65 protein-coding genes, 5 tRNA genes, 1 other RNA gene, 1 riboswitch and 2 other annotated features are annotated in these 55868 nt (G+C 49.9%); of the genes, 67 read left to right on the top strand and 4 right to left on the bottom strand.

All coding sequences use genetic code 11. The features are described 5' to 3' along the window. Positions 1-327: 327 nt before the first annotated feature. The 58 genes from UCI88_RS06505 to speC all read left to right on the top strand — a co-directional run bounded on the left by UCI88_RS06505 (position 328) and on the right by speC (position 41372). A tRNA-Thr gene (locus UCI88_RS06505) sits at positions 328-403 on the top strand. Positions 404-409: 6 nt separating this feature from the next. After that, positions 410-495, top strand: a tRNA-Tyr gene (locus tag UCI88_RS06510). Positions 496-499: 4 nt separating this feature from the next. Then, positions 500-575, top strand: a tRNA-Met gene (locus UCI88_RS06515). Positions 576-635: 60 nt separating this feature from the next. Then, positions 636-711: transfer RNA gene (locus tag UCI88_RS06520), tRNA-Thr, on the top strand. A 5-nt stretch (positions 712-716) separates the two neighbouring features. Continuing rightward, positions 717-793, top strand: a tRNA-Met gene (locus UCI88_RS06525). Positions 794-929: 136 nt separating this feature from the next. Beyond that, positions 930-2123, top strand: coding sequence for an elongation factor Tu (gene tuf / locus UCI88_RS06530; RefSeq protein WP_065360380.1), 1194 nt, complete (start codon positions 930-932; stop codon positions 2121-2123). A 303-nt stretch (positions 2124-2426) separates the two neighbouring features. Continuing rightward, on the top strand, positions 2427-2738 hold the full coding sequence (rpsJ, locus tag UCI88_RS06535) for a 30S ribosomal protein S10 (protein ID WP_014015734.1): 312 nt from the start codon (positions 2427-2429) through the stop codon (positions 2736-2738). Between the two features lie 14 nt (positions 2739-2752). Further along, on the top strand, positions 2753-3391 hold the full coding sequence (rplC, locus tag UCI88_RS06540; RefSeq protein WP_044505175.1) for a 50S ribosomal protein L3: 639 nt from the start codon (positions 2753-2755) through the stop codon (positions 3389-3391). A 31-nt stretch (positions 3392-3422) separates the two neighbouring features. Continuing rightward, positions 3423-4046 (top strand): 50S ribosomal protein L4, encoded by a 624-nt coding sequence (gene rplD, locus UCI88_RS06545; protein ID WP_062411226.1) that lies wholly within the window; start codon positions 3423-3425, stop codon positions 4044-4046. After that, the gene (gene rplW, locus UCI88_RS06550; RefSeq protein ID WP_044505173.1) at positions 4046-4330 is read left to right on the top strand and encodes a 50S ribosomal protein L23; all 285 of its coding nucleotides are present in this window, start codon (positions 4046-4048) and stop codon (positions 4328-4330) included. The genes rplD and rplW overlap by 1 nt, the downstream gene beginning before the upstream one ends. Before the next feature lie 30 nt (positions 4331-4360). Next, a complete protein-coding gene (rplB, locus tag UCI88_RS06555) occupies positions 4361-5188 on the top strand; it encodes a 50S ribosomal protein L2 (RefSeq protein WP_044505172.1) in 828 nt (275 codons plus the stop codon). Between the two features lie 24 nt (positions 5189-5212). Next, positions 5213-5488, top strand: coding sequence for a 30S ribosomal protein S19 (gene rpsS, locus UCI88_RS06560; protein WP_044505171.1), 276 nt, complete (start codon positions 5213-5215; stop codon positions 5486-5488). 16 nt (positions 5489-5504) lie between these two features. Beyond that, entirely contained in the window at positions 5505-5840 is a 336-nt protein-coding gene (gene rplV, locus UCI88_RS06565; protein ID WP_044505170.1) for a 50S ribosomal protein L22, read from the top strand. A gap of 13 nt (positions 5841-5853) precedes the next feature. Continuing rightward, positions 5854-6522: a 30S ribosomal protein S3 gene (gene rpsC / locus UCI88_RS06570; protein WP_044505169.1), complete on the top strand. Its 669-nt coding sequence runs from the start codon at positions 5854-5856 to the stop codon at positions 6520-6522. Next, on the top strand, positions 6522-6947 hold the full coding sequence (gene rplP, locus UCI88_RS06575) for a 50S ribosomal protein L16 (protein WP_044505168.1): 426 nt from the start codon (positions 6522-6524) through the stop codon (positions 6945-6947). The genes rpsC and rplP overlap by 1 nt, the downstream gene beginning before the upstream one ends. Position 6948: 1 nt before the next feature. Then, a complete protein-coding gene (gene rpmC / locus UCI88_RS06580; protein WP_014015743.1) occupies positions 6949-7149 on the top strand; it encodes a 50S ribosomal protein L29 in 201 nt (66 codons plus the stop codon). Between the two features lie 42 nt (positions 7150-7191). Next, positions 7192-7446 carry a 30S ribosomal protein S17 gene (gene rpsQ / locus UCI88_RS06585; RefSeq protein WP_044505167.1) on the top strand — a complete coding sequence of 85 codons (255 nt, stop codon included), beginning with the start codon at positions 7192-7194 and terminating at the stop codon, positions 7444-7446. A gap of 25 nt (positions 7447-7471) precedes the next feature. After that, positions 7472-7843: a 50S ribosomal protein L14 gene (gene rplN, locus UCI88_RS06590; RefSeq protein WP_044505166.1), complete on the top strand. Its 372-nt coding sequence runs from the start codon at positions 7472-7474 to the stop codon at positions 7841-7843. A gap of 16 nt (positions 7844-7859) precedes the next feature. Then, on the top strand, positions 7860-8177 hold the full coding sequence (gene rplX / locus UCI88_RS06595) for a 50S ribosomal protein L24 (protein ID WP_044505165.1): 318 nt from the start codon (positions 7860-7862) through the stop codon (positions 8175-8177). A 21-nt stretch (positions 8178-8198) separates the two neighbouring features. Continuing rightward, complete coding sequence (gene rplE / locus UCI88_RS06600) at positions 8199-8738, top strand: 50S ribosomal protein L5 (protein ID WP_044505164.1); 540 nt, start codon at positions 8199-8201, stop codon at positions 8736-8738. Between the two features lie 18 nt (positions 8739-8756). Further along, positions 8757-9026 (top strand): 30S ribosomal protein S14, encoded by a 270-nt coding sequence (gene rpsN, locus UCI88_RS06605; RefSeq protein WP_044505163.1) that lies wholly within the window; start codon positions 8757-8759, stop codon positions 9024-9026. Positions 9027-9057: 31 nt separating this feature from the next. Further along, on the top strand, positions 9058-9450 hold the full coding sequence (gene rpsH, locus UCI88_RS06610) for a 30S ribosomal protein S8 (RefSeq protein ID WP_044505162.1): 393 nt from the start codon (positions 9058-9060) through the stop codon (positions 9448-9450). A 17-nt stretch (positions 9451-9467) separates the two neighbouring features. After that, positions 9468-10010, top strand: coding sequence for a 50S ribosomal protein L6 (gene rplF, locus UCI88_RS06615; protein ID WP_044505161.1), 543 nt, complete (start codon positions 9468-9470; stop codon positions 10008-10010). A 26-nt stretch (positions 10011-10036) separates the two neighbouring features. Further along, positions 10037-10399: a 50S ribosomal protein L18 gene (rplR, locus tag UCI88_RS06620; protein WP_081651747.1), complete on the top strand. Its 363-nt coding sequence runs from the start codon at positions 10037-10039 to the stop codon at positions 10397-10399. An 18-nt stretch (positions 10400-10417) separates the two neighbouring features. Further along, entirely contained in the window at positions 10418-10918 is a 501-nt protein-coding gene (gene rpsE / locus UCI88_RS06625; protein ID WP_044505159.1) for a 30S ribosomal protein S5, read from the top strand. Between the two features lie 18 nt (positions 10919-10936). After that, on the top strand, positions 10937-11116 hold the full coding sequence (gene rpmD / locus UCI88_RS06630; RefSeq protein ID WP_014015753.1) for a 50S ribosomal protein L30: 180 nt from the start codon (positions 10937-10939) through the stop codon (positions 11114-11116). Positions 11117-11137: 21 nt separating this feature from the next. Next, the gene (gene rplO, locus UCI88_RS06635; protein ID WP_044505158.1) at positions 11138-11602 is read left to right on the top strand and encodes a 50S ribosomal protein L15; all 465 of its coding nucleotides are present in this window, start codon (positions 11138-11140) and stop codon (positions 11600-11602) included. Positions 11603-11614: 12 nt separating this feature from the next. Further along, the gene (gene secY / locus UCI88_RS06640; protein ID WP_044505157.1) at positions 11615-12877 is read left to right on the top strand and encodes a preprotein translocase subunit SecY; all 1263 of its coding nucleotides are present in this window, start codon (positions 11615-11617) and stop codon (positions 12875-12877) included. A 16-nt stretch (positions 12878-12893) separates the two neighbouring features. Beyond that, on the top strand, positions 12894-13544 hold the full coding sequence (locus tag UCI88_RS06645) for an adenylate kinase (RefSeq protein ID WP_044505156.1): 651 nt from the start codon (positions 12894-12896) through the stop codon (positions 13542-13544). Between the two features lie 2 nt (positions 13545-13546). Next, positions 13547-14299 carry a type I methionyl aminopeptidase gene (map, locus tag UCI88_RS06650; RefSeq protein ID WP_044505155.1) on the top strand — a complete coding sequence of 251 codons (753 nt, stop codon included), beginning with the start codon at positions 13547-13549 and terminating at the stop codon, positions 14297-14299. After that, positions 14296-14568 carry a KOW domain-containing RNA-binding protein gene (locus UCI88_RS06655; RefSeq protein WP_225070094.1) on the top strand — a complete coding sequence of 91 codons (273 nt, stop codon included), beginning with the start codon at positions 14296-14298 and terminating at the stop codon, positions 14566-14568. The genes map and UCI88_RS06655 overlap by 4 nt, the downstream gene beginning before the upstream one ends. Positions 14569-14582: 14 nt before the next feature. Beyond that, entirely contained in the window at positions 14583-14801 is a 219-nt protein-coding gene (gene infA, locus UCI88_RS06660; protein WP_044505153.1) for a translation initiation factor IF-1, read from the top strand. Positions 14802-14824: 23 nt separating this feature from the next. Further along, entirely contained in the window at positions 14825-14938 is a 114-nt protein-coding gene (gene rpmJ / locus UCI88_RS06665) for a 50S ribosomal protein L36 (protein WP_007391661.1), read from the top strand. A 22-nt stretch (positions 14939-14960) separates the two neighbouring features. After that, positions 14961-15329, top strand: a complete 369-nt coding sequence (gene rpsM, locus UCI88_RS06670) for a 30S ribosomal protein S13 (protein WP_062411232.1) — start codon at positions 14961-14963, stop codon at positions 15327-15329. A 28-nt stretch (positions 15330-15357) separates the two neighbouring features. Further along, positions 15358-15747: a 30S ribosomal protein S11 gene (rpsK, locus tag UCI88_RS06675; RefSeq protein WP_044505151.1), complete on the top strand. Its 390-nt coding sequence runs from the start codon at positions 15358-15360 to the stop codon at positions 15745-15747. Positions 15748-15796: 49 nt separating this feature from the next. Beyond that, positions 15797-16777 carry a DNA-directed RNA polymerase subunit alpha gene (locus UCI88_RS06680; RefSeq protein WP_044505150.1) on the top strand — a complete coding sequence of 327 codons (981 nt, stop codon included), beginning with the start codon at positions 15797-15799 and terminating at the stop codon, positions 16775-16777. Positions 16778-16794: 17 nt separating this feature from the next. Further along, complete coding sequence (gene rplQ / locus UCI88_RS06685) at positions 16795-17133, top strand: 50S ribosomal protein L17 (RefSeq protein WP_065360574.1); 339 nt, start codon at positions 16795-16797, stop codon at positions 17131-17133. 113 nt (positions 17134-17246) lie between these two features. Next, positions 17247-17669 carry a DUF3783 domain-containing protein gene (locus tag UCI88_RS06690; protein WP_044505230.1) on the top strand — a complete coding sequence of 141 codons (423 nt, stop codon included), beginning with the start codon at positions 17247-17249 and terminating at the stop codon, positions 17667-17669. A gap of 5 nt (positions 17670-17674) precedes the next feature. Next, positions 17675-18163 (top strand): 8-oxo-dGTP diphosphatase, encoded by a 489-nt coding sequence (locus UCI88_RS06695; protein ID WP_044505148.1) that lies wholly within the window; start codon positions 17675-17677, stop codon positions 18161-18163. Positions 18164-18190: 27 nt separating this feature from the next. Beyond that, complete coding sequence (locus UCI88_RS06700; protein ID WP_044505147.1) at positions 18191-18946, top strand: HD domain-containing protein; 756 nt, start codon at positions 18191-18193, stop codon at positions 18944-18946. A gap of 57 nt (positions 18947-19003) precedes the next feature. After that, on the top strand, positions 19004-19933 hold the full coding sequence (locus UCI88_RS06705; protein WP_256179799.1) for an NAD-dependent epimerase/dehydratase family protein: 930 nt from the start codon (positions 19004-19006) through the stop codon (positions 19931-19933). A gap of 80 nt (positions 19934-20013) precedes the next feature. Beyond that, positions 20014-20727, top strand: a complete 714-nt coding sequence (gene pyrF / locus UCI88_RS06710) for an orotidine-5'-phosphate decarboxylase (RefSeq protein WP_256179798.1) — start codon at positions 20014-20016, stop codon at positions 20725-20727. A 6-nt stretch (positions 20728-20733) separates the two neighbouring features. Further along, the gene (gene pyrE / locus UCI88_RS06715) at positions 20734-21321 is read left to right on the top strand and encodes an orotate phosphoribosyltransferase (RefSeq protein ID WP_044505144.1); all 588 of its coding nucleotides are present in this window, start codon (positions 20734-20736) and stop codon (positions 21319-21321) included. 24 nt (positions 21322-21345) lie between these two features. Then, complete coding sequence (locus UCI88_RS06720; protein ID WP_256179797.1) at positions 21346-22281, top strand: type II secretion system F family protein; 936 nt, start codon at positions 21346-21348, stop codon at positions 22279-22281. 401 nt (positions 22282-22682) lie between these two features. Continuing rightward, positions 22683-25091, top strand: a complete 2409-nt coding sequence (locus tag UCI88_RS06725) for an AAA family ATPase (protein WP_302357184.1) — start codon at positions 22683-22685, stop codon at positions 25089-25091. Continuing rightward, the gene (mcrC, locus tag UCI88_RS06730) at positions 25088-26158 is read left to right on the top strand and encodes a 5-methylcytosine-specific restriction endonuclease system specificity protein McrC (RefSeq protein ID WP_044505142.1); all 1071 of its coding nucleotides are present in this window, start codon (positions 25088-25090) and stop codon (positions 26156-26158) included. Before UCI88_RS06725 ends, mcrC begins: the two co-directional genes overlap by 4 nt. Before the next feature lie 121 nt (positions 26159-26279). Next, on the top strand, positions 26280-26777 hold the full coding sequence (locus tag UCI88_RS06735) for a copper amine oxidase N-terminal domain-containing protein (RefSeq protein WP_044505141.1): 498 nt from the start codon (positions 26280-26282) through the stop codon (positions 26775-26777). A 227-nt stretch (positions 26778-27004) separates the two neighbouring features. Continuing rightward, entirely contained in the window at positions 27005-27949 is a 945-nt protein-coding gene (locus UCI88_RS06740; protein WP_044505140.1) for an aspartate carbamoyltransferase catalytic subunit, read from the top strand. Beyond that, complete coding sequence (locus UCI88_RS06745; RefSeq protein WP_044505139.1) at positions 27933-29222, top strand: dihydroorotase; 1290 nt, start codon at positions 27933-27935, stop codon at positions 29220-29222. Before UCI88_RS06740 ends, UCI88_RS06745 begins: the two co-directional genes overlap by 17 nt. Further along, positions 29222-30283 (top strand): carbamoyl phosphate synthase small subunit, encoded by a 1062-nt coding sequence (locus tag UCI88_RS06750; protein WP_256179795.1) that lies wholly within the window; start codon positions 29222-29224, stop codon positions 30281-30283. The genes UCI88_RS06745 and UCI88_RS06750 overlap by 1 nt, the downstream gene beginning before the upstream one ends. 1 nt (position 30284) lies before the next feature. Next, positions 30285-33488, top strand: coding sequence for a carbamoyl-phosphate synthase large subunit (gene carB / locus UCI88_RS06755; RefSeq protein ID WP_044505137.1), 3204 nt, complete (start codon positions 30285-30287; stop codon positions 33486-33488). Positions 33489-33647: 159 nt separating this feature from the next. Continuing rightward, positions 33648-34121: a hypothetical protein gene (locus tag UCI88_RS06760; protein ID WP_225070081.1), complete on the top strand. Its 474-nt coding sequence runs from the start codon at positions 33648-33650 to the stop codon at positions 34119-34121. A 56-nt stretch (positions 34122-34177) separates the two neighbouring features. Continuing rightward, positions 34178-35047, top strand: coding sequence for a S66 peptidase family protein (locus UCI88_RS06765; protein ID WP_081651746.1), 870 nt, complete (start codon positions 34178-34180; stop codon positions 35045-35047). A 158-nt stretch (positions 35048-35205) separates the two neighbouring features. Further along, the gene (gene argC / locus UCI88_RS06770) at positions 35206-36150 is read left to right on the top strand and encodes an N-acetyl-gamma-glutamyl-phosphate reductase (RefSeq protein ID WP_044505136.1); all 945 of its coding nucleotides are present in this window, start codon (positions 35206-35208) and stop codon (positions 36148-36150) included. A gap of 15 nt (positions 36151-36165) precedes the next feature. Beyond that, positions 36166-36885, top strand: a complete 720-nt coding sequence (locus tag UCI88_RS06775) for an arginine biosynthesis protein ArgJ (RefSeq protein WP_256179794.1) — start codon at positions 36166-36168, stop codon at positions 36883-36885. A gap of 18 nt (positions 36886-36903) precedes the next feature. Further along, positions 36904-37812 (top strand): acetylglutamate kinase, encoded by a 909-nt coding sequence (argB, locus tag UCI88_RS06780; protein WP_256179792.1) that lies wholly within the window; start codon positions 36904-36906, stop codon positions 37810-37812. Positions 37813-37868: 56 nt separating this feature from the next. After that, positions 37869-39041 carry an acetylornithine/succinylornithine family transaminase gene (locus UCI88_RS06785; protein WP_256179791.1) on the top strand — a complete coding sequence of 391 codons (1173 nt, stop codon included), beginning with the start codon at positions 37869-37871 and terminating at the stop codon, positions 39039-39041. Positions 39042-39212: 171 nt separating this feature from the next. Continuing rightward, entirely contained in the window at positions 39213-41372 is a 2160-nt protein-coding gene (speC, locus tag UCI88_RS06790; RefSeq protein ID WP_256179790.1) for an ornithine decarboxylase, read from the top strand. 66 nt (positions 41373-41438) lie between these two features. Here speC and metF read toward each other — a convergent pair whose 3' ends face one another. Further along, positions 41439-42293 carry a methylenetetrahydrofolate reductase [NAD(P)H] gene (metF, locus tag UCI88_RS06795; RefSeq protein WP_044505131.1) on the bottom strand — a complete coding sequence of 285 codons (855 nt, stop codon included), beginning with the start codon at positions 42291-42293 and terminating at the stop codon, positions 41439-41441. Positions 42294-42395: 102 nt separating this feature from the next. Further along, positions 42396-43226, bottom strand: a complete 831-nt coding sequence (locus UCI88_RS06800; protein WP_330024146.1) for a MetQ/NlpA family ABC transporter substrate-binding protein — start codon at positions 43224-43226, stop codon at positions 42396-42398. A gap of 99 nt (positions 43227-43325) precedes the next feature. Beyond that, a riboswitch (SAM riboswitch) is annotated at positions 43326-43420 on the bottom strand. Between the two features lie 190 nt (positions 43421-43610). Further along, positions 43611-43865, top strand: a binding site (T-box leader). A 50-nt stretch (positions 43866-43915) separates the two neighbouring features. On the opposite strand from UCI88_RS06800, the gene UCI88_RS06805 reads away from it, so the two are divergent. The 4 genes from UCI88_RS06805 to UCI88_RS06820 are packed head-to-tail and all read left to right on the top strand — an operon-like array spanning position 43916 to position 47474. Next, the gene (locus UCI88_RS06805; protein WP_225070074.1) at positions 43916-44728 is read left to right on the top strand and encodes an energy-coupling factor ABC transporter ATP-binding protein; all 813 of its coding nucleotides are present in this window, start codon (positions 43916-43918) and stop codon (positions 44726-44728) included. 2 nt (positions 44729-44730) lie between these two features. Further along, positions 44731-45414 carry an energy-coupling factor transporter transmembrane component T family protein gene (locus tag UCI88_RS06810; protein WP_044505227.1) on the top strand — a complete coding sequence of 228 codons (684 nt, stop codon included), beginning with the start codon at positions 44731-44733 and terminating at the stop codon, positions 45412-45414. Between the two features lie 12 nt (positions 45415-45426). Continuing rightward, positions 45427-46902 carry a tryptophan transporter gene (locus UCI88_RS06815; protein WP_044505128.1) on the top strand — a complete coding sequence of 492 codons (1476 nt, stop codon included), beginning with the start codon at positions 45427-45429 and terminating at the stop codon, positions 46900-46902. Further along, a complete protein-coding gene (locus tag UCI88_RS06820) occupies positions 46899-47474 on the top strand; it encodes a GDSL-type esterase/lipase family protein (protein WP_256179789.1) in 576 nt (191 codons plus the stop codon). The genes UCI88_RS06815 and UCI88_RS06820 overlap by 4 nt, the downstream gene beginning before the upstream one ends. Positions 47475-47566: 92 nt before the next feature. Here UCI88_RS06820 and UCI88_RS06825 read toward each other — a convergent pair whose 3' ends face one another. Both UCI88_RS06825 and ssrA read right to left on the bottom strand, forming a co-directional pair. Further along, positions 47567-48922 (bottom strand): MFS transporter, encoded by a 1356-nt coding sequence (locus UCI88_RS06825; protein WP_044505126.1) that lies wholly within the window; start codon positions 48920-48922, stop codon positions 47567-47569. Between the two features lie 70 nt (positions 48923-48992). Then, positions 48993-49232, bottom strand: a binding site (T-box leader). A 136-nt stretch (positions 49233-49368) separates the two neighbouring features. After that, positions 49369-49719: a transfer-messenger RNA gene (gene ssrA / locus UCI88_RS06830) on the bottom strand. Positions 49720-49897: 178 nt separating this feature from the next. Here ssrA and UCI88_RS06835 point away from each other — a divergent pair. The 5 genes from UCI88_RS06835 (at position 49898) to UCI88_RS06855 (ending at position 55755) form a co-directional block, all read left to right on the top strand. Beyond that, complete coding sequence (locus UCI88_RS06835) at positions 49898-50659, top strand: YdcF family protein (protein ID WP_256179788.1); 762 nt, start codon at positions 49898-49900, stop codon at positions 50657-50659. Between the two features lie 135 nt (positions 50660-50794). Continuing rightward, positions 50795-51823 carry a type I glyceraldehyde-3-phosphate dehydrogenase gene (gene gap / locus UCI88_RS06840; protein ID WP_044505124.1) on the top strand — a complete coding sequence of 343 codons (1029 nt, stop codon included), beginning with the start codon at positions 50795-50797 and terminating at the stop codon, positions 51821-51823. A 142-nt stretch (positions 51824-51965) separates the two neighbouring features. Next, positions 51966-53489 carry a 2,3-bisphosphoglycerate-independent phosphoglycerate mutase gene (gene gpmI, locus UCI88_RS06845; RefSeq protein WP_256179787.1) on the top strand — a complete coding sequence of 508 codons (1524 nt, stop codon included), beginning with the start codon at positions 51966-51968 and terminating at the stop codon, positions 53487-53489. Between the two features lie 42 nt (positions 53490-53531). Continuing rightward, complete coding sequence (locus tag UCI88_RS06850) at positions 53532-54554, top strand: sugar-binding transcriptional regulator (protein WP_044505122.1); 1023 nt, start codon at positions 53532-53534, stop codon at positions 54552-54554. Positions 54555-54573: 19 nt separating this feature from the next. Then, positions 54574-55755 (top strand): phosphoglycerate kinase, encoded by a 1182-nt coding sequence (locus UCI88_RS06855; protein ID WP_044505121.1) that lies wholly within the window; start codon positions 54574-54576, stop codon positions 55753-55755. The last annotated feature ends 113 nt before the right edge of the window (positions 55756-55868 follow it).

The following is a 55868-nucleotide window of genomic DNA, read 5'->3' on the forward strand; positions in this document are numbered from 1 at the left end:
TTTAAAAGAGCGTTTAGATATGGTAGAATGGACATGAGACATGGCGGAGACCTCCTAATGGTGTTTTGTGGTGAATCTATCATAACAGAGATCTCCGTTTATGTCTTTTTTTATATGTCCGAATTCATTATACAATCAACCGGGAAAGAAAAAGATAAAAAAATACTTGCATTATTCCAGACGGTGTAGTATACTAATTAAGTCAGCGGTTCTTCCGAGAAGTCGGAAACACTTTTGATTTCGAAGAAAAAGGACAAGAAACTGATGAAAGTTCTTGACAGAACATCAAGTCTTAGTTATAATAGACTATGTTCTATGGAACGATAAGCCAACGTAGCTCAATTGGTAGAGCAACTGACTTGTAATCAGTAGGTTGTAGGTTCAAGTCCTATCGTTGGCTCCAAAAAATGGTGGGGTTCCCGAGTGGCTAAAGGGAGCAGACTGTAAATCTGCCGGCGTTCGCCTTCGAAGGTTCGAATCCTTCCCCCACCACCAATGTCGCGGGGTGGAGCAGTTGGTAGCTCGTCGGGCTCATAACCCGAAGGTCGTAGGTTCAAGTCCTGCCCCCGCTACCAAATTTTTTTTACTAGTCTTAGTAAGAAACAACTTCATACAAGGCTTTGACCTGTATACAAGCTGTTGTAGCTCAGTCGGTAGAGCGTATCCTTGGTAAGGATAAGGTCACCGGTTCAATCCCGGTCAATAGCTCCACACATGGCGGCTTAGCTCAGTTGGCTAGAGCATGCGGTTCATACCCGCAGTGTCCAGAGTTCGAATCTCCGAGCCGCCACCACACTGATAACCTCGTATATACGGGGTTATTTCTATATGCAGACATATTTTTTGCTTAATTTATTGTTTTTTTTAGCAAAGAATATGGATATGTGATAAAATGCAAGTGATAGATGTTTTTTAAAGGAGGAATTATCATGGCAAAAGAACATTTTGAAAGAACGAAACCGCATGTCAACATCGGCACGATTGGTCACGTCGACCACGGCAAAACGACATTAACGGCAGCTATCACCAAAGTTTTGGCTGAAAAAGGCTACGCTAAATTCGAAGACTATGCCGACATCGACAAAGCTCCGGAAGAACGTGAACGCGGTATTACCATCAACACTGCACACGTTGAATATGAAACGGACAAACGTCACTATGCACACGTTGACTGCCCGGGCCATGCCGACTATGTTAAAAACATGATCACCGGTGCTGCTCAGATGGACGGTGCTATCCTCGTCGTATCCGCTGCTGACGGCCCGATGCCTCAGACTCGTGAACACATCCTCTTGGCTCGCCAGGTCGGTGTACCGGCTATCGTTGTATACCTCAACAAAGCTGACCAGGTTGATGATCCGGAACTGTTGGAACTCGTTGAAATGGAAGTCCGCGATCTCCTCAGCTCCTATGATTTCCCCGGCGACGATGTACCTATCATCGTTGGCTCTGCTCTTAAAGCCCTCGAAGGCGACGAAAGTGAAATCGGCAAACCGTCTATCCTCAAATTGATGGATGCCGTTGACGAATATATCCCGACCCCGCAGCGTCCGACGGACCAGCCGTTCTTGATGCCGGTCGAAGACGTCTTCACCATCACCGGCCGCGGCACTGTTGCTACGGGCCGTGTTGAACGTGGCGAATTGAAAGTCGGCGATAACGTTGAAATCGTAGGCCTTGCTGATAAACCGAAAGATACGGTTGTTACGGGCGTTGAAATGTTCCGTAAGATCCTCGACAGCGCAGAAGCCGGCGACAACATCGGTGCTCTGCTCCGTGGCGTTGACCGTAAAGAAATCGAACGCGGTCAGGTTCTCGCAAAACCGGGCACGATTCATCCGCATACGAAATTCAAAGCACAGGTCTATGTCTTGACGAAAGACGAAGGCGGCCGTCATACGCCGTTCTTCAATGGCTATCGTCCGCAGTTCTACTTCCGTACAACGGACGTAACGGGCGTCATCCAGCTTCCGGAAGGCACTGAAATGTGCATGCCTGGCGATAACGTCAAAATGGACGTCGAATTGATCACTCCGATTGCTATCGAAGCTGGTCTCCGCTTCGCTATTCGTGAAGGCGGCCGTACCGTTGGTGCCGGCGTTGTTTCCGAAATCGAAGGCTAAAATACACCTGCAGCAGATTGCTTCTGCTGTTATAAGGACGAACTGTTACTATGTAGCAGTTCGTCTTTTTCTTTAGCATGATAGAGAGACATGTAATGTATGTTAAATCGGTCAGAAAAAATTTGAAATGACTTGAAAAATCCTTGCGTCATGCCGCTTTTTGTAGTAAACTAGGTAGGTACGCGACAACAGGGAAATACTCTCTAAACGCGCTAAACTATGATATAAGATGTTGCCCGCACCGCGGGGAAACTCTTATGGAGCAGTCTATTCAACGAAATAGACGTTAGGAGGAATTAAGTAATGGCAAAACAGGAAAGAATTCGTATTCGCCTTAAAGCTTACGATCACAAAACGCTTGATCAGAGCGCGGCGAAAATCGTCGACACGGCGAAACGTACCGGTGCAATGGTATCCGGACCGATTCCGCTTCCGACAGAAAAGAACATCTTCACGATTCTTCGTTCTCCCCATGTTAACAAAGACTCTCGTGAACAGTTCGAACTCCGTACGCACAAACGCTTGATCGATATCCTCGAAGCATCGAACAAAACCGTTGATGCCTTGACCCGTCTCGATCTGCCGGCTGGCGTAGATATCGAAATCAAATTATAGGAGGAGGTGCGATTATGTCTAAAGCTATTTTGGGTAAAAAATTAGGTATGACTCAGGTCTTCACCGAAGAAGGCGCAGTCGTCCCTGTAACCGTCGTCGAAGCTTCCCCGAACGTAGTTGTACGCGTCAAGACCGTTGATACGGACGGATACAACTCCATTCAGCTCGGCTATGGTGAAATCAAAGAAAAACATCTGACGAAACCCGTTAAGGGTCAATTCGACAAAGCAGGCGTTGCTCCTGTTAAGTATCTTCGCGAATTCCGTTTGACAGATACGCCGGAATATACGGCAGGCCAAACTCTGGCAGCTGATATTTTCGCAAGCGGCGATCTCGTCGACGTAATTGGCACCAGCAAAGGTAAAGGGTTTGCAGGTACTATCAAACGTCACGGTTTCCACCGCGGACCGATGGGTCACGGCTCTAAATCTCATCGTGAACCCGGTTCTCTCGGACCTATGACCAGTGGTGGCGGCGGTAAAGTCGTCAAGGGTAAAAAACTTCCTGGACAAATGGGTGGCAACCAGGCAACCGTTCTTCATCTTTCGATCGTTAAAGTCGATATGGATAAGAACCTCATCTTGGTTAAAGGCGGCATCCCGGGCGCTAAAGGCAGCTTGGTTATGATTCGCGATACCGTAAAACCCCGCTAATAGTTGTCTACAGGAAGGAGGATAAAATATAATGCCAAAAGTAAGCACGTATAATATTGCCGGTGCACAGACCGGTGAAATCGAATTGAACGATAGCGTATTTGGCGTTGAAGTGAACGAAGCCGTTATGCGTCAGGCCGTTCTCCGTCAGCTCGCCAACCAGCGCTTAGGCACACATTCCACTAAAACTCGCGGCCTCGTTCGCGGCGGTGGCAGAAAGCCTTGGAAACAGAAAGGAACCGGCCGGGCCCGTGTAGGTAGTAACCGCAGCCCGTTGTGGGTTGGTGGCGGCACCATTTGGGGTCCCCATCCGCGCTCTTACGAACAGAAAATGCCTCGTAAAGCTCGCCGTCTGGCTGTTAAATCCGCTTTGAGCGATAAAGTCAATACTAATGAATTGTTCGTCCTCGACGAAATCAATCTCGCAGCTCCGAAAACGAAAGAAGTTGTTACGCTCATCAATAACTTCAAATTCGCCGGTGAAAAAGTTCTTTTCATCACCGACAACGATGAAGTTGTAGAACGCTGCGCACGCAACATCAAAGGCGTTAAAGCCATTTCTACGACTGGCGTAAACATCTTTGATCTGCTCCACTACACGAAATTGTTCGTTACGAAGAGCGCTGTCGCTAAGATTGAGGAGGTGCTCGCATAATGAACATGCATGATCTCTTGTTAAAACCGGTCATCACCGAAAAAACGACGATGATGATGTCTGATGGCAAATATACATTTAAAGTACCGCTCCATGCTAACAAAGTTGAAATTCGTAAAGCTGTTGAAGCCATTTTCGGCGTCAAAGTTAAAAGCGTAGCAACACTTCGCACGATGGGTAAATTCAAGCGCATGGGCAAATACATCGGCAAGCGCCCGGATTACAAAAAAGCCATCGTAACCCTTCAGGAAGGCGAAACCATCGAATTCTTCGAAGGAGCTTAAGCATTTAACGAATAAGGAGGAGGCACTACAATGGCCATTAAATCATTTAAACCGTACTCCGCTAGCCGCCGTTTCATGACTGTTTCGACATTCGAAGACATTACGGCGTCTAAACCGGAAAAATCCTTATTGGTCAAAGTAACCAATAAGGGCGGTCGTAATAACAGCGGCCGTATGACTGTCCGTCATCAGGGCGGCGGTCACAAACGCCGTTACCGTTTGATCGACTTCAAACGTATTAAAGACAACATCCCGGCAAAAGTTGCGACGATCGAATACGATCCGAACCGCTCTGCCAATATCGCCCTTCTGTTCTATGCAGATGGCGAAAAGAAATACATCATCGCTCCGAACGGCCTTAAAGTTGGCGACGTCGTTTACAGCGGTCCCGAATCGGATATCAAGGTTGGCAATGCTTTGCCGCTCCAGAACATCCCCCTCGGTACCCTCGTACACAACGTTGAAATGAAAATCGGCAAGGGCGGCCAGATGGTTCGTTCCGCCGGTGAATCGGCACAGCTCATGGCTAAAGAAGGCAACTATGCACTTCTTCGTCTGCCGTCGGGCGAACTTCGTCAGGTACACATCCGCTGCCGCGCTACCATCGGTGTCGTAAGCAATACGGATTATGAAAACATCACGATCGGTAAAGCCGGCCGTTCCCGCTGGTTGGGCGTTCGCCCGGGCAACCGTGGTGTCGTCATGAACCCGTGCGATCATCCTCATGGCGGTGGTGAAGGTAAGGCTCCTGTTGGTCGTAAACGCCCGGTTACTCCTTGGGGTAAACCTGCTTATGGCGTCAAGACTCGCGACTCTAAAAAAGCTTCCAATAAGTTTATTGTGAAGAGACGTAAATAAGTGTTGAGGAAAGGAGATAACTAAGTGTCCAGATCCATTAAAAAGGGCCCATTCGTAGCACATCATCTCTTGAAGAAAATCGACGCTATGAACGAAGCCAACGAAAAGAAAGTCATCAAAACCTGGTCCCGTGCATCGATGATCCTGCCGAACTTCGTCGGCCACACGATTGCTGTTCACGACGGCCGGAAACATGTACCTGTCTATATCACGGAAGATATGGTAGGTCATAAATTGGGCGAATTTGCACCGACTCGTACATTCAAGGGTCATGCTAAAGCCGAAAAAGTAACCAGATAAGAAGGGGGTAACATAAATGGCAGTAAAAGCTGTTACGAAACACATTCGCATTGCTCCCCGTAAAATTCGGATTGTTGCTGACTTGGTTCGGGGTAAAAACGTCGGCGAAGCTATCTCTATCTTGAAATTCACTCCGAAAGTGGGTTCTCGTGTAGTTGAAAAGACTTTGCGCAGTGCCGTTGCTAATGCGGAACACAATAACGATATGGACGTTGCAAAATTGTTCATTTCTGAAATTTTTGTTGACCAGGATTCCACGATGAAACGTATTCATCCGCGCAGCCGTGGACAGGCTTTCAAAATTCTCAAGCATTCCAGTCATTTGACGGTTGTTGTTGACGAAAAAGCATAAGGAGGGAAATGTAGTGGGTCAGAAAGTTAATGCCCATGGATTCCGCGTCGGCGTTTCCAAACCATGGGACGCAAAATGGTATGCAGAAAAAGATTACGCTGCACTCTTAAATGAAGACGTTAAGATCCGTGAATTCTTAAAGAAACAGTTATACATTGCAGGTGTTTCCCGCATTGAAATCGAACGCTCTGCAAAACGTATCAAATTGGTTATCCATACTGCTAAACCGGGCATGGTCATCGGCCGTGGCGGCGCAGGTATTGAAGATATTAAAAAAGCGTTGAAAGCCTTCACGACGAAGACTGTCGACGTAAACATTGCTGAAATCAAACAGGCCGAAATGGATGCAACCTTGGTTGCTGAAAACGTTGCCAGCCAGCTCGAACGCCGTATCGGCTTCCGCCGCGCTATGAAACAGTGCGTTGGCCGCACGATGCGTATGGGCGCTAAGGGTATCAAAATCATGTGCTCCGGCCGTCTTGGCGGTGCTGAAATCGCTCGCAGCGAAAGCCTCCGCGATGGTTCTATTCCCTTGCACACGCTCCGCGCTGACATCGACTATGGCTTTGCTGAAGCTCATACGACGTATGGCTGCATCGGCATTAAATGCTGGATTTACAAAGGTGAAATCCTCCCGGAAGCTAAAAAAGCTCCGAAAAAGCACGAAGGGAGTGAAGCGTAATGTTAATTCCAAAACGTGTCAAATATCGTAAACAGTTCCGTGGCCGTATGAAAGGCCAGGCACATCGTGGTAATAAAGTCGCTCATGGTGAATATGGTCTCGTCGCTCTCGAACCGTCGTGGATTACGAACCGTCAGATCGAAGCTGCCCGTATCGCTATGACACGTTACATCAAACGTGGCGGTAAAGTTTGGATCAAGATTTTCCCGGACAAACCGGTTACGGCAAAACCGGCTGGTACTCGTATGGGTTCCGGTAAAGGTGCTCCGGAATACTGGGTTGCTGTTGCAAAACCGGGCCGCGTACTCTTTGAAATGGGTGGCGTAAGCGCAGAAGTTGCTCGTGAAGCAATGCGTCTCGCTGGCCATAAGCTGCCGATTAAAACGAAGTTTGTTGTTAAAGGTCAGGAATTAGGTGGTGAATAAAATGAAGGTTAAAGAAATCCGTGCGCTGAGCGCTGCCGAAATGGATGAAAAAGTGGTTAGCCTGAAAGAAGAATTGTTTAACCTCCGTTTTCAACATGCGACCGGCCAATTAGAAAATCCAATGCGTATCCGCGAAGTTAAGAAGACAATCGCTCGCATCAAAACGGTACAGCGTGAAGCAGAACTGAAAGCGCAGGCGTAAGAACGTCCATAATTGGAATCTAAAAGGAGGTCACAAGCACAGATGGAAAGAAATGAACGTAAAATTCGCGTAGGTAAAGTAGTCAGCGATAAAATGGACAAAACAATTGTCGTTGCTGTAGAATATAAGACACAGCATAAGCTGTATAAAAAGCCGATCATCTCGACGGTTAAATTTAAAGCCCACGATGAAAACAACGAATGCCACATTGGCGACGTCGTTCGTATTGAAGAAACCCGTCCGCTGTCCAAACAGAAACACTGGAGAGTCGTGACGATCGTAGAAAAAGCTAAATAAGCTTCATTAATTAGGAGGTTAAGCCATGATTCAGCAAGAAACTATGTTGAATGTTGCCGACAATACTGGTGCCAAGAAAATTTTGTGCATCCAGGTCATGGGTGGCTCGTATCGTAAATATGGCAACATTGGTGATATCATTACAGCATCTGTTAAAGATGCATCACCCGGTGGCGTTGTCAAGAAGGGCGATGTAGTCAAAGCTGTTATCGTCCGTTCTAAAAAGGGTTTGCGCCGTGCTGACGGTTCCTATATCCGTTTCGACGAAAACGCCGCTGTCGTAATCAACAACAATGATAAAAGTCCGAAAGGTACTCGTATTTTTGGGCCCGTTGCCAGAGAACTGCGTGAAAAAGATTTCATGAAGATTATCTCCTTGGCTCCGGAAGTATTATAAGGAGGGGGTGTTCTCAATGGGTAAAATGCACGTTAAAACAGGCGATACGGTCATTGTCATTGCCGGTAAAGAAAAAGGCAAAAAAGGCAAGGTCATCGCAACGTATCCGAAAAAAGACCGCGTCGTAGTTGAAGGCCTTAACCAGGTTAAGCGCCACACGAAACCGAGTCAGAACAATCCTCAAGGCGGCATTATCACCAAGGAAGCTGCTATCCATGTTTCCAACGTAATGCTCGTAGATCCTGAAAGCGGCAAACCGACTCGTGTCAAAATGGTCCAGCAGGCCGACGGCACTAAAGTTCGTACAGCCGTAAAGAGCGGTAAAGCTATCTAATAAGAAGGGAGGCCCTTGAGAGTGTCCAGATTAAAAGACAAATACCTTTCCGAAGTTGTGAAAGGTTTACAGGAAAAATACAGTTATAAAAATGTAATGCAGATTCCGAAGGTTACCAAAGTTGTTATCAACATGGCCGTTGGCGAAGCTGTTACCAACTCCAAAGCCTTGGATGCTGCTGTTAGCGATATGACCATCATTTCCGGTCAGAAACCGATCATCACGAAAGCTAAGAAATCTATCGCAGCTTTCAAAATCCGTGAAGGCATGAACCTCGGCTGCAAAGTTACGCTTCGCGGCGAACGCATGTATGAGTTCCTCGATAAATTGATGAACTTGACGCTTCCCCGTGTCCGTGACTTCCATGGTGTCAGTGCAACCGGCTTCGACGGCCGCGGCAACTACACCCTCGGCCTGAAGGAACAGCTTATCTTCCCGGAAATCGAATATGATAAGGTTGATAAAGCTCGCGGCATGGATATCACCATCGTTACGACGGCTGCGACCGACGAAGAAGGTCGCGACATGTTGAAACTGATGGGCATGCCTTTTGAAAAGTAATAGAGGAGGATAACATACATGGCAAAGAAATCGATGCTTGAACGTGAAAAGAAACGTGAAAAAATGGTTGCCAAATACGCTAAGCTTCGTGCTGAACTCAAAGCAAAAGGCGACTATGAAGCACTTTCTCAGCTGCCGGCTAACGCATCTCCGGTTCGTCTGCACAACCGCTGCAAAATAACCGGCCGTCCTCACGGTTATATGCGTAAATTTGGCATCTGCCGCATCACATTCCGTGAACTGGCTTATAAAGGTCAGATCCCTGGCGTTAAAAAAGCCAGCTGGTAACACGTATTCCATGGAGGGAGGTTTTTAGATTATGGCAATGACCGATCCGATTGCGGATATGCTCACAAGAATCCGTAATGCTAACTCGGCATATCACGAAAAAGTAGAAATCCCTGCTTCGAAGATTAAAGCAGCAATGCTCGACATCCTCAAAGAAGAAGGTTTCGTCAAAAACTACGAATCCGTAAACGAAGGCAAAACGCTGAAAGTTACGTTGAAATATGGTTCTAATAAAGAAAAAGTAATTACCGGCATCAAGAGAATTTCCAAACCGGGCCTGCGCGTATACGCTGGCAAAGAAGAACTCCCGCGCGTTCTCGGTGGTTTGGGGATCGCTGTAATTTCTACGTCTCAAGGTGTTATGAGCGACAAACAGGCTCGTAAACTCGGCTTGGGCGGCGAAGTTCTCGCTTACGTCTGGTAAATTTTGGAGGTGTCAATATGTCCCGAGTAGGTAGAATGCCTATTGATATTCCGGCAGGCGTAAATGTAAACCTCGATGGCCACGTAATTACCGTAAAAGGCCCGAAAGGCGAACTCACACGTACGCTTCACCAGGATATGAAAGTCACAATTAATGACAACGTTATCACTGTAGAACGTCCGTCTGACGATAAAAATCACCGTGCACTGCACGGCCTCACCCGCGCACTCGTAGCCAACATGGTTAAAGGTGTTTCGGAAGGCTTCAAAAAGGAATTGGAAATCGTCGGTGTTGGTTACAGAGCACAGATGAAAGGTAAGAAACTTGCCTTGACTCTTGGTTTCTCCCATCCCCTCGAACTCGACGCCCCGGCCGGTGTTACCATCGAATGCCCGAGTGCTACGCAGATCCACATTTCCGGTGCAGACAACGAAGTTGTCGGTGAATTCGCTGCTAAAGTTCGCGGCTACCGTCTCCCTGAACCGTATAAGGGCAAAGGTATCCGTTATGTTGGCGAACATGTCCGTCGTAAAGCCGGTAAAGCTGGTACTAAGAAATAAGATTTAATTAGAAAGGAGTGAATTCCTTGAATAAGAGTAAAAACACAATCCGTTTGAAACGGCATTGGCGTTTACGCAAGAACATCAACGGCACGGCAGAACGTCCGCGTCTCAACGTTTTCCGCAGCCTTAACAATATTTATGCCCAGGTCATCGACGACGTAAACGGCGTAACCTTGGTTGCAGCAAGCTCTTTGGACAAAGAACTGAAAGATCAGAACGTCACCGGCGGCAACGCTGAAGGCGCAAAATTGGTAGGTGCTTTGGTTGCTAAACGAGCTGTTGAAAAAGGTATTACGACTGTCGTTTTCGACCGTGGCGGTTACATCTATCACGGCCGTGTTGCAGCTCTCGCTGAAGCAGCTCGTGAAGCTGGCTTGAAATTCTAATCAAGGAGGAAATAACACATGGCAAAAGTTGACCATGCAGGTCTCGAATTACAGGAAAATGTAGTATTCATCAACCGTGTTGCTAAGGTAGTTAAAGGCGGCCGTCGTTTTTCCTTCAGTGCCCTCGTTGTTGTCGGTGACGGCAATGGCCGTGTTGGCGCAGGTTTAGGTAAAGCCGGTGAAGTTCCTGAAGCAATCCGTAAAGGCGTCGAAGACGCTAAGAAACATATGATTTCCGTTCCGTTGAAAAACGGTTCCATTCCCCATAAAGTTACGGGTATTTTCGGCGCAGGCCAGGTATTCCTGAAACCGGCTGCTGAAGGTACTGGCGTCATTGCCGGCGGCCCGGTTCGTGCCGTATTGGAACTGGCTGGCGTCCGCAACATCCTCACCAAATCGATCGGTTCTTCCAACCCGAACAACATGGTTCAGGCTACGCTCGAAGGTTTGAGCAGCTTGAAGGATGTCAATAAAGTTGCTGAACTCCGTGGCAAAACTGTAGAAGAAATTTACGGTTAATAAGGAGGATATAACAAGATGGCTCAGGTTAAAGTTACACTCGTAAAGAGTTTGGCTGGCCGTCCTGGCGATCAGCGCGCAACCATCGTTGCCCTCGGTCTCCACAAGACGAACTCCAGCGTAGTAAAAGAAGTAACCCCCCAGATCAAAGGGATGCTTCATAAAGTAGAACACTTGGTAAAAGTAGAAGAAATTTAATATAGAAGGAGGTGCGCTGAATTGAAACTTCATGAAATGAGTATTGTTCCTGGTTCCAAGAAAAAACGTAACCGCGTCGGCCGTGGTATCGGTTCCGGTAACGGCAAAACGGCCGGTAAAGGTATGAAAGGTCAGCTTTCTCGTAGCGGTGGCGGTAAGCGCCCGGGCTTCGAAGGTGGCCAGATGCCGCTGTATCGTTTGCTCCCGAAACGTGGTTTCACCAACATTTGGGGTAAAGAATATGCAGAAGTTAATGTTTCTGTACTCAACCGCTTTGAAGACGGCACGACTGTCGATCCCGTTGCTTTAGTCGAAGCTGGCATCGTTAAGAATGTCCGCGACGGCATCCGCATCCTCGGCAATGGCGAACTCGAAAAGAAACTGACCGTCGTAGCCAATGGTTTCACGAAATCTGCTAAAGAAAAGATTGAAGCTGCAGGTGGTAAGGTTGTAGTACCGGGAGAAGAACCGGTAGCAGAACAGTAGGGGTGATTTGCGATGTTAGAGAACATCCAAAACGTACTTAACGTTCCGGAATTCCGGAAACGGGCGGTCTTCACTCTTATTATGTTCGTCGTTTTCAGACTGGGTGTACACATCCCCGTACCGGGTGTCGACTCGTCGGTCATTGAAAACCTCTTCAGCAGCGGCAACTTGTTCGGATTACTCGACTTGTTTGCCGGTGGGGCACTGAGTAAGTTCTCCATCCTGGCCATGAGCATCACGCCGTACATCAACGCGTCGATTATCATGCAGCTGCTGACCGCCGTCGTTCCAACGTTTGAACAATGGGCCAAGGATAATCAAGAAGGCCGCGATAAGATCCAAAAGGTCACGCGGTACGGTACGGTTGTCCTGGCATTGATTCAGGCCTTTGCCATGAGCTATGCACTGAAAGTCAACGGTGCGCTCATCGTCGACAGCTGGGCTATGGTCGTCATGGTATCACTGATTCTTACGGCAGGGACTTGTTTCCTCATGTGGCTCGGTGACCAGATCACAGCCGGCGGCATCGGCAACGGCATTTCGCTGATCATCTTCGCCGGTATCGTAGCGCGTTTCCCCCAAGGCGTCATGACGATTTATCAGTATATTCAGGCCGGTTCGATTAATATCTTCCAGGCCTTACTTTTTGTCGTTATCGCTTTGTTCATGATCATTGTGGTCATCGAAGTTACGCAGGGACAGCGGCGCGTTGCGGTACAATATGCAAAACGCATTGTCGGTCGTAAGATGTATGGCGGCCACTCGACACACATTCCGCTGAAAGTCAACCAGGCCGGCGTTATCCCCATCATCTTTGCATCGTCTGTACTGATGTTCCCGATTACGATCGCACAGTTCGTACAGAATGACACAGTCCAATGGATTGCCAGCTACTTTGCATGGGGCACCGTTACCAATACGGTCATGTACGCCGTTCTGATTATGTTCTTCACATATTTCTACACGGCTATTTCGCTGAACATCCCTCAGCTTACGGAAAATATGCAGAAGTATGGCGGCTTCATTCCGGGCATCCGTCCGGGTCAGCCGACTGCCCTGTATATCGATCGCATCATGACGAGAATTACCCTCGCCGGTGCCTTCTTCTTAGCATTCATCGCCATCCTGCCGAACTTTATCGGTTGGATTACTGGCATTGAAGGGGTTTACTTCGGCGGTACAGCCATCCTCATCGTCGTCGGTGTTGCCATCGATACGATGAAGCAGGCAGAATCCTTAGTTTTGAATAGACAATATCAAGGATTTATGAAATAATAAGGGGGTAGTTTGAGTGTATATTCTTTTAATGGGCCCTCCGGGCGCCGGTAAAGGTACCCAGGCTGAACGATTGATTGATAAATATGGTATTCCCCAGATTTCGACAGGCGATATGTTCCGGGCAGCTGTAAAAGAACAGACTCCGCTCGGTCTTGAAGCCAAAAAGTATATGGACAACGGCCAGCTCGTACCCGATGCTGTTACCGTAGGAATTGTCAAGGAACGTCTTTCTAAAGACGACTGCAAAAAAGGCTTTATCCTCGACGGCTTCCCGCGTACGACCAGCCAGGCTGTATCCCTCGATGCCATCCTTCGGGATCTCGGCATCAAACTCGATGGCGTCATCAACATCGCCGTTCCCGATGAAGAACTCATCAAGCGGACGACGGGCCGTCAGATCTGCCGCTCTTGCGGTACGACATACCATGTCACATTCAAACCGTCCAAGGTAAAGAACGTTTGCGATAAATGCGGCGGTGAATTATACCAGCGCGACGACGATAAAGTTGAAACCGTCAAAAAGCGTCTGAGTGTATACGCTGCACAGACGAAACCGCTCATTGACTACTATAAAAATTCCAATCTCTATATTGAAATTGATGGAGAACAGAATATGGATGATGTATACAAAGACATCATCGCTAGTCTTGAAAAGAGTAAATAAGCATGATCATCTTAAAATCAAAACGGGAAATTGAATATATTCGCGACGCTGGCCGTATTACGGCCAATGCCTTAGCTCTCATGAAGAAGCTGGCAAAGCCCGGCATTACGACGGGTGAGCTCGACCAGCGCTGTGAAGACTATATCCGCAGTTGCGGCGCTTTTCCGAGCTGTAAAGGCTATTATGGATTCCCGGCAACTATTTGCGCCAGCGTAAATGAAGAAGTCGTCCATGGGATTCCTGGCCATCGCAAGCTTAAAGATGGCGATATAATCAGCGTTGATTTAGTTGTAAATAAAAATGGCTACCATGGCGATTCGACGGTAACGATTCCTGTCGGCCACGTGAACCCGGCAACCCTCAAATTACTGAAGGTTACTGAAGAATGCCTTTATAAGGGCATTGAACAGGCTGTAGCCGGCAATCACCTTGGCGATATCGGTCATGCCGTCCAAGCCTACGCTGAATCCTTTGGGTACAGCGTCGTCCGAGATTACGTCGGACACGGCATTGGCACGGATATGCACGAAGATCCGGAAGTACCGAATTACGGTATGCCCGGTCACGGCGAATTGTTGGAACCGGGCATGGTCCTGGCTCTGGAACCGATGATCAATATGGGTACGGAAAAGGTCCGCCAGTTGAAAAACGGCTGGACCGTCGTCACACAAGACGGCAAACCGGCAGCCCACTTCGAACATACAGTAGCGATTACGGAAAACGGCCCTGAAATTCTGACCTTACCGGATGAATGATGGAACGAACTCCGATGATACCTGTCTGCACGGTCGTAGAATGCCTGGCAGGCAAGGATAAAGGCTGCTTGTATGTTGTTGTCGGCAGTTTGGCTTATCCCTACGTATGGATTGCTGACGGTAGAAAGTACAACCTGGATAAGCCGAAGAAAAAGAACTGCCGGCATCTCCGGATATTGGGAACGAGCGTATCTGAAGGAAGCGCTGGTCCCGTGAGAATCAGCAATGAATGGATACGGTCCGTCTTAAACCGGGCTATGAAGAATTGACCAGGGAGGTTACTATGTCGAAGGTAGATGTCATTGAAGTAGAAGGCGTCGTCGTTGAAGCCTTACCAAACGCCATGTTCAAAGTCAAACTTGAAAATGAACACATCGTGTTGGCTCATGTCTCCGGTAAAATGCGTATGAATTTCATTCGTATCCTTCCGGGCGACCGGGTCACACTTGAATTGACACCGTATGATCTGAATCGCGGTCGCATTACATACCGCTTTAAGTAAGAGTATTACGCAGGAGGTTAATAATGAAGGTAAAACCGTCAGTAAAGAAGATTTGCGAAAAATGCAAAATCATTAAACGTAAAGGCCGTGTCATGGTCATTTGCGAAAATCCGAAACATAAACAGAAACAGGGTTAATAAGCAGGAGGTGAATGAATAGATGGCACGTATAGCCGGTGTGGATTTACCACGTGATAAACGAGTTGAAATTGGTTTGACTTACATTTTAGGTATTGGTCTTTCTTCTTCCCAGCAGATTCTGGCGAAGACTGGCGTAAACCCGGATACCCGCGTTCGCGATTTGACGGAAGACGAAGTACAGAAAATTCGTGAAGTCATCGGTTCTGATTATAAAGTTGAAGGCGATCTTCGCCGCGACACAGCACTCAACATCAAACGCCTGATCGAAGTTAATTCGTATCGCGGCAAACGTCATCGCGCAGGTCTTCCCGTTCGCGGTCAGCGCACCAAGACCAATGCACGTACGCGTAAAGGTCCGAGAAAAGCTGTAGCAGGTAAGAAGAAATAAGATTCTTTAAGTAAGGAGGGAAACGATTTTGGCTAAGAATGTCAGAAGCAATAAAAGAAAAGAAAAGAAACATGTAGAATCGGGTGCAGCTCATATTCGTTCTACATTCAACAATACAATCGTTACGATTAGTGATACAAAAGGCAATGCACTGTCTTGGGCAAGTGCCGGCGGCCTCGGTTTCCGCGGTTCCCGTAAGAGCACTCCGTTTGCTGCACAGATGGCTGCTGAACAGGCTGCAAAAGCAGCTATGGAACATGGCCTTCGTCAGGTAGAAGTCTTCGTAAAAGGTCCGGGCTCGGGTCGTGAAGCTGCTATCCGCGCATTGCAGGCAGCTGGTCTCGAAGTAAACTCCATCAAAGACGTAACGCCTATTCCGCATAACGGTTGCCGTCCGCCTAAACGGAGACGCGTATAATCGATGATTAACCAAGGTGTTTTGATTCTGAAATAGGAGGATTTTCCTGATGAGCGAAGATAACAAATTTAAAGTTAAAACCGTCGAAGTCAACGACGGCGGTACCTATGGAAAATTCGTATGCGAACCTCTGGATCGGGGTTACGGAATCACATTGGGTAATAGTTTGCGGCGTGTCCTCCTGGCATCACTGGATGGCGTAGCAATCACTTCGATTAAAATCGATGGTGTTCTTCATGAATTTTCGACTATTCCCGGTGTTCGGGAAGACGTTTCGGAAATCATCCTTAACCTCAAGCAGGTTCGGATTAAATTCCTGGATGATGATGTAGATGAAGTTGACATCACTATCGATATCTCTGGTGAATGTGAATTCACTGCAAACGATCTTAACGTAAACTCAGACATTGAAATTTTAAACCCGGATCTCCATATCGCAACCCTCGATACGGAAGCTGACATCCACATGCAGTGCCATATCGAACGCGGTAAGGGCTATGTTCCGTCCACGCAGAACAAGAAAGAAACGGATATGATCGGCGTTATTCCCATCGATTCCATCTTCTCTCCCATTGTGCGCACGAACTACAGCGTTGGCAATATCCGGGTAGGCAACGAAATGGACTATGATTCGTTGACCCTTGAAGTAACGACAGATGGCAGCATCACGACTGAAAATGCCGTTGCTAAGGCTGCATCGATTATGATCAGCTACTTAAACTACTTCCAGAACATCGCTACCGATGCAAAGGTAAACGATGAAAAAGCTATCTTCACTGACGACGATGGCGAACCCGTGGAAGAATCGACCGAACCCGATAAGGGCAAAATCAAGATTGAAATTCTTGACCTGTCTGTCCGCGCTTCGAATTGCCTGAAACGTGCAAATATTTACACCATTGGCGATCTCACCGAACGGACGGAAGATGACTTGTCGAAGATTCGCAATCTCGGCAAGAAATCTGTCGATGAAATTATTGAAAAGTTAGAAATGCACAACTACTACTTAAAATCGAGTAATGAAGAATAGTTCGAGGAGGATGAACAATGGCTTATAGAAAGTTGGGACGAGACAGCTCCGCACGTAAAGCATTGCTGCGCAGCATTGTCACCTCTTTATTCCAGCATGAACGCATTGAAACGACGGAAGCAAAGGCAAAAGAACTTCGCAAAGTCGCTGATAAGATGCTTACCCTCGCAAAACGCGGTGATCTCCACGCTCGCCGTCAGGTTTTGGCATACATGATGGATGAAGATGTTGTCAAAAAACTGTTTGACGAAATTGCACCGAAATACACCGACCGTCAGGGCGGTTATACTCGCATCATTAAGACTGGCGTTCGTCAGGGCGATGCTGCTCCGATGGTAATCATCGAGTTAGTATAAACGTATGAATGAGAAGGAGCTGTCCTGAGACAGCTCCTTTTTGTATATGCTCATCCGGAGGTTCCGGAAAGGGCGCCATTTTCTGGAAAAGGAGTGATACTATGCCGTATCGTATGATGTTAGCCGTAAATTTCACCCCGGAAAGACTGGAACAAGTTAAACTGTTGGCCTTGCTTACGAAATCGAAAATCAAGGCCGTAACGGATGAAGAAAAGGGAGAAACCGTCGGCAAAGTGCTGGGGCTGACCGATGAAGAAATCGCCGAAATCTCTGCGATGAGACAGGACACGGAAGAAGCGAGAGTTCATGAAAAGATGAATGAAGATGAAAACCTGCCGCCGGTTACGAAAGAAGCCCTCATTCTCTGTGGTTTCGACAATAAAGTCGTCAATCTCCTCTTGGACAGCATTCGCCGAGGCCGTTTGAAAAACGTACCTTTAAAAGCCATGCTGACACCCAATAACATTTCTTGGACCATTGAAACGATTTTGCAGGAGCTTTCGAAAGAGCACGAATATTTCCATAAAAAGAGGTAAGGACTATGCGTCCAACGACACTTTGCTTTCCCGTTCGATCGGACGGGAAAGTTTTGTTAGGCCGAAAGAAACGCGGCTTTGGCGTCCGTAAGTGGAACGGTTTCGGCGGTAAAATAGAAGGCGGAGAAACTTTTTTGCAGTGCGCTGTAAGAGAACTTCGGGAAGAAACGGGTTTAATGGCCGATGAAGGAGATTTTGAATTGGTCGGCTTCCTGGACTTCCATTTTAGTGCTGCACCTGAACTGGATCATATCGGCTACGTCTACATCCTGCGCCACTGGCAGGGGGCAGTCTGTGAAAGCGAAGAAATGGAGCCCCGCTGGTTTGCACCTCATGACTTTCCGTACGACGAGATGTGGAAGGGCGACCGGACCTGGGTTCCCATGGTACTAAAAGAAGACTGTGTGAAGGGCATCATTACCTTTGCTCCCGATGGAGAAACCGTTCAGGATATGGAACTTCAGCCCTTTTATCCGCAGCGGCTCGAAGATTAGTTTTTGGCTGAAAGGCGGCAGACCGGAATGAATCGTGATTTCGTGATTTCACAATTTAAAAGCTATGTGGCAAATTTTGACGCTGTCGATGAGGGAATTTCGCTGAAATTCGCCCATTCTTTGCGGGTCAGCGCTTGGTGTGAAAGACTGGCAAGGGCCTTACACCTTTCGCAGGATGACGTGGATTTAGCTTGGATTATCGGTGTCCTTCATGATATCGGGCGGTTTGAACAACTGCGGGAGTACCATACGTTCATCGATTATCAGTCTATGGATCATGCGAAATATGGGGCACGGTATCTATTTCAGGATGGTCATATCCGTGATTTTTGGCAGGATGACAGTCAAGATGCTGTCATGGAAGCCGCTATTTCTCAGCATAATGTGTATCGACTGGCCGATGACTTATCTCCGCGGCAGCGACTGTTTTGTCAGCTCATCCGCGATGCCGACAAGCTTGATATCTTTAAAGTCTGTGCCGATGGCCTGCGTAAAGGTCAGAATGTGTGGCGTGTCGATGACAGCGACGTTGAAAACCAGCCTATTTCAGAGGCAGTCATGAAAGAAGCCCGGCAGAAAAAACTCGTTCCGACCCAGGTGAAAAAGACTTTTATGGATTTTTATGTCGGTACCCTTTGTTTTTATTTTGACCTCGTCTATGATGAGAGCCGGAAACTGGCCAGGGAGCAGGGGTATTTCGCAGAGCTTCTCCGTTTTCATTCACAAAATCCGGACAGTGAGGCGAAATTGAATGAAATACGCTTCCTCATCCAAGGCGACTGAATTTTTCCGGCATCTCGATGTCGGATCCTATCAATACGTAATGGAGGGCCTATCAACGTGGAAATTTTGATTACTGGCGGTGCCGGGTTTATTGGATCGCATATCTTGGAAGCTTTACAGGGGCGGCCGGATATAAAAGTCGTCGTTTTCGACAATTTATCCGGCGGGTCCCGCGAACATGTACCGGCCGGGATGGAGCTGATTGAAGGGGATGTCTGCGATCAGGAAGGGCTGGATACCGTATTCAGAAATCATTCCTTTGCGGCTGTCATCCATTTGGCGGCCCAGACGATGGTTCCGTTCTCTGTATCGCAGCCGATTGTCGATTGCCGGATTAATTTAGAAGGCGTCCTTCAGGTCTTGGAAGGATGCCGAAAATACAAGGTCCCACACATTCTTTTTTCATCGAGTGCTGCCGTTTATGGGGATAATTTAAATATTCCTCTGGATGAAGGAGAGCGCTTGGTGCCGACGTCGCCTTACGGTGTTACCAAGATGACGACGGAACACTACTTGAGAGTATATCATGAGCTGTATGGGTTGGACGCTACGGTGTTTCGCTTTGCCAATGTCTATGGTGAACGGCAGGGGGAAAAAGGCGAAGGCGGTGTCGTCAGCATTTTCTGTAAACTCTTGTCGGAAAATCAAGGGATTACCGTCTATGGTGACGGCAATCAGACGCGGGATTTTGTCTATGCCGGTGATATTGCCCAAGCTATTATCCGGTCCCTGCCTCTTACGGGCTATCATACGATAAACGTCTCGACCGGAACTGAAACCAGCATCAACGAACTGATCGAAAGCTTTGAAAAAGCCGTGGGTCATGCCGTTCCTGTTGACTATAAGGAAGCCCGTACCGGCGATATCCTGCGGTCGGTCTTAAGTAATAAGGCTTTGGAATCGCTCCTTTCCTTTGTGCCTCCGACGGATCTTGCCGAAGGGATTCGCCGCACCTACGAGTGGTACTGCCGTGCCGCTGCTAAGTGAGGGGCATCGCCTTGACAGGTATGGTAAAACATGACACAATTAATTAGATATGCCTATATAAGTGTACAGGAGGAGAGCTCATGGCAGATGATAGAATCATTGTGGCTTTGGATGTCCATTCACTGGAAGACCTGAAGAAGCTCGTAGAAACACTGGGCGACCGTGTTTCTTTTTATAAAGTCGGCATGGAACTGTTTTACAGTGCCGGACCCGATGCGGTGCGGTACTTAAAGGATCAGGGAAAACACGTTTTCCTCGATTTGAAAGTACACGACATTCCCAATACTGTCGGTCAGAGTATTCGTGCCTTGACCCGCCTTGGCGCAGATTTCATGACCCTTCACGGGACCGGCGGCCGGGCTATGATGGAAGCGGCAGCCGAAGCCGTCCATGATGAAGCGGAAAAATTAGGCATCGAACGGCCGCGTTTGCTGGCCGTTACGGTATTGACCAGCATCGATGAAGACGCTTGGAAAGAGATCGGCGGTCGAGACTGCATTGCTGATTCGGTAAAGAATTTAGCGAAAATTGCCAAAGAAGCCGGTATCGATGGTACCGTATCGTCGCCGTATGAAGCCAAGGAAATCCGTTCGATGAACGGGCTGGACTTCCTCATCGTCACGCCGGGCATTCGGCCGACTTTTGCCGTTGCCAATGACCAAAAGCGCTTCACGACGCCGTCTCAGGCACTGCGCGACGGAGCTTCCCATTTAGTTATCGGCAGGCCGATTACCAAAGCGGACGATCCGAAAGAGGCAGCCGCAAAGATTTTAGCAGAAATTCAGGGGGTATAACTTATTATGTTGACAGAAGAAGAAGTAAGACAGTTATTAGTCGAAACCAAGGCCGTATTGGAAGGTCATTTTCTCTTGACATCGGGACTGCACAGCCCGCTCTATGTCGAAAAATTCAATGTCCTTCAGCATCCGGAATATACGGAAAAGCTTTGCAAGGAACTGGCTGAACGCTTTAAGGATCAGAATGTACAGACCGTTATGGGACCCATGACCGGCGGTATCCTCTTGGCGCATGAAGTCGGCAAAGCCCTGGGTACGCGGGCTATCTTTACGGAACGTGAAAAAGGCGTCATGACTTTGCGCCGCGGGTTCCATATCGAACCGGGTGAACGGGTCCTTATCGTCGAAGATATCGTAACCACCGGCGGATCGGTCCAAGAAGTCGTCGATGTCGTTAAAAAAGCCGGCGGCGTCATCGTCGGTGTCGGCCTCCTCGTCGACCGCAGCGGCGGCAAGGCTGAATTCGGCGTGCCGAAAGACAAGGTACAGGCCCTGCTGCACTTGACGGTTCCGACGTACAAGCCGGAAGAATGCCCTCTGTGCAAACAGAGTATCCCCATGACAGAACGGGGAAGCCATCATTTAAAATAATCTGGGTCAGGAGTTGTTTTATCCATGGAAATGTTATCGGCCATCGCCCCGTTTTTTGTGGCCGGTTTGATGGGGACCATATTTGCCCGGTTTACGGGAATGAATATGAGCATGTGTGTCCTCCTCCTGTTTTTGTATATGGGAGCCAAACCGGTCGAAGCTATCTCGGCTATGTTGATGTTTAATGTCTTTACGTATTTTACCGTCTATTCGCAGCTTCACGTCATGCGGATCAAAAGCTTTGCCTTTTTCCCCGGCGTGCGGCTGGCCATTCCGATCTTAATTACCGTCGGCGTGGCAGCACTGAATCCCTTTGTCGGTATCGCTTTCTTTATCCTCGTGTTCCTGCTGGAAATCTTTGCCAAGATTTACCGGGAAATGAATCCCAAGTCACGGCCTTCGAAGTGGCAGATCGTCCAGATGGTCATTCCTGCCGGTATCTTAGTGACGATAGGCGCGGCTGCAGTTCAGTTCATTCCGGAAAATTATTACTATATCGTCGGCGGCGTTGCCATTTTGCTGTATGCTGCCATCATGTGGCGCATGGGCGATCGGCGTAAGGGTACGGCTTGGTGGGACAAATGGCTCTACCTGTCGGCTTTGCTTACCGGCCTCAGCGGCATCGATGGGACGGATTGGATTACGGCTATGCGCCGCAATCCTGAATCGGTCCTGTCTAAATGCTTCCCCATCGTCATCAATGGGGCCATGTTGATTGCCCTGGTGGCCTCTTACGCCATGTACCGTTATTTTTCAATCGGTGCCTTATTTGCCACCATCGGTACGGCTGTCGGTATTCGCTTGTTCGGTCTATATGAACATTCCGGTAAGGGCAGTTTCTCGTACCTCACCTTGGGAGTCGCCGTCTTGACAGCCTTAGTGTTCATGATCGTCCAGCCTGTTCCTACGGGGTTCCCCCTCGTGCCTATGGCTGATGAAACAGGTTTCTTTAGCTTTTAAATGAGTGAGGATGCATCGTCTTGATGGGTTCTCCTTGCATTAGGTATGAGCCATCCGGAAATATCATAATAATGTGCCATCCCCTTACGTTAGATTTAAAGATATAACGTAAGGGGATATTTTTTAGAAAAGTGTAGTTAGAAGCTAGAGAGCTGTTGTCATAAATATTTACAAGGGAGACAGGATATGGGACCTTAGCGAACGAATATAATAAAGATAGAGAGCATAAGGCGATTTTATGAATCCGGCAGCAATCGTGGCGGCCAAGGAGGCGTTCGGTTCTGTCGAATCGAAACCGGGGAAGATCATCTTTTACAAGTGAGTGTGGAGATGAACTTTTGATTACCGTATGTTACTTGGAAAATATATAATACTTTGCAAGGTCTGAGGAGGTACGCTTGATGTTCGATAAATCTAAGTTAGCGGACGTTCTGGTTCGATACAAGAAAGATTTCTTGCCTAAGCGCTGGGAAAGGGAAAAATACAAATGGGAAGCAGTTAAATGTTTTCAAGACAACTGGGATGCAGCGGCGGTTGATTTTGCCGCCATGCTGGAAAAATCCCTGGCCAAGACCGATAATCTGCTTACTTCTAGGAATAACTTTCCCAAAGGTATGATTACCGGATTTGCCAAGAATGCTCCCGAGGAAGTCCGCGCCATGTATAGGGACCTCTTTGATGAGCGTAAGGACGTCTATGATCGCATTGCTGCCTTTAAGAAGCAGTCTTCTGTTCTTCTCGATACATACGGCAACGGAGCTAAACAGCACTATCAAAATGAAAACGCCATAACAACCTATCTTTGGCTGCGGTATCCGGATACATACTATATTTATAAGCTCAGCGAGGTAAAAAAAGTAGCTGATGTCTTAAACGGTGATTATCGGTTTAAGAAGGGAGCCTATAGGGATAACCTTCAACATTTTTACAAACTCTATGATGAAATCTGTGCGGAACTGAAGCAAGATACGGAGCTGGTGGAGCTCTTTCGAAATCATCTTACCGATGACTGCTATCCGGATCCGGAGTTGAAAACACTGACCTTCGATGTCGGCTTCTATATCAGTCGGGACTATTCCAAAGACGATAGGAATGAACCTGATGGATGGTGGCCTAAAGCCTCGGAGTATGATCCGGGATTGACGGAAGAGGAATGGGTGATGCTCTTGCAGGATAAGGAGGTCTTTAACGAAAGTTGCCTCCAAATTATGAAACGGCTCAAAGATTCTGGCGGAGAAGCTACATGCACCGAGCTTTCTAGTAAATATGGAGAATCAAAGAATTTCTATAATACGAATTCATCTGCCTTGGCAAGGCGAGTTGCGGAAAAGACCGGTTGTCCCCTGCCGCCGGATCGCAATTCCAGAGACTCCAAATGGTGGCCTGTTCTGTATGTCGGAAAATACGCATCCAAGAAGGATGGAGGCGGTTTTATATGGAAACTTCGGGAACCCCTTTCTAAGGCACTTGATCACATTGATTTGAGCGGCGTCGATCTCTTCGCAGCGTCTGATGATGAAATGGCTGAACCTTCCTACTGGTGGATGAAGGCCAATCCAAAAATCTGGAGTTTTTCTGACCTCTCAGTCGGCGAAGTGGAGGCCTATACACTATATAACGAAAACGGCCATAAGCGAAGAATATTCCAGAATTTTATCGATGCCAAGGCCGGTGATCTCGTCATCGGATACGAAGCGAATCCGGTAAAGCAGATTGTTGCCCTTGTCCGGGTTAAAGCAGAAAATGATGGAAAGAAGATATTTTTTGAAAAGACCGAAGGCTTGTCATCTCCTATCGACTACCAGATACTCAAGGCCAGTCCGGAATTAAAGGAGATGGAATTTTTCCGGAATCCGAATGGCAGCTTTTTTAGGTTAACCAAGGATGAGTATGAATTCATCATGGATATGATTCGCGATGAGAACCCGCTGCATCCGGACGTGGCACCGACTCGGTATACAAAGGATGATTTTCTGTCGGAAGTCTATTTGACCGAGGAGGACTATGATCGTCTGACAGAAGTGCTGCTTAATAAGAAAAATGTCATCCTGCAGGGGGCGCCCGGCGTCGGAAAGACATTCTGTGCCAAGAGGTTGGCGTATTCTCTGATGGGGGAAAAGAACGAAAGTCAAATTGAATTCATTCAGTTCCATCAGAGTTATTCCTATGAAGATTTCATGATGGGGTACAAGCCGAATGAATCGGGCGGTTTTACGTTGAAAACCGGTGTATTTTACCGGTTCTGTCAGAAGGCTGCCAATCAACGGGATAAAAAATTCTTCTTTATCATTGATGAGATCAACCGCGGCAATCTGAGTCAAATTTTTGGGGAGCTGTTGATGCTGATTGAAAAAGACTACCGTGGTAAGACGGCGACCTTGGCCTACAATGGCATGCCTTTTTCCGTTCCGGAGAACCTTTATATCATCGGCATGATGAATACGGCTGACCGAAGCCTAGCCATGATTGATTATGCCTTGCGGCGGCGGTTCAGCTTCTTTGAACTCGAACCGGGTTTTGAGTCCAAGGGGTTCAGCGACTATAAAGCTGCGATGGATAACGAAACCTTTGATGAACTCATTTCCAAGGTCATCGAACTCAATGAATCGATCCGGCGAGATAAATCCCTCGGAAAAGGATTCTGTATCGGACACAGCTATTTTTGCGGCAAGACGAAAGATACTTGTACCGATAACTGGATGCAGGCTGTTGTAGATTATGACATTCTGCCTATGATTTCGGAATACTGGTTTGACGAGGACAGCAAGATACAGCACTGGGATAATATCCTCCATGGAGTGTTTCAATGACAAAGGATAGAAGCATATTCATAAAAAACATCTATTATATGTTGTCCTACGCCTTCACCATACTAAAACAATCTACCTACGAGACTATCGAGAAAGAGCCTTTTGATAATATCCATAACCTCTTTGCGGCGATTCTGGCTAAAGGAATCGGACGGCAGCTCAAGCAAGGCCTTTATCGAGAGTATACCCATCGCGTGGAAAATCGGCACGTCGTTCGTGGGAAAATTAATATGCCCGGGACGATGAGAAACCGCTTGCAGCACCGCCTGGTTGTTACCTGTGACTATGGAGAACTTTCCGAGGACAATCGGCTCAATCAGATTCTAAAATCGACGGTCATCCTGCTGTTGAAACAGAAGGATGTACAGGACAAGTACAAGGCAGAACTCAAGAAGGAAATGCTGTTTTTTTCGAATGTAGCCGAGATTGATCTAAAACAGGTCCGCTTTTCGGATATTCGCTTTCAGCGCAACAACCGCACATATCAGATGCTGCTTGCCATTTCCCAACTTCTGACAGAAGGTTCACTTCTGACAACAGAACCGGGCGAGTACCGTCTGATGGGATTTTTGGATGGGCAGCGGATGAGCCGGTTGTATGAAAAATTCATTCTCGAATATTATGCACAGGAATTTGGACAGCGGATAAAAGGGTTCTCGGCCCGGGCGTCGCAGATACCTTGGCAGCTCGACGACGGCTTTGATGCCCGGCTTCCGATCATGCAGACAGATATTACGTTGACGTACGGAGGTCAGACCCTCATTATCGATGCCAAATATTACGAGCGGATATGGCAGTCACGTTTTGATGTAGAGACCCTTCATTCTGGGAATCTGTACCAGATTTTTACGTATGTGAAGAACAAAGACGCAGCAGTTGCCGGAACGGGACATCAAGTTTCCGGAATGCTGCTTTATGCAAAGACCGAGGAAGATATTGTGCCGGACAATGTCTATCATATGAGTGGGAATCAGATTTCTGTAAAAACACTGGACTTGAATCAGGAATTTCCGAAGATTGCAGAACAGCTGGACCGTATTGTAAGCGACCATTTCGGGATATGGTAAATTCCTTTGCAATTTATGGGACTGGATCAGTCCGAAAGCAGGAAAATATATTTCTTTGTCGAAATATATAAGCATATGTCATTATCTATCGCTTATTTTTAGATGGGAGGGGGAATCCCTTATGAAAAAGTGTATGATGGCGGCCCTGTTTATGGCGGCCTTGGCAGTGAGTCCGGCTTTTGCTTTTAATGAAGGTCCGGTCATGGGCCCTTATGTATCGGCACCGGGATTGACGGCAATCCAACAGTGTAAGCTTACCGTTGCCGGAAAGGTCATGGATCCCGCCGACGGAGCCGTCCTGCAAAAAGGCGATGTGGTCATGATTCCGCTGCGTAAGGTTGCCGAACAGTTAGGTTATACGGTAAATTGGGATCCGACTGACCAGAGTGTCCGCGTCGAAATGAACATTGCCTATATCATCATCAAGCCCGGAGAAGACTGGTACGAACGCATCGGGACGATTAAGAAGATTAATTTGAACCGCATCTTCCAGTATGGCACGGGACCGGTCAATGTCAACGGCACGATGTACGTACCGGCACAGCTTTTTGAAGCCCTTTATAATAATGTGTCTATTTCTCCGCAGGACGTAACGATTACGCCGGCCGACCAGGTTTAAAAAACATTCGGTTCCACGGAAGACCCTGAAAAAATTCTTGACTTTATAGGCCATGGCCGATAAAATAGATAGAGAATATACGACAGTCCTGTGAGGCTGTGTGATTCTTATACTTCTAGCTTGTACCTTTAATATAGTCCGGAGAGGCTACAAAGGGACATATTTTGCCATGCTTAGAATATGACCTTTGCCTTGCGGCAGAGGTCTTTTTTTTCAAGGAGGATTCGATGGTTAATATACAGGGCAAGAGCCTGTTGGGACTCCAGGGAGTGCCGAGGGAAGAAATTGAATTGATCTTGCGGGTTGCAAAGAAAATGAAGGCCGTCGTCAAGAGTGACAATAAGAAATTGTCCTTGCTCAAAGGCAAGTCGGTGGTCAACATGTTTTGGGAACCGAGTACCCGTACCCGCGGTTCTTTTGAAATGGCTGCCAAGTATCTCGGAGCCGACGTCATCAATTTTACGCCCCGGGGAAGTTCCATTCAAAAAGGGGAAAGCTTCCGCGACACCCTCTTAACGGTGACAGCCATGGGGGTCGATGCCATCGTCATGCGTCAGAAGCAGGAAGGCTCGCCGAGCTTTGCTCAGCGCTGCGTCGATCCGATCATCATCAACGCCGGTGACGGTGCTCACGAACATCCGACGCAGGGACTCCTCGACATGTTCACCATTCAGGAAGTAAAAGGCCGCATCGAAGGGTTGAAGGTCGTCATCGTCGGCGACATCGACCACGGCCGTGTAGCACGGTCCAACATTTACGGCCTCAAGACGATGGGGGCAGACGTACACCTCGTCGGTCCGCGGACGCTGCTCCAGCCGGAATTGGAAGCCATGGGCGTCACCGTTCATTACGACTTGAAGGAAGCCCTCAAGGATGCGGACGTCATCAACGTCCTGCGTATCCAGAAGGAACGCCAGGGTATCGGATTCTTCCCCAGCGCCGGTGAATATAACTCGCTGTTTGGTATCAAGAAAGACCGCCTCAAATGGGCGAAAGACGACGTTCTCGTCCTTCATCCGGGCCCGATGAACCGGGGCATCGAAATTGATTCCGACGTTTGCTACAGCGAACATTCTTCGATTCAGGAACAGGTCATGAACGGCGTATCCGTCCGTATGGCCGTATTATATCTGACAATTATGGGAGGCGATGACGTTGACATTACTCGTTAAAGGCGGCAGAGTGATCAATCCGGCCATGCAGCAGGACGAAATTTGTGATATCCTCATTGAAAATGGAAAAATTAAAGAAGTTGGAGCTAATTTAGCCGCGGACAGCGCTGAAGAAGTTTTCGATGCTTCGGGCCTCGTCGTAGCACCGGGCTTCATCGATATGCACGTCCATCTCCGTCAACCGGGCCAGTCGGGCAAGGAAACGATCGAAACAGGGACTAAGGCAGCGGCTGCCGGCGGCATTACCCGCGTTGCCACTATGCCTAACACGAAACCTGTCATCGACTCGGCTATTGTCGTCGACGGCTTGAAGTATAAGATTGAACATGAAGCTAAGGTTAAGGTAGAAATCATCGGCGCTATTTCCAAAGGCCAACAGGGCCAGGAACTCTCAGCTATGGGCTCTATGGCCAAAGAAGGAGTCGTCGCCTTTTCCGATGACGGTCATTACGTAGAAAATTCCGACTTCATGCGTAAAGCCATGGAATATGCCAGCATGTTCCATAAGATCATCATCGACCACTGCGAAGATGACAACCTCATCGAAGGCGGCAATATGCACGAAGGCGTCGTATCGAACGAACTGGGCATGAAGGGCCGTCCGGCCGTTGCCGAAGACATCGCCGTTGCCCGCGATATCTTCCTGGCTGAAGCGACGGGGACGCCGGTCCACATCGCCCACATCAGTACCAAGAACGCCGTCGACCTCGTTCGCCAGGCTAAAAAGCGGGGCGTTAAGGTCACGGCTGAAGTCACGCCGCAGCACCTCATCTTTACCGATGAAGCCCTGCGGACCTTTGAAACGCGCTACAAAATGAATCCTCCCATTCGCTCGGACATCCACCGCGATGCCTGCGTCGAAGGATTGGTAGACGGCACTATCGATGCTGTCGTTACCGACCATGCGCCTCATGAATGGGAAGAAAAGGACCAGGAATTCAATTTGGCGCCCAGCGGCTTTGTCGGCCTTGAAACGAGTGTCGGCGCCATGCTGACGCATTTGTATCATACGGGGATCATCGATCTCATGAGTCTGGTCAATGTCATGTCGACGGCCCAGGCCAAAATACTCGGCCTCGATGCCGGCGTCATTGCACCGGGTAAAGATGCCGATTTAACGATCCTTGATCTCGATAAAGAATGGACAGTCGATTCCTCGAAATTCTATTCCAAGGGAAAGTCGACTCCTTTTGATGAAATGATTTTCAAAGGGAAGGCGGCAGCTGCCATCGTCAATGGTAAATTTGTGATGAAAAACGGGGAGGTTTTATAATGAAAGGTGTCCTCATATTAGAGAACGGACAGAAATTTTACGGCAATATGCTGATGGATGAACCGGCTGTCGGCGAAGTCGTCTTCAATACCGGCATGACAGGGTATCAGGAAACCTTTACGGACCCGTCCTATGCCGGTCAGATCATTACGCTGACCTATCCGATTATCGGCAATTACGGCTTGTTCCACGAAATCGAACAGGCCGATCGTCCTTATGCTGCCGGCTTCATCGTCAGTGAACTTTGTGAAGAACCGAGCAACTGGCAGAATGAAGGCCAGCTGTCTACCTTTATTATGACACACCACATCCCCTGCCTCTACGGCGTTGATACGCGTGCCATTACCCGGGCTATCCGCAGCCAGGGGGTCATGAAGGGCGTCATCGTACCGGAAACGATGGAAGAAAGCGCCATTAAAGAACTCTTTGATACGCCCCTTGAAACGCAGTTCGTAAAAAAAGTTTCAACGCGGGACATCAAGCATATGGGCGACGGCCGCTATCACGTAGCCGTTATGGATTACGGCGCCAAGGGCAATATCCTGCGCGAACTGGTCAACAACGACTGCCGCCTGACTATCTTCCCGGCCACGACCAAGGCCGAAGACGTATTGGCCATCAATCCCGACGGCATCTTCCTCAGCAACGGCCCCGGCGACCCGAAGGATATTCCCGATATCATCGATACGGTTAAACAGCTCATGGGCAAGAAACCGATTTTCGGTATCTGCCTGGGTCTGCAGCTCATCGGTTTGGCCCTCGGCGGCAAGAGCCGCAAATTGACTTTCGGTCATCGCGGTTCCAACCATCCGGTCAAGGATATCCGCACGGGCCGGGTCTATATCACGTCTCAGAACCACGGCTATATTATCGACGAAGAATCTCTTCCGAAAGATAAGGTCGTCATTACTCACCGCAACCTCCATGACAACACCCTTGAAGGTTTTGAAGTCCCGTCCCAGAACATCATGTGCGTCCAGTACCATCCGGAAGCCTCGCCGGGACCGACGGACAATCTGTATCTGTTTACCCAATTCGTCAAGATGATGGAGGAAAAATAACATGGTAGAAGGATTGAAGAAAGTACTCGTTATCGGTTCCGGCCCTATTATCATCGGGCAGGCCGCCGAATTTGACTATGCCGGTACCCAGGCCTGCCGTGCCTTGAAAGAAGAAGGGTTGGAAGTCGTCCTCATCAACAGCAACCCGGCGACGATCATGACTGACGAAGACATTGCCGACCGCGTCTATGTCGAACCGATTTCCCTCGACTACGTTACGGAAGTCATTGAAAAAGAACGGCCCGACGGCCTCTTGGCTACCCTCGGCGGTCAGGTCGGCCTCAATATGGCCGTTCAGTTGGCCAATGCCGGCGTCCTTGAAAAATATAACGTCCAGCTTCTCGGTACGCGCCTGTCCGCTATCGAAGAAGCGGAAGACCGTGAATTATTTAAAAAGGCCATGAACGATATCAACCAGCCCGTTCCGGAAAGTGATATCTTCGAAGACGTTCCGTCGGCCATTGAATTTGCCGATAAAATCGGCTATCCGATCATTGTCCGTCCGGCCTTTACCCTCGGCGGTACCGGCGGCGGCATCGCCCACGACGAAGACGAACTGTTCATGATTGCCACCCGCGGCATCAAACTCAGCCCGATCAATCAGATCCTCGTCGAACGCTCCGTTGCCGGTTGGAAAGAAATCGAATACGAAGTCATGCGCGATAAGGCCGATAACTGCATCATCGTCTGCAACATGGAAAATGTCGACCCCGTCGGCATCCATACGGGCGACTCTATCGTCGTCGCTCCGAGCCAGACCTTGAACGATTTGCAGTATCAGATGCTGCGCACGGCATCCCTTGATATCATCCGCCGCTTGAAAATCGAAGGCGGCTGCAACGTCCAGTATGCCCTCGACCCGAACAGCAATCAGTACTACGTCATCGAAGTCAATCCCCGTGTCAGCCGTTCGTCGGCCCTGGCTTCGAAAGCGACGGGCTATCCCATCGCCAAAGTTGCCGCTAAAGTCGCAACGGGTCTAACCCTGGATCAGATTACTAACGCCGTTACGGGTAAGACGACGGCCTGCTTCGAACCGACTCTCGACTACTGCGTCGTCAAGTTCCCGCGCTGGCCCTTTGAAAAATTCGCCTTGGCCGATAAATCCTTAGGCACCCAGATGAAGGCAACCGGTGAAGTCATGTCCCTTGACCGCTGCTTTGAAGGGGCCCTGCTCAAAGCCGTCCGCTCCTTGGAAATCGGGGTCAACTACATTTCCATGAAGAAGCTGGAAAGCAAGTCCCTCATCGATATCGTCGAACTCCTGCAGAAGCAGGATGATGAACGGCTCTTTGTCGTCGCTCAGGCCCTGCGCCTCGGTATCAGTGAAGAAAAGATCCACTACATCACCGGTTACGACCTGTGGTTCCTCCACAAGATTAAAAACATCATCGATGTGGAATTCGACCTCCAGCGCAATAACTTGACCATCGACAACGTTCGTTTGGCCAAACGCTACAGCATGCCCGATGCCGTCATCGCCGGATTTACGAAGAAGACGGAAGAAGAAGTCCGTCAGTTCCGCGTCGACCACGGCATTACACCGACGTTTAAGATGGTCGACACCTGCGCCGCTGAATTTGAAGCGGCTACGCCGTACTACTATTCCTGCTATGCGACGGAAGATGAAGTCAAGCCCCTCGGCAAGAAGAGCGTCATCGTCCTCGGCTCCGGCCCGATCCGCATCGGCCAGGGCATTGAATTTGACTACTGCTCCGTCCATTCTGCCTGGGCTCTGCGCAAGGCCGGCATGAACAGCATTATCATCAACAATAACCCGGAAACGGTCAGCACCGACTTCGATACGTCGGACAGCCTGTACTTTGAACCCCTCATGGTCGAAGACGTCATGGCTGTCGTCGAAAAAGAAAAGCCCGTCGGCGTCATCTGCCAGTTCGGCGGCCAGACGGCCATCAACTTGGCAGCGCCCTTGGCTAAGCGCGGCGTCACCGTCCTCGGCACCTCTGTCGACGGCATGGACCGGGCAGAAGACCGGGAACGCTTTGATGAAGTCCTGGCTAAACTCAATATTCCTCGTCCGGACGGCCGCATTGCGACCAGCGATAAAGAAGCCATGAAGGTCGCTTCGGAATTGGAATTCCCCCTCATCGTCCGCCCGTCTTACGTCCTCGGCGGCCGGGCTATGGAAATCGTCTATAATGAAAAGGAATTAGAACGCTATCTCCGCGAAGCCGTCATCGCTTCGCCGGACCATCCGATCCTCATCGACGAATACATGGTAGGCCGTGAAGTCGAAGTCGACGCCGTCGCCGACGGAACTGACGTCTACATTCCGGGCATCATGGAACAGGTAGAACGAGCCGGCGTCCACTCCGGTGACTCCATTGCCGTCTACCCGCCGCAGCACCTCGACGACGATATGATCGCCCAGATCGTCGACTATACGACCCGCATTTCTCTGGAACTCCAGGTTAAAGGCTCGGTCAACATTCAGTTCGTCGTATCGCGGGGCAAATTGTACATCATCGAAGTCAATCCCCGTTCGAGCCGTACCGTCCCCTTCCTCAGCAAGGTAACGCACTTCCCAATCGTTGAAATCGCAACCCGCATCGCCCTTGGTGAAACCTTGAAGGATATGGGCATCCACAGTGGCCTCATGCCGGCGAAGAAACACGTTGCTGCCAAGGCTCCGGTATTCTCCTTCAGCAAGATCGGCCTGGCTGAAATCGCCCTCGGACCTGAAATGAAATCGACAGGCGAAGTCATGGGTATCGGTCATTCTTACTCGGAAGCCTTGTATAAGGCCGTCAACGGCGCCAAGATGAAGATTCCTGCCGGCGGCACGATTTTGGTTACCGTCGCCGACCGCGATAAGGCTGAAGCCCTGCATCTGGCAGAAGGCTTTAAGGAACTCGGCTATCACATCATTGCCACCGAAGGTACCGGATCCTACTTCAACGATCACGGCATGCCCGTCGATATCGTTCGCAAGATCCATGAAGGCGGTCAGAATATCGCGACCATGATCCGCAACGGCAAAATTGATTTGGTCCTCAATACCCTGACCTATGGCAAACATCCGGAACGCGACGGCTTCAACCTCCGCCGCATGGCTGTTGAATTAGCCGTTCCCTGCCTGACCTCTCTGGACACGGCTCGCGAAGTCCTGCGCGTCTTTGCCAATAAAGGTAAGAACGACGGCTATCATCACGTCGCAGCCCTTCAGGATTACGATATGGAATAAACTTTTCACAGACACCGTCTGATGATACAGAAGTCTCTCATGAATATGGGAGACTTCTTTTTTTGCCGGCAGTTTTGATATGGATAAGGCGCTGCCGGAGACGGTTTTATCCGCATGAATTATGCTATAATAAACATAATGACAGAAAGGATGATAATCATGAACGTAAAACACAGCTTATTGACAGCGGCCTTGGGTGCCGCCTTGACCTTCGGCAGTGCTTTTGGCTCTCAAGCCTTTTTTAACAGCCCCTTAGCGGCCAACAGCAATTACCGGCCCATCAACTTCGGCATGGGCTATGAAATGTACGTCGACCTCAGCTCCCTTGAAACGATCAAAGATAATGGACAAGGCTGGATTTTCAAGGTCAACCTCTTCCGTTCGCCGGAAGATTCGGGACGCATCGAAGGAACCTATCCCTTGACCTATAAAATTTTCCGCGGACAGGCCTGGATCTACAATGACTCCACCAATACCTGGCTGGAAATTCCCATGCGGAAGAAACAGCTGAAGCATAAGGACATTGCCGACTTCGTGACGGTCAACCTCTGCTACCGCCAGAAGACGGGCCAGTATTTAAACGATGACTACGGCTATGCTCAGGGAATGGAGCGCTACTACAAGGGGGAGTAGTAACGGAAAAGGCCGTTCACATCCCGGCACCGCTGAAAGCCGGTGACTATATCGGCGTGGCTGCGCCGGCCACGCATGGAGAGGGGCAGGATATTTCAAGGGCGGTTGCCCGTCTGGAGCAGGCCGGCTATCGGGTCAAGGTCATGCCGACGGCGTCCGGTTCCTACGGTTTCTTTTCCGGAACTGATGAAGCGCGGGCTCGGGATATGAACGACTTATTCCATGACGATGACGTAAAGGCCATCGTCTGCCTCAATGGCGGCTACGGCTCGGCTCGTATCCTCGATAAGCTCGATTATGACTATATGGCGTCCCATCCGAAATGGGTCGTCGGATTCAGTGATATTACGGCCCTTCAGATAGCCTTATGGGAAAAGAGCCGCCTTATCACGGCTAACGGTCCTTTGATGGTTACCTTAGGCGGTTCGAATGATTATACAGCGAATCAATTCTTTGACGGATTAAAACGAGAATCATGGCGCGGAGTCTTGGCACTGCCGCCCGGACGAAAACTTACGACCATCACTGAGGGAACGGCCAAAGGTCCTATTGTAGGCGGTAATTTGACGATTCTTGCATCCCTCGTCGGTACACCCTATGCCCTCGACGGCACGGGGTGTATTTTGGTGCTCGAAGATACGGGCGAAAGCTCATACCGCATCGACCGGATGATGAATCAGCTCTGGCAGAGCGGTCTCTTGTCCCGTGTGTCGGCCATTGTATATGGTGATTTTACGGCATCCTCCCACGATGACGGTGACTTTACGACCGATGAAGTGCTGGATTATTATGCTCATCTGGCCCGGGTGCCGGCTGTCAAGGGACTGCCTGTCGGCCATACTGCCGATAAGGCCTTTATCCCTTATGGAATTACGGCCTATCTTGAAGCCAATGGGACGAAAGCCTCATTATCTTTTCAAGAATGAAGGACCGTGACGAAAAGTTATAATAATAATTATGTAAAAACAATGCATATTTTATTGACAAAACATTTTAATTCAACTATAATGAATTAAAATTCAATAAAACATGAAGGTATAAGCTATTTTGAAGTATAGATTGTTTTTTCTGGGAGTGATGCATTGTGAAGACGAAAGTATTTATAGATGGGCATGAAGGGACGACAGGTCTTCGGATTCATGAACGCCTGAGCCAGCGTCAGGATATCGAATTGATTCCCATCGCTGACGAAAAAAGAAAAGACCCCGATGCCATCCGTGCCTGCATGAAAGCCGCCGACATCGCCTTCCTCTGCCTTCCCGATGATGCGGCTGCCGAAGCCGTCAAACTGGCAGAAGGCTGTAAGGTTCGCCTCATCGATACGTCGACCGGGCGGCGGGTCGCCCCGGGGTGGACCTACGGTTTTCCGGAACTCTCTAAGGAACAGGCCAAAGCCATTGCTGCAAGCGATTTCGTCGGCAATCCCGGCTGCCACGCCAGTGGCGCCATCTCTATTTTACAGCCCTTGACGGCGGCAGGTTTGGTACCGGCCGATTATCCGGTGACGGCCTTTTCTCTGACCGGCTACAGCGGCGGCGGCAAGAAGATGATTGGCCAATACGAAGGGGATAAAAGTGATGATCTATTCGCACCGCGCCAATACGGTCTGGGCCAGCAGCACAAACATTTGAAGGAAATCGTTTCCATCTGCCACTTGGCACAGGAACCGGTCTTTACGCCCATCGTCGACGATTATTACAGCGGCATGGAAGTGATGATTCCTTTCTTCAGCCAGCTGTTGACGAAGAAGGTCACGGCCAAAGATGTCTGGGAGATTTTAGCCAAACATTATGAATGCTGCCCCTTCATCCACGTCCTCGACTTTGGGGCCGACAAGGGCGGTTTTATCAGTGCTAATGACATGAGCGGCTACGATGATATGGAAATCGTTGTAACCGGCAACGACCAGCGCATCATGGTCACTTCTTTATTCGATAACCTGGGCAAAGGCGCTTCCGGTGCAGCCATCCAGAATATGAACCTCATGATGGGCATCGACGAGGCCACAGGATTACAGTTAAAACATTAGAAAGGTGGAGTCAGTATGAGTCAGGTTTATGATAACTTTGGCGTACCGCAAGGATTTCAGGCTGCCGGTACGTACAGCGGATTATGCAGCAGCCGTGTAAAATTGGACGTCGCTATGATCGTAAGCCGACGAGACTGCTCCATCGTGACCGATACAGCGCAGGGGATGACGGCTCGTTCCGGAAAAATCCTGGTCCTGCACAATGGGACGGCCCTTCCTGAAGGCATGCGCGGTCTTGAGATTTCAAAAGAAGTCTGTCAAGCTGTCAGTACCTGTGTTGGTGAAGCTCCGGATTCGGTAGCCCTCGTCGCCAATGGAGTCAAGGGGCAGTATTTTCGCCCGTCCCTCTTGATTCACAGCTTGAACAATTTGACGGCTGGCCTCGATACAGATACTCAGCCCTTAGAAGCCGTCCTCGATAACTGTGGTGATGTGTCGTCTCAGACCGTGTCTCTTGGGGGAGACTGCGGTTCTTTACAGGGCATCGCTGCCGACGGGACGGATGACAGTGCCGGCTTATGCGTCATCATGACCGACGCGTCGGTCGACGGGACTATGATTGAAAAGGCCTTGATTCAGGTCAAGGCCGATATGGATACGGAACATTTCACCTTCATCGTCATGGCCAATGGGGGAGCCGGCGCACAGCCGGTAGGCCATGATGCTTTTGCAGGGGGAATCGAAGCGTTACTGGTAAAATTAGGCTTTCAACATGCTTTGAAAGCGTGCAGTTAAATAGGGGGAAGACAATAGATGTTTAAAAGAAGTGATCTCGTATCGGAAGATGTAAAAGCTGTGACCAATGCTCAAAAGGCACAGATTTTGATGAATGCCCTGCCATATATTAAAAAGTACAGCGGTAAAACAGTCGTCGTCAAGTACGGCGGCAATGCCATGATCAATGAAGATTTGAAACGGTCGGTCATGGGCGATATCGTTTTGTTGAATCTCATCGGCGTCAAAGTGGTTCTCGTCCACGGCGGCGGCCCGCATATCAAGGCGGCCTTGGATCAACTCGGCATTGAATCGAAGTTCATCAACGGTCTTCGGGTGACCGACGAAGCGACCATGAAGGTTGTCCAAATGGTCCTGGCCGGCCAGGTCAATAAGGATTTAGTCAATCTCATCGGATCTATCGGCGGCAAGGCTATCGGCCTCTGCGGCATCGATGACCAGATGATCAAGGTCCGCAAACAGAGCGATGAATTGGGCTATGTCGGGCGCATTACCAACGTCGACGTATCCATCATTCAAGACAACCTCGACAAGGGATACATTCCCGTCATCTCGACGATTGGGACGGATACGGACGGCCAGGCTTACAACATCAATGCCGATACGGCTGCTGCCCAGATTGCCGGGGCCCTCAATGCCGAATGTATGCTGTCCATGACCAATATTGACGGCGTCCTCAAAGACCCGTCTGATCCCGATTCACTGTTGACGGAAATCACCCTCGAACAGTCGCGGCAGTTAGAACAGGACGGCATCATCGCCGGCGGTATGATTCCCAAAGTTCAGTGCTGCACCGACGCTATCAAAGCCGGCGTCAAGCGAGTGTTCATCATCAACGGCACCGTGCCGCACGCCATCCTCATTGAAATGCTGACCGAAGAAGGTCTGGGGACGATGTTCGTCGGCCACTATTCCTTAGGAAAGTAAGGCTGTTGGGGAAAACGGTTGTCAACCCGGATTCGGGTAAAAAGGAGATAAAAACAATGGCAGAAGATTATAAAGCTCTTGATAAAGAATATATTGTAAACGTCTACAATCGGATCGGTGCCGTCCTCGATCATGGCAAAGGAGCCACTTTATATGATGTAGACGGAAAAAAGTACATCGACCTCAGTGCCGGCATTGCCGTCAATATTTTTGGTGTCTGTGACGATGAATGGATTCAGGCCGTCGAAACACAGCTCCATAAATTGAGTCACATTTCAAACGTCTTCTATACGGAACCGCAGACCATCCTGGCGGAAAAACTCTGCCAAAAGACGGGCATGAAGAAGGTATTCTTCTCAAACTCCGGTGCTGAAGCTAATGAATGTGCCATCAAGACGGCTCGGAAATATTCTCATGACAAATACGGTGACGGCCGCCATACGATCATCACCTTGAAAAACAGCTTCCACGGCCGTACCTTAGCGACCTTGACGGCCTGCGGCCAGGAATCACTTCATCAGGATTTCGGTCCCTTCGTCGACGGTTTCGTCTATGCCGAAGCCGACAATTTTGACGACGTTAAACACTTGTGCGAAACGAATCAGGTCTGCGCCATCATGATGGAAATGGTTCAAGGCGAAGGCGGCGTCCATCCTCTCGATAAGGACTTTGTCAAAGAGGTCGCAGCCTATGCCAAGGCTCATGACATCTTGATCGTCGTCGATGAAGTCCAGACCGGCAACGGCCGTACGGGCTATCTCTATGCCTATATGGGCTACGGCATTGAACCGGATATCGTCTCGACGGCCAAGGCCATCGGCGGCGGCCTGCCCTTGGGCGTCACCCTCTTTGCCGCTTCGACAGAGAAAACCTTGACCGACCATACCCATGGATCGACCTTTGGCGGCAACCCGATCTGCACAGCCGGCGCCATTTCCATCATCGACCGCCTGACGCCGGAATTGATGGAAGAAGTACAGAAAAAAGGTCAGTATATCAAAGAAGAACTGGAACCGTGCCAACACGTCGACCACGTCTCCGGCATGGGCCTCATGATCGGCATTGCCCTTAAGGATAAAGCCCTGAGCGACGTCGTCGAAGGCTGCGTCGAAAAAGGCGTCCTGGTCCTCACGGCCAATGGGCTGGTCCGTCTCCTGCCGCCCCTCAACATCCCTTGGGATGACTTGAAAGAAGCCGTTGCCATCGTAAAGAAGGTCATCGATAAATAATTACATCCATCGTTTTTGTAAAGCAGTCTCTGACGGGGCTGCTTTTTTGCTGAATATTGGGAAGGCTCGTTGTTGTATAGGGCCGTCGTCTTGCTATTGATCGGTGAATTTCGTACAATATGGCTATACCGGTAATTGGGTAGTTTTTGAAGTCAATAAGGAAGGCCATATATGAAACATTTAAAGATAGCTTACAGTTTTGACGTACAATATTATTTTGTCGACAGCGACCGGGACATCGTGCCCATCGAAGAGACGGACTTCACCGATGTTGCCGTAGCCGTCCTGTCGGACCAGGATTTTGATTATATCGATGCCATTGAGGAGACCGGTTTCGGCATCCCTATCATGGTCATCATGCCTGGCGGCGAGAAGCTGCCCGAATCGTATATCGATAAGGTCGACGTCGTCTTTACGGAAGAAATGGTCAATAAGAGCCGCTGCATTGCCGCTGCCGAACGGTTGGCCGGCCGTTATGAACAGACGGTGCTGCCGCCGTTTTTTGCCGACCTCGTCGACTATGTCAGTGAAAAGAATACGCCCTTTGACTGCCCGGGCCACCAAGATGGCTTATTTTTCAAAAAGCATCCTGCCGGCCGCTACCTCTACGATTTTTACGGCCCCCATATTTTCCAGTCCGACATTTGTAATGCTGACGTCACCTTAGGCGACCTTCTCATCCATGAAGGGCCGGCCCTGGAAGCCCAGGATTTTGCGGCCGAAGTCTTCCACGCTGATAAGACCTATTTCGTCCTAAACGGCTCGTCGTCGGCCAATAAGGTCGTCGCCAACGCCTTATTGGCACCGGGTGACTTAGTCCTTTACGATCGCAATAACCACAAGTCCGTTGCCATCGGGGCCCTCATTCAGGCCGGTGCCGAGCCGGTCTATTTGGAGACTGCCAGAAACCCTTATGGCTTCATCGGCGGCATCGATGACCACTGCTTTGATGAAGGATATCTGCGCCAGCTGGCAGCCGAACGGAACCCCGAAAAGGCAAAATCCAAACGGCCCTTCCGCTTGGCCGTCATCCAACTCGATACCTATGACGGCACGCTGTACAACGCCCGGTACGTCGTCGACCGCATCGGCCACCTCTGTGATTATATCCTCTTTGATTCGGCTTGGGCCGGCTATGAACAGTTCATTCCCATGCTCAAGGACTGCTCGCCCCTCCTCCTCGACTTGCATGACGACGATCCGGGCATCCTCGTCGTCCAGTCGGTACATAAACAGCAGGCCGGTTTTTCTCAGGCTTCGCAAATCCATAAAAAGGATAATCACATCCACAACCAGGCTCGGTACTGTAACCATAAGGTCTTTAACAATTCCTTTATGGCCAATGCCTCGACGAGTCCTTTTTATCCCATGTTTGCTACCATTGCCGTCAACGCCAAAATCCACGCCGGTGCCGCCGGCCGAAAGATGTGGCTGGACTGCGTGAAACTGGGCATCGATGCCCGAAAAGATATCCTGCGCCGCTGCCATTATATCCGGCCCTTCGTCGCACCTGCCGTTCACGGAAAGCCCTGGCAGGAGGGGGATACGGATGAGATGACACATGACTTGGCGTACTTTACCTTTGAGCCCGGAGCCACGTGGCATGCCTTTGAAGGCTATGGACCGGGGCAGTACCTGGTCGACCCGTGCAAGCTCTTACTTACGACACCCGGGATCGATGCTGAATCGGGAGAATATGAAGATTTCGGAATCCATGCCAATATTCTGGCGACGTACCTTCGGGGAAATGGCGTCATCCCGGAAAAATGCGACTTGAACTCGATCTTGTTCCTTTTGACACCGGCAGAAAATAAGAACAAGATGCGCCTCCTCGTATCCCAATTGGTCCGCTTCGAACGCTTCGTCGACCACGACGTCCCCATGCAGGAAGTCCTCCTCGGCGTCTACAATTCCCATCCTGAACGCTATGCCGGCTATACGATACGACGCCTTTGCCAGGAAATGCACGATTTTTATAAATCCCATCATGTAAAAGATTTACAGAAAAAATTGTTCCGTCGGGAATACTTCCCGGAATACGTCATGAGTCCCCAAGAAGCTCATCATGCCTTCGTCCGCGGGCAGGGCGAATTGGTATCCCTCGACAACATCGAAGGCCGCATCGCCCTTGAAGGGGCCCTTCCGTATCCGCCGGGCGTCCTCTGTGTCGTCCCGGGTGAACGCTGGTCAAAGACGGCTGTTCAGTATTTCAAGGCCCTCGAAGAAGGTTTGAACGAACTGCCCGGGTTTGCCTCGGAAATCCAGGGCGTCTATTTGGAAAAAGAAGACGACGGCCGCATCCACGCCTATGGTTACGTCCTAAAAGAATAAGCTTGTACATGAAAAAAACACGATTCCTTCCTTAAGCAGGAGAAATCGTGTTTTTGATTGATTATCTTACAAGAGGTTTTTGACGGCATCGGAGATCCGTTTGGCGATGTCCGGATTATTCATGGTGTAGACGTGGATACCGTCGACGCCGTTGGCCAGAAGGTCGGCGATTTGGTCGATGGCATAGGTGATGCCGATATCGTACATGGCGTCCGGTTTATCGCCGTATTTGGCAATGGCCCGCTGGAATTTGATGGGCAGGGTAGCGCCGCACATGGCAATCATGTTTTCGATTTGGCGCTTATTGGTGACCGGCATGATGCCGGCTTCGATGGGAACCTTGATGCCGGCGATTTCACAGCGTTCTAGGAAGCGGTAAAATACGGCATTGTCAAAAAACATCTGAGAAATCAGTTCGCTGGCCCCGGCATCGACCTTGGTCTTTAAGTTGCGGATGTCGGCGGCGACGGTCTTGGCCTCAGCATGGCCTTCGGGATAGCAGGCACCGATGATGTTGAACTCCGGAGCCTTTTCTTTAATAAAGGCGATGAGGTCGCTGGCGTGTTCGAAGCGGTGCGTTCGTTCTCTTCCCGGCGTTTCGTCGCCGCGAAGGGCCAGGATGTTTTCGATGCCTCGAGCCTTCAGCTCCTGCAATGTTTTAAGTGCATCTTCTTCGGTCAGATAGATGCAGGGCATGTGGGCTACTGTTTCACAGCCCAGGTTTTTTATATATGTTGCGACTTCCGTCGTGCGGTTGCCGCCGTTGCCGCCGGCTCCACAGGTCACGCTGATGAAGTCCGGATGGATCTTGCTCAGTTCATCGAGCGTCGGGTAGACGGTTTCGATGGGCGTATCTCGCTTTGGCGGGAAAACTTCGAATGAAAAGACCGTCTTTTTTGCAAAAAGCTCATGAGTATGCATACATTAATTTCCCCCTCAGATCATAAGAAGATAAAGGGCTGCCCCATAGAGGCAGCCTCTTTTCTATATCTTTATTATATTGAAGATTTTGTTGCCTGTCTATTAGAAACTCGGTAAGATAGCGCCTTGGTACTTGTCTTCGATGAATTTCTTGACTTCCGGAGACTGGAGGGCTTTGACGAGCTTCTGGATTTCCGGACGGTTTTCGTCGCCGTCACGGACGACGACGACGTTAGCGTAAGGCGAATCCTTCGGTTCCAGGAAGAGGGCGTCCTTCAAAGGATTGAGGCCGGCTTCCATAGCGAAGTTGGTGTTGATGAGGGCGATGTCGACGTCGTCGATGGAGCGGGGAATCTGAGCAGCTTCGAGTTCGACGAACTGGAGGTTTTTATCGTTCTTTACGACATCCTGGACGGTGGAGGTGATGTTGCCGCCGTCTTTAAGTGTGATGAGACCGGCGCTCTGAAGGATGAGGAGGGCGCGGCCGCCGTTGGTCGGGTCGTTAGGGATGGCGACTTTTGCACCGTTAGCGAGATCTTTCAGATCTTTAATTTTGCGGGAGTAAATGCCCATGGGTTCGACATGGATCTTGGCGATGGCTTTTAATTTGGTACCGTGTTCGCTGTTGAATTTATCGAGGTACGGCGTGTGCTGGAAGAAGTTGGCATCCAGTTCCTTATCATTCAAAGCCAGGTTCGGTTTGACGTAGTCCGTGAATTCGACGACCTTGAGGTCGACCCCTTCTTTGGCCAAGAGCGGTTTGATTTCGTTGAGGATTTCCGCGTGGGGAACGGGGGTTGCGCCGACGGTGACGGTGACATTCTTGTCGGACGAAGCCGTCGTCTGGGAATCACTGCCGCAGCCGGCGGCTAAGAATGCAACGGCCATCAGGGCCGCAGCGGCGAGAACGGAAAGTTTTTTGAAGTTTTTCATGAGTTATACCTCCTGTTAATAGAATAGTCAGACCTTTTTGCTTCGCCATTATCCATGAAAAAAGCCTCTTCCCGAAAGAGAAAGAGGCTTGGTCTTGGTTCTTTATCTCTCGGAATAGTTTCCGCAGGAATTAGCACCGTGTTATCGGTTGCCGGGCTTCATAGGGCCAGTCCCTCCGCCGCTCTGGATAAATGTCGTTTCAATTGTCTTGTGTAATAGTTTACCATGAATGGGCAATTTGTCAATATGAAAATACTCGATAATCAGTGTCAATTTGAAATGATACGGTGCGAAAAAATTATATTTTAAACGAGGAACCTGTTTTGAGGTTCTTCTATCTTGACAAGAGTCCATTGCCATTATATAATCTAAAGCAAATCATAAATGTTGTCGATGAACGAAACGAGTATATCCGATTGTGGCAGCTACAGCGAGCCGATGGCAGTGGAAGTTCGGCGCAGACCGGCGGATAGAATGGATTCGGGAGATGCGGCCTGAACGGTGACCAGTAGGGTGCGACGGTGTATTTCCACCGCTATCAAAGAAACGTGTATCGCCGTGAGGCCGTACATGTAGAGCTGGACTTACTGAGTCAATTTGGGTGGTACCGCGGAAGAATCTGAACCTTTCGTCCCTTTATAGGGATGGAAAGGTTTTTTTATTGTCTTCAAAGAGAAGGGGAGAGAAAGATGCTGGAAATGAAGGATGTCAGTTTCAATTACGGTAGCGGTGTTCCCGTATTGGAAGGTGTAAATGTGCAAATCGGTGAAGGTGAGTTCATCGGCCTCGGCGGCCGCAACGGCTGCGGGAAAACGACGGTGACCCGCCTGCTCATGGGTCTTGAAAAGCCCGTTTCCGGTGAAATCGTATATAACGGCAAGGTCATAAACGGTGACGATGCTTCCGTTCGCAGCCATTTTATCGGTTATGTATTCCAGCGGCCGGAACGACAGATGTTTCGGCCGACGGTTCGGGAAGAAGTGGCCTATGGACCAAAGCAGCTGGGCATGAGTGAGTCCGAAATCCAAGAAGCTGTTGAGGAAGCCTTGAAGGCGACGCAGCTGACGGAGCTTGCCGAATCGTATCCGCCCAACCTCAATCGCGGTGAAAAACAGCGGGTTGCCATCGCCTCGGCCATTGCCATGCATACTCAGTATCTCATCCTCGATGAACCGACGAGCGGTCAGGACAGCGAAGATAAGGAGCAGCTCATGGAACTTTTGAGCGAACTTCATCAAAAGGGCATGACCATCCTCATCATCAGTCATGATATGGATATTTTTGCAGAATACTGTCAACGGGTCATCGTCATCGGCAATCATACCAAGGCCTTTGACGGGACGCCGGAAGAACTGTTTACGAAACGCCCTGATCTATATGACTTGGGCCTGAGCCGGCCCGACGCCGTCGCCTTGTCTATGGCGGCACCGGATTTTCCTTATTGTAAATCGATGAAAGAGTTTACGGCAGCCATGCTGGAAAGAATAGGAGGTACGAAATGATGATGAAAAAATTTGTTCCCGTTACGAAATTAATCGGTACCTTTGCCTTTTCTTTTTGGGCTCTGGTCATGCATACGCCCCTTCCTTTAGTCGGTTTGGTCGTCCTTGAACTCATTCTATTAGGCATGTGCGGCAGCTTATCCCGCAATGTCAAGGCCGTATTCAGCCTGATCATTTTCGCCGTCTTCTTGGCGGTCGTACAGCTCCTAGGCGGCGGATCGATGGAATCGGCTTACGTCACGGGCCTTCGCATGCTGGCCATGACCATCGTTTTCATCATCTTGCTGACGACGACGCGCCTCCAGGATTTGACGGCAGCCTTGGTCAAGCAGATTAAGATCCCTTATGAATACGCCTTCATGTTTACGGCGGCCCTGCGCTTCGTGCCGGACTTCATCGCCGAAAGTCAGGCCGTTCAGGAAGCCCAGGCCTGCCGGGGCCTTTCGACGAAGGGCAATGTTTTTAAGAAAGTCATCAACTACATGAGTGTCGTCCAGCCGCTCATGCTGAAGTCCCTGGGCCGGTCGGAAACGATGGCTCTCAGCTTGGAACTGCGCGGCTTTGGCAGTCATGAACACAGTTTTATGAGCAACGTTCAGCCCAAAGGACGCGATTACATCGTTATTTTTGTCATGTTGGCCTTGAGCTGCGGTATCGTTTACTTGCGGATGCAGGGTATGGTATAGGAGGGGAACTCGATGAAACAAGTAGCAGATATTTCTAAATTAGAATTTCATCACCGTCAGGGCGGTCAGTTCCGTTGGATTACCATTACGACGCTGATGCTGGCCATCGGTACGATCTTGCACCTCGTATCGCCAAGCGTCGGCGGCGTTACGCCGAACTGGACGATTGCTACCTACTGCGTCGCCATTTGTTTGACCAAGCCCAGTTATAAACAGGCTCTCGGCATCGGTCTTGTCGCTGCCTTGGTAAATGTTCTGACGTCGAAATCGGGCTTTCCCTATGGCAACCTTATCAGTGAACCCGTCGGGGCCCTTACCTGTGCCTTTATCGTCAAGAACCTGGCCTTCATCAAAGTGAAAGGCCATTCCTGCTTGCCTGTCCTGACCGGCTTTGCCGCTACCTGCATGAGCGGCGGTGCCTTCGTCACTATTTTAAAATTCGTCATGGATCTTCCGAACGTCGTCTATTTTACAGCCATGCTGCCCTTAGTCGTCGTCATCGGTGCCTTGAATGCCATCGTCACGCCGATTATGTATTTTCCGGCCCTGCGCCTCTTCGTATCGCGAGGCATCCTCGATTCTCTCGAAGAACAGGAAGTGGCTTCCGATCACAGCATGTATGACTTGAAGCCCGCTCAAGAAGGCCTCATTTCTATGGAACACCTTTCTTATATCTATAATAAACAGAAGACGCCGGTCCTCGATGATGTCAATCTGACGGTCCGTGAAGGCGACTTCCTGGTCATTACCGGCGAAAGCGGCAGCGGCAAGAGCTCGCTGTGCATGGCCATGACCGGCGCCATTCCTCATTATTTCGGCGGTGTCATGAAGGGCATGGTCTATGTCAACGGACAGGCGACGACGCAGACGACGATTTCAAAACTCGCGACCCGCGTTGGAGCCATGCTCGATGATTACGACAGCCAGTTGGTCGCCATGACCGTTGAAGAAGAAATCGCCTTCAGCCTGGAAAACCAGGGCGTTGCTCCGGATAAAATCGATCAGGCCGTCACGGAAGCACTGGAAAAAGTCCACATGCTGCCTTATCGCCAGCGTCCCCTGACCAAGCTGTCCGGCGGCCAGCGTCAGCGTCTGGTCATTGCCGACGTCTTGGCGACTAACCCCGACATCCTGGTCTTTGATGAACCGACGTCGGCCTTGGACCCGGAAGGGACCCACGAGTTCTATGAATTGATTCACGATTTGAATGTAACCTACGGCCATACGATTGTCGTCGTCGAACATACGCTGGAAGCGGCTCTGCCTTACGCTAACCGACTGGTTCTCATCGACCACGGCCACATCCTCAGCGATGCTGACGTCGAAACGACGCTGCGCTATATGTACGACCACAATATTTATGCCAGTGCTATCCCCAAGATGTTCACCTGCCAGATGGACCTTGAAAAAGCCGGCTGCCGCTTCGATGCGCCGTGGCTTTCGGCAGAAACGGCCGTAGCAGCCGTTCAAAAGGGGATCCGGTCATGAAAATCCTCTGTTTAGGCGATAGTTTGACCTATGGGTACGATGCGCTTCCGGGAGAGCGGTGGACGACCTTGGTGGCTGCAGACGGCAAGATTCAGATCGATAACCGGGGACAGTGCGGCGACACGACGGCGGGCATGGTCTTTCGCCTGCACCAGATCGACCTCGTCGGCTACGATGCCTTTTTCATCATGGGAGGGTCCAACGATATCCTCCTCGATAAGGACTTTTCCTCCGTCTGCCGCAATATAGAAAGTATGGTTTCGCTGTTAAAATCCCAGGAGGAACCGGTGTATATCGGCATTCCTCCTTTGACGAAGCCGGAAAGTGCCTACTATGGCTGGCAGGATGCCGGCGATGTGAATCGGCACAATGAGATACTCCGCCGCTACCGCCAGTGGCTTTTGGATTATAGTGCCAATACGGGGTGCGCGGCTATCGACTTTTATCAGGCTTTGCAGGATGGCGAAGAAACATCCGGGAAAAATCTCTATGCTGACGGAGTTCATCCCAATGCCGAAGGATACGCCGTATTTGCCCAAGAAGCGTTGAGAGTATTTCTGGCAAGGGCTTAGAAGCTACGGTTCCTTTACTATTTCATTAATTCTGTCAAAAAAATCCCACGTCCTTTCGAGTGTTATGAGAGGCCGTGGGATTTTTTTGTATCTTAATGGGTTACGCTAGGCTGGGTGCCGGTGTAACCTGTCGTATTTGTTCGTGTATCGAGGTGTACATCTTCTTTTACCGTGCCGTTTACCTTATATTTCAAGGTCAGGACTAAGAGCCCGGCGCTGAACATGAAGATGGCCATTAAGTAGTAGCCCATGGCGAAGCTTCCGGTTTGAGCCTGGACCCAAGCCATCATATTGGGGCCGAACATGCCGCCCAGGTTGCCGCAGGAATTGATGAGGGCGATGGAGCCGGCAGCGGCCGGACCGGAGAGGAAGGTCGTCGGAATGGTCCACCAGACGCCCATGGAAGCGTGGATGCCGATAGCGGAAAGGCAGATGAGAAACAGGGCGACGCCCATGTTGTGCGCAAAGGGCGACAGGCCGAGACCGACGGCGCCGACGGTGAGAGCTGCGAAGACGTGCCATACCTTATCGCCGGTAACGGTTGCCGTATGGCCGATGATCAACTGGACGACGAGGGCCGCTGCCATGGGAATGGCGATGGCACCGCCGATGAGGGACGTCGACCAGCCAGAGAGGTTTTTCAGGACTGTTGGCATCCAGAAGTAGAAGCCCCAGAAACCGACGACCCAAAGGAAGTAGATGAAGCAGAGTTTTAAGACTTTAGCATCGGTAAAGGCTTGGAGGACGGTATACTTTTTCACGTGCTGCATGGCTCTCTGTTCTTGTTCATACATGGTCGTCAGGTATTCTTTTTCAGCGTCTGTCAGCCAATGGACTTGGTCCGGACGGTCCTTGACGGCCAGTAAGAAATAGAAGGCAAAGATGAGGGCCGGAATCGATTCAAGGATGAACAGTTCCTGCCAGCCTAAGAGACCGAAGAAAGAGTGTTCCAAAAGGACGCCGGCGATGGGGGCGCCGACGATGGTCGAAAGAAGCAGGGAGGTCAGCATGAGAGACGTTGCCCGGGACCGTTCAGCGGCTGTGAACCAGCGGGGGAATAAGAGCGAATAAATGACTGGATACAGACTGGCTTCCGAGGCACCTAAGAGGAAGCGGCAGAGGTAGAATTGCCACTGCGTCGTAACGAAGGCCATACAAAGGCTGACGGCACCCCAAGTAAACATGATGCGGGCAATCCATTTCGACGCCGAGAATTTAGCGGCAAAGAGGGAACCGGGGATTTCCAGCAGCAGGTAACCGGCGAAGAAAATGCCGGCGCCAAAACCGTATACTTCAGGGGACAGCCAGCTCAATGTCTGGGTCATGGTCAGCTTGGCATAGGAAATGTTGACGCGGTCGATGCAGGCAATAATCGAAACGAGAAAGACCGGTAAAATAATGCGCAGATCTCTCCGCCGTTTAAGACTGTCGAAATTGATGTTTTCCATGATGCATTCCTCCTAATGATAAGTTAGATTGTCATAAGATAAACATGAAATAAAAAAACTCCCGCCCCACTAAAGGGACGGAAGTTTTATCCGCGGTACCACCCGATATTCCTTGCCAAAAGACGCAAGGCGCTTTGTAACGTACTATCATACGCATTTCCTGTAACGTGGATCAGACGGTGCAGTTTACTCATTTCAACTGCAATCCTCAGAGATGATTTTCCATGCTTCCTCCGGCTGCCGGCTTTCACCATACCCGGCTCGCTGTGTGCTTTTGCAAAGCTGTACTCTTTCTCGTCATCGAATGTCAATATATCGTGTTTAAGTTATGCACCTTATCATAGACCTGCGTAAAAGGTTTGTCAAGGATGAAAACGAAAAAAATAAGGGTATAGGCATTTTTTTCAATAAAAAAGGACTACCGAGTGACGATAGTCCTTTGAATTTGGTGGAGATGAGGAGAGTCGAACTCCTGTCCGTAAATGCTGCCCCATGAACTTCTCCGAGCGCAGACCTTGTTAGTATCTTGAACCGTTTTCGTACAAGGACAAACTAGACGATTCCAGCCTGTGAGTTTCCCGACACGGCTGCCAGGCAAAACCATGTGGTATCCCGCTAAGTGACGTCTGCAAACTGCCCGCAGGATTAGCAGCAAGAGACGTTAGCCGCCCTTAGGCAGCTAAAGCAAAATTGTTTTCTTTTGCGTTTAATTTAAAAGGTTCACCGATTTACGGGCAGATGAAACCCCGGCTCGCTATTCATGATACAACCATCCACGTCGAAACCTTTACATCCCCATGGATGGAGAACCCCCATAGAGATTCAAATTAAGTATAACATATATTTTACAAATTGCCAACTGGTCTTCAACGGGTCTTATGATATAATAGTAGCGACGATGGGGCATCTCCCTTTTTCTGATAGTGCCTCTCATCGAACAGACTCGCAGCAGAGTCGTAAGAAGGTGTCACGTACATGTTGTATCTTATTAAATGGATTTACGCTTGGATTTTGCCCATAGGCAGTATCGTATTGGCCTTTATGATTTTGACGGCCTGGCTTTTTCGAAAGAAGGCGAGCGGCCGGTGGGCCATGCTGATCATTACGGCCGTCTTCTACCTGTTGTCGACGGAGCCCGTTTCAGACATCCTCATCCAACCTTTGGAAATGGCCTATGAACAACCGTCCCTGGAAGCTCTCGACGGCGACGTCATCATCGTACTTGGCGGCGGCTCCCGTGCCGGTGTCCCTGATGTCGACGGCACCGGTCAAGTCGGAAGTGCGGCGGCCAATCGATTCTTGACAGCCCTTCGCTTGGAAAAAGCAAAGAATCTGCCCATCCTGTTATCCGGTGGAACCGTCCTCGAAGGTGAGGCCAATGAATCGCAGATTGAAAAGCGGATGCTCCTGTCCCTTGGCGTTCCCGAACCACGAATTTTTATGGACGATAAAAGTCGAAATACGGCGGAAAACGCTGCTTTTTCTAAAGAAATTTGCCGTCAGCAGGGCTGGAAGAAGCCCATCGTCGTGACCAGCGCCTTCCATATGCCGCGGGCAGCTCGGTTCTTCCGCCGTGAAGGAATGGACTTCATTCCCTATCCGTCTGACTACCGCAGCAATATGAATCCGATTTGGTCGCCCTATACTGTCGTGCCGCAATCGGCCTATCTCCTCAATTCCTGTCTGGCCATCAAGGAATACGTCGGCATCGCTGCTGCATCTTTGGGAATGCAATAAATTGGGACGTAAAGCGTCCATGGTATTGCAAAATTCGGCCCGATGTGGCATACTTACATTGTAAGTAGCAAGGCCTTTAAGTTCTTAGAATTATATACAAAAGTTATTTTCGTTTTTAAAAGGAGTGTATCGACAATGATTAAAGTTGGTATTAATGGTTTCGGTCGTATTGGTCGTTTTGTTTTCCGCGCAGCTCAGACTCGCGATGATATTGAAATCGTAGGCATCAACGACCTCGGCCCGGTTGAATACCTGGCATACATGCTCAAATACGACACCATGCATGGTCGCTTCGATGGCACGATTGAAGTTGACGCCAAAAATAGCCAGCTCATCGTCAACGGCAAAAAAATCCGCGTAACGGCTGAAATGGATCCGGCTAACCTCAAATGGGACGAAGTCGGCGCTGAATATGTCGTTGAATCGACTGGTCGTTTCCTCACGATGGACCTCGCTGAAAAACACTTGGCAGCAGGTGCTAAATATGTTGTTCTCTCCGCTCCTTCCAAACAGGGTGAAGACGGCCGTCAGGCAGACATGTTCGTTTGCGGCGTTAACACCGACACATACAAAGGCCAGACCATCGTCTCCAACGCATCTTGCACGACGAACTGCCTGGCTCCGATCGCTAAAGTCCTCAACGATGCTTTCGGCATCAAAGACGGCCTCATGACGACCGTTCACTCCACGACGGCTACTCAGAAAACCGTTGACGGTCCTTCCATGAAAGACTGGCGCGGTGGCCGTGCAGCTGCCGGCAACATCATTCCGTCCAGCACGGGTGCTGCTAAAGCTGTAGGCAAAGTCATTCCTGAATTGAATGGCAAATTGACCGGTATGTCCATGCGTGTTCCGACCCTCGACGTTTCTGTCGTCGACCTCACGGTTAACCTCGCAAAACCGGCTACGTACGATGAAATCTGCGCAGCTATGAAAAAAGCTTCCGAAGGCGAATTGAAAGGCATCCTCGGCTACACTGAAGAAGACGTCGTTTCTTCCGACTTCCTCGGTTGCCCGCTTACCTCTATCTTCGATGCTAAAGCAGGTATCGCCCTTACGGATACTTTCGTTAAAGTTGTTTCCTGGTACGACAATGAAATCGGTTACTCCAACAAGGTCCTCAACCTCATTGCCGTAATGAACGATTACAACAGCAAACACTAATTTGTAGCGACGCATTTCCCAACGGGTAAACAGCCTCCCGTTACAAATCAGATTGAAACATCGAAAAGCGCTGAAAGGGGCTGTCGCTGCGGCGACAGCCCTTTTTGTTTTTCTTTACTACAAAAAGGAGTAAAACACTACAATGGCAAATAAAAAACCAGTAATGTTAATCATCATGGATGGTTTTGGCTGCAGCGATATCCAAAAAGATAATGCCGTAGCCCAGGCGAACCTCAAGGTTTTGCCGAAACTTTGGGAAGAATATCCCCATTCCTTCCTCGGTGCTTCTGGTGAAGATGTCGGCTTGCCGGACGGCCAGATCGGCAACTCCGAAGTCGGCCACCTCAATATCGGTGCCGGCCGCATCGTATACCAAGCTTTAACCAAAATCACGAAAGACATCAAAGAAGGTCCCTTCTTTGAAAAACCGGCCTTGGTCGGTGCCATGGAAAACGCCAAGAAAAACGATTCAGCCCTCCATTTATTGGGCCTCGTCTCTCCCGGCGGCGTTCACAGCAGTGAACAGCACCTCTTCGGCCTCCTTGAAATGGCCAAACGCTTCGGCTTGAAAAAAGTCTATGTCCATGCCTTCCTCGACGGCCGCGACGTACTGCCCCGCAGTGCCGGTGAATTCTTGAAGGAACTGGAAGATAAATGCGCCGAACTCGGCGTCGGCGAAATCGCCACCATCAGCGGTCGTTATTACGCCATGGACCGCGATAAACGCTGGGAACGCGTTGAAAAAGCTTACAATGCCGTAGCCTTGGCAGAAGGACCGCAGGAACCAGATGCAGCCACGTGCTTGAAACATTCTTATGAAGCCGACGTTTCCGATGAATTCGTCGTCCCGACGGTCATCCGTAAACATCCCGTTGAAGATGGGGACAGCGTCGTCTTCTTCAATTTCCGCCCTGACCGGGCTCGTCAGCTGACGACGGCTTTCGTCGTTCCTGACTTTGCTGAATTCCCGCGTCCGAAAAAATTGGACGTCTACTTTGCGACCATGACCCGCTACGAAGATGATCTTCCGGCCCATGTCGTCTACGACAAAGAACGGATTCCCCATACCTTGGGTGAAGTCCTGGCCAAAGCCGGCAAGACCCAGCTTCGCATTGCAGAAACGGAAAAATACGCTCACGTCACGTATTTCTTTAACGGCGGCGAAGAAGAACCGAACAAGGGCGAAGACCGTATCTTGGTACCGTCCCCGAAGGTTGCAACCTATGACCTGCAGCCGGAAATGAATGCTCCTATCGTTACGGAAAAAGTCATCGAACAGATCAAGGCCGATAAATACGATATGATCATGCTCAACTTCGCTAACGCCGACATGGTCGGCCATACGGGTGTTTTTGAAGCGGCTGTCAAAGCCGTTGAAACGGTGGATACCTGCGTCGGCAAAATCGTCGAAGCCCTCCATGCTGTCGATGGACAGCTGCTCATCATTGCGGACCACGGCAATGCTGAAAAAATGGCTGATCCCGAAACGGGCAGCCCTTATACGGCTCATACGACCAATCATGTACCGTGCATCTTGGTCAGTGAAGAACACAAAAATGTTCATCTCCACGACGGCATCTTAGCCGATGTCGCTCCGACGATGCTGACCTTGGCCGGAATGGATATTCCCAGTGAAATGACAGGCAAAAGCCTGATCGATCAGTGATGATCTCCGTCGTTCTGCCGCATTTCGAAGGGAGAGAGTAAGATGGAACAAGATACGCTGAGTATCTTTCAAAAAATAGCTCCCGATGTTATGGGGACCATTAAGGAACGATATTTACTGTTACGGCATATTGCCGATGCCGAACCGGTAGGACGCCGGACCTTAGCCGGCCTTTCCGGGCTTTCTGAACGCGTCGTCCGGTCTCACGTCGACGTTCTGCGCCGCAGCGGCATCGTCCGCTTTACGACCTTGGGCATTGCCATGGAACCGGAAGGAAAGCGGCTCATGCCGGATCTCTTGGAATGCTTTCTGCGTCTCAATAACCTCGACGATATCCAGCGTCAAATCCGGCAGAAGCTGGGTCTGAAGAATGTCTACATCGTTCCCGGTGACAGCGACAGTGATAAGACGGCGAAGGAAGAATTAGGGCGCCGCGGTGCCCTGCTCTTAAACGATCTTTTTGGCAGCGTCGACACCGTCGCCATCAGCGGCGGATCGACCATGGCTGAAGTGGCCCGGATGCTGCCGGAATGCCTGGCAAATGTCACCATTTTGCCGGCTCGGGGCAGCATGGGGAACCACGTCGAAGTACAGGCCAACTATATTGCTGCCAATGTCGCTGCCAAGACACACAGTTCATACCGTATGATTCATATTCCCGAAGGACTCAGTGATTCTGCCTTGCAGATGATGCTGAAGGCCGACCGCCAGACCCAGGAAAACGTCGCCATGACGGCCCGGGCGCAGGTCGTCATCTTCGGCATTGGCCGCGCCGACCGCATGGCCCGAAAAAGGGGAATGACGACACTCCAGCGCGATGCCCTGCACAGCCTCGGTGCCTGTGGGGAATCGCTGGGCTGCTACTGCGGCCTCGACGGCAAGATTTTGTACGGGACGAATAATATCGGCATTTCCCTGCGAGAAATTAAATATCACCCTCACGTCATCGCCGTAGCCGGCGGTGCTAGCAAAGCTGAAGCCATTGTCGGCGTCATGCGGGCCTGCCATACGGGAACGCTGGTCACCGATGAAGGGGCGGCTGAAAAAATCATACAACTGCTTTAATTAGAGGAGGAACCTATTCATGAAAAAAACAATCACCGACGTCAATGTCGAAAACAAACGCGTTTTTGTCCGTGCAGACTTTAACGTACCTCTTGACGAAAACTGCAACATCACTGACGATACGCGTATCCAGAAGACGCTGCCGACGATTAAATACTTGCTCGAACATAATGCGGCTGTCATCTTGTCCAGCCACCTCGGCCGTCCGAAGGGACAGGTTGTCGAAAAATATTCCTTGAAACCGGTCGCCAAACGCCTGTCTGAACTCCTCGGCGTCGACGTCAAATTCGCTCCCGACTGCGTCGGTGCTGAAACGAAAGCCATGGCCGATGCTCTCAAACCGGGCGAAGTTCTCCTCTTGGAAAACCTCCGCTTCCACAAGGAAGAAGAAAAGAACGGCGAAGACTTCGCTCGTCAGCTCGCTTCCTTGGCTGAAGTCGGCATCAACGATGCTTTCGGCTGCTGCCATCGCGCTCACGCTTCCGTAGCCGGCATCACTCAGTTCCTGCCCATGGCTTCGGGCTTCCTCCTCGAAAAAGAAATCCGCTTTATCGGCGGGGCTGTCGATAACCCGGCTCATCCTTTCGCAGCCATCATCGGCGGTGCTAAGGTATCCGATAAGATCGAAGTTATTTCCAACCTCCTGCCGAAAGTCGATCTCATGATCATTGGCGGCGGCATGGCCAACACCTTCTTGGCTGCTCAGGGCTATGGCATCGGCAAATCCCTCGTCGAAGCCGATAAAATCGACTTGGCGAAAGAACTCATCGCTCAGGCTAAAGAACAGGGGACGAAACTGCTCCTGCCGGTCGACGTCATGGTCGCAGCTGAATTCAAAAACGATGCCGATCACAAAGTCGTTGCTGTCGATGCCGTTCCGGCCGATTGGATGATCCTCGACGTCGGCACCAAGACCCAGGAACTCTTTGCCAAAGAATTGGCTTCCATGAAACTCATCGTTTGGAATGGTCCCATGGGTGTATTTGAAATGGAAAACTACGCCAAAGGTACGGAAGCCGTTGCTAAAGCAGTTGCTGATTCCGATGCCGTTTCCATCGTCGGCGGCGGTGACTCCGTTTCGGCAGTCAACAAAACCGGTCTGGCTGACAAAATCAGCCACATCTCGACGGGCGGCGGTGCTTCCCTCGAATACCTCGAAGGCAAACAGCTCCCGGGCGTCGTTGCTTTAAGCGATAAATAAGTCGTTTCATACTATTTCATATACATACGCCGGATGCCCGGAATTCCCGCTGTCATGACGGACTGCTCCGAAGAGATCGGGACCGGGCAGATCTGGCCAAGGAGGAAAATTTA

Source organism: Megasphaera massiliensis, from assembly GCF_036305205.1.
In the GTDB taxonomy this organism is placed as follows: domain Bacteria; phylum Bacillota; class Negativicutes; order Veillonellales; family Megasphaeraceae; genus Megasphaera; species Megasphaera massiliensis.

What these genes read in the sequence shown, in the direction of transcription:
- UCI88_RS06725 (WP_302357184.1), top strand. Translation starts at nt 22,683, where the DNA reads ATGTTCGATAAATCTAAGTTAGCGGACGTTCTGGTTCGATACAAGAAA.
- argB (WP_256179792.1), top strand. Translation starts at nt 36,904, where the DNA reads ATGTTTAAAAGAAGTGATCTCGTATCGGAAGATGTAAAAGCTGTGACC.
- tuf (WP_065360380.1), top strand. Translation starts at nt 930, where the DNA reads ATGGCAAAAGAACATTTTGAAAGAACGAAACCGCATGTCAACATCGGC.
- rpmD (WP_014015753.1), top strand. Translation starts at nt 10,937, where the DNA reads ATGGCTCAGGTTAAAGTTACACTCGTAAAGAGTTTGGCTGGCCGTCCT.
- metF (WP_044505131.1), bottom strand. Translation starts at nt 42,293, where the DNA reads ATGCATACTCATGAGCTTTTTGCAAAAAAGACGGTCTTTTCATTCGAA.
- UCI88_RS06785 (WP_256179791.1), top strand. Translation starts at nt 37,869, where the DNA reads ATGGCAGAAGATTATAAAGCTCTTGATAAAGAATATATTGTAAACGTC.
- rpmC (WP_014015743.1), top strand. Translation starts at nt 6,949, where the DNA reads ATGAAGGTTAAAGAAATCCGTGCGCTGAGCGCTGCCGAAATGGATGAA.
- UCI88_RS06855 (WP_044505121.1), top strand. Translation starts at nt 54,574, where the DNA reads ATGAAAAAAACAATCACCGACGTCAATGTCGAAAACAAACGCGTTTTT.
- UCI88_RS06740 (WP_044505140.1), top strand. Translation starts at nt 27,005, where the DNA reads ATGGTTAATATACAGGGCAAGAGCCTGTTGGGACTCCAGGGAGTGCCG.
- UCI88_RS06735 (WP_044505141.1), top strand. Translation starts at nt 26,280, where the DNA reads ATGAAAAAGTGTATGATGGCGGCCCTGTTTATGGCGGCCTTGGCAGTG.
- rplN (WP_044505166.1), top strand. Translation starts at nt 7,472, where the DNA reads ATGATTCAGCAAGAAACTATGTTGAATGTTGCCGACAATACTGGTGCC.
- rplV (WP_044505170.1), top strand. Translation starts at nt 5,505, where the DNA reads ATGGCAGTAAAAGCTGTTACGAAACACATTCGCATTGCTCCCCGTAAA.
- rpsM (WP_062411232.1), top strand. Translation starts at nt 14,961, where the DNA reads ATGGCACGTATAGCCGGTGTGGATTTACCACGTGATAAACGAGTTGAA.
- rplQ (WP_065360574.1), top strand. Translation starts at nt 16,795, where the DNA reads ATGGCTTATAGAAAGTTGGGACGAGACAGCTCCGCACGTAAAGCATTG.
- UCI88_RS06750 (WP_256179795.1), top strand. Translation starts at nt 29,222, where the DNA reads ATGAAAGGTGTCCTCATATTAGAGAACGGACAGAAATTTTACGGCAAT.
- rplB (WP_044505172.1), top strand. Translation starts at nt 4,361, where the DNA reads ATGGCCATTAAATCATTTAAACCGTACTCCGCTAGCCGCCGTTTCATG.
- rplW (WP_044505173.1), top strand. Translation starts at nt 4,046, where the DNA reads ATGAACATGCATGATCTCTTGTTAAAACCGGTCATCACCGAAAAAACG.
- UCI88_RS06700 (WP_044505147.1), top strand. Translation starts at nt 18,191, where the DNA reads ATGAATCGTGATTTCGTGATTTCACAATTTAAAAGCTATGTGGCAAAT.
- rpsJ (WP_014015734.1), top strand. Translation starts at nt 2,427, where the DNA reads ATGGCAAAACAGGAAAGAATTCGTATTCGCCTTAAAGCTTACGATCAC.
- UCI88_RS06850 (WP_044505122.1), top strand. Translation starts at nt 53,532, where the DNA reads ATGGAACAAGATACGCTGAGTATCTTTCAAAAAATAGCTCCCGATGTT.
- rpsH (WP_044505162.1), top strand. Translation starts at nt 9,058, where the DNA reads ATGGCAATGACCGATCCGATTGCGGATATGCTCACAAGAATCCGTAAT.
- rplD (WP_062411226.1), top strand. Translation starts at nt 3,423, where the DNA reads ATGCCAAAAGTAAGCACGTATAATATTGCCGGTGCACAGACCGGTGAA.
- rpmJ (WP_007391661.1), top strand. Translation starts at nt 14,825, where the DNA reads ATGAAGGTAAAACCGTCAGTAAAGAAGATTTGCGAAAAATGCAAAATC.
- UCI88_RS06655 (WP_225070094.1), top strand. Translation starts at nt 14,296, where the DNA reads ATGATGGAACGAACTCCGATGATACCTGTCTGCACGGTCGTAGAATGC.
- UCI88_RS06805 (WP_225070074.1), top strand. Translation starts at nt 43,916, where the DNA reads ATGCTGGAAATGAAGGATGTCAGTTTCAATTACGGTAGCGGTGTTCCC.
- carB (WP_044505137.1), top strand. Translation starts at nt 30,285, where the DNA reads ATGGTAGAAGGATTGAAGAAAGTACTCGTTATCGGTTCCGGCCCTATT.
- secY (WP_044505157.1), top strand. Translation starts at nt 11,615, where the DNA reads ATGTTAGAGAACATCCAAAACGTACTTAACGTTCCGGAATTCCGGAAA.
- pyrE (WP_044505144.1), top strand. Translation starts at nt 20,734, where the DNA reads ATGTTGACAGAAGAAGAAGTAAGACAGTTATTAGTCGAAACCAAGGCC.
- gap (WP_044505124.1), top strand. Translation starts at nt 50,795, where the DNA reads ATGATTAAAGTTGGTATTAATGGTTTCGGTCGTATTGGTCGTTTTGTT.
- rplC (WP_044505175.1), top strand. Translation starts at nt 2,753, where the DNA reads ATGTCTAAAGCTATTTTGGGTAAAAAATTAGGTATGACTCAGGTCTTC.
- UCI88_RS06680 (WP_044505150.1), top strand. Translation starts at nt 15,797, where the DNA reads ATGAGCGAAGATAACAAATTTAAAGTTAAAACCGTCGAAGTCAACGAC.
- pyrF (WP_256179798.1), top strand. Translation starts at nt 20,014, where the DNA reads ATGGCAGATGATAGAATCATTGTGGCTTTGGATGTCCATTCACTGGAA.
- UCI88_RS06825 (WP_044505126.1), bottom strand. Translation starts at nt 48,922, where the DNA reads ATGGAAAACATCAATTTCGACAGTCTTAAACGGCGGAGAGATCTGCGC.
- rpsN (WP_044505163.1), top strand. Translation starts at nt 8,757, where the DNA reads ATGGCAAAGAAATCGATGCTTGAACGTGAAAAGAAACGTGAAAAAATG.
- rplX (WP_044505165.1), top strand. Translation starts at nt 7,860, where the DNA reads ATGGGTAAAATGCACGTTAAAACAGGCGATACGGTCATTGTCATTGCC.
- mcrC (WP_044505142.1), top strand. Translation starts at nt 25,088, where the DNA reads ATGACAAAGGATAGAAGCATATTCATAAAAAACATCTATTATATGTTG.
- UCI88_RS06760 (WP_225070081.1), top strand. Translation starts at nt 33,648, where the DNA reads ATGAACGTAAAACACAGCTTATTGACAGCGGCCTTGGGTGCCGCCTTG.
- UCI88_RS06835 (WP_256179788.1), top strand. Translation starts at nt 49,898, where the DNA reads ATGTTGTATCTTATTAAATGGATTTACGCTTGGATTTTGCCCATAGGC.
- rplF (WP_044505161.1), top strand. Translation starts at nt 9,468, where the DNA reads ATGTCCCGAGTAGGTAGAATGCCTATTGATATTCCGGCAGGCGTAAAT.
- rplP (WP_044505168.1), top strand. Translation starts at nt 6,522, where the DNA reads ATGTTAATTCCAAAACGTGTCAAATATCGTAAACAGTTCCGTGGCCGT.
- speC (WP_256179790.1), top strand. Translation starts at nt 39,213, where the DNA reads ATGAAACATTTAAAGATAGCTTACAGTTTTGACGTACAATATTATTTT.
- gpmI (WP_256179787.1), top strand. Translation starts at nt 51,966, where the DNA reads ATGGCAAATAAAAAACCAGTAATGTTAATCATCATGGATGGTTTTGGC.
- UCI88_RS06775 (WP_256179794.1), top strand. Translation starts at nt 36,166, where the DNA reads ATGAGTCAGGTTTATGATAACTTTGGCGTACCGCAAGGATTTCAGGCT.
- UCI88_RS06810 (WP_044505227.1), top strand. Translation starts at nt 44,731, where the DNA reads ATGAAAAAATTTGTTCCCGTTACGAAATTAATCGGTACCTTTGCCTTT.
- UCI88_RS06690 (WP_044505230.1), top strand. Translation starts at nt 17,247, where the DNA reads ATGATGTTAGCCGTAAATTTCACCCCGGAAAGACTGGAACAAGTTAAA.
- UCI88_RS06695 (WP_044505148.1), top strand. Translation starts at nt 17,675, where the DNA reads ATGCGTCCAACGACACTTTGCTTTCCCGTTCGATCGGACGGGAAAGTT.
- UCI88_RS06815 (WP_044505128.1), top strand. Translation starts at nt 45,427, where the DNA reads ATGAAACAAGTAGCAGATATTTCTAAATTAGAATTTCATCACCGTCAG.
- UCI88_RS06800 (WP_330024146.1), bottom strand. Translation starts at nt 43,226, where the DNA reads ATGAAAAACTTCAAAAAACTTTCCGTTCTCGCCGCTGCGGCCCTGATG.
- rpsQ (WP_044505167.1), top strand. Translation starts at nt 7,192, where the DNA reads ATGGAAAGAAATGAACGTAAAATTCGCGTAGGTAAAGTAGTCAGCGAT.
- infA (WP_044505153.1), top strand. Translation starts at nt 14,583, where the DNA reads ATGTCGAAGGTAGATGTCATTGAAGTAGAAGGCGTCGTCGTTGAAGCC.
- rpsE (WP_044505159.1), top strand. Translation starts at nt 10,418, where the DNA reads ATGGCAAAAGTTGACCATGCAGGTCTCGAATTACAGGAAAATGTAGTA.
- map (WP_044505155.1), top strand. Translation starts at nt 13,547, where the DNA reads ATGATCATCTTAAAATCAAAACGGGAAATTGAATATATTCGCGACGCT.
- UCI88_RS06820 (WP_256179789.1), top strand. Translation starts at nt 46,899, where the DNA reads ATGAAAATCCTCTGTTTAGGCGATAGTTTGACCTATGGGTACGATGCG.
- UCI88_RS06720 (WP_256179797.1), top strand. Translation starts at nt 21,346, where the DNA reads ATGGAAATGTTATCGGCCATCGCCCCGTTTTTTGTGGCCGGTTTGATG.